Here is a 56,110-nt window from a genome sequence, read left to right on the forward strand (position 1 = left end):
GCCGGGCATGTGGCCCCGGGACCGCCAGGAGCCCTCCTGGCCGTAGCCGACGAAGAGGACGGCGACCTCGTGCCGCAGCCGGGCCACCTGGGACGGCTCCGCGTACCGGTCCAGGTGTGCGAGGCCCGCGCGCAGGGCGACGCGTACGGGATCGTCGCGCATGTCCCTCTCCCACGCGGGCACGTACCGGGCGGGGAGGTGGGCGGGGTCGATGGCCGCGTAGGCGGGCCCGAGGTGGGAGCCGAGGAGTTCGGTCCTGGAGCCCATGGTCTCGTCGTCGCAGTAGTAGTCGTCCGTGGCCCATTCCGCCAGCGCGCACTTCCCCGCCGCCAGCAGCCGGTCCGGGTCGTCGGTGTCGGGGTGGGCCAGCATCATCAGCCGCCCGAAGTCGGCCGCGCGGACGCGGTCGAGCCGTCCGGCGTAGATGCCGACCTCGTCGGCCCACTCGACCAGCCGGTCGTTGACCTCCCGGCCGAGTGCCGGGTCGTCGCGGAGCGCGGGCGGGCAGTAGAGCTCGGGGACGGCGGTGCCGCGCCCGCCCGCCGTGCCGCCGGCCGGTTTCCGGGCCGCGACACGGGCGGCCGAGGTGCCCAGCCCCGTCGGCCCGGTGGGCACAGCGGTGCCCGTCGGGCGCGGGGCGGTGCCGGGCAGCGCTTTGGGTGCGGAACGGCGGATGCCCTGGTGGTGGGTGAGCAGCGCGGCCGCGAGCCGCGCCGCGTCGTGGCGGGCCGTGGGCGCGGTGATCCGGGACAGCAGTGACACAGGTTCTTCTCTCCGTTCCGAGGGGGTGTGCCCGTCAGGACGGGGTGTGGAAGACCTCGACGTTCTCGAGGACGCCGAGCGCGTCGGGGACGAGAACGGCCGCCGAGTAGTAGGTGCTCACCAGATAGGAGATGAGGGCCTGGTCGTTGATGCCCATGAACCGGACGTTCAGGCCCGGCTCGTACTCGTCGGGGATCCCGGTCTGCCGCAGGCCGACCACCCCTTGCCCGGCCTCGCCCAGGCGCATGGCGAGGATGGAGGAGGTGCCCTCCTCCGAGACGGGGATCTTGCCGCAGGGGAGGATCGGCACGCCCCGCCAGGCGGGGACCGGGTGGCCGTCCACGTCGGCGCTGTCGAAGGACAGACCCCGCTTGTTGCACTCGCGGGCGAGGGCGGAAATGGCCCGGGGGTGGGCGAAGAAGGCCTTGGTCCCCCGCCGCATGCTCAGCAGCTCGTCCATGTCGTCGGGGGTGGGCGGGCCGGAGTGGGTGGAGATGCGCTGGCTGTAGTCGGCGTTGTGCAGCAGGCCGAACTCGGGGTTGTTGACCAGCTCGGACTCCTGGCGCTCGCGCAGCGCCTCGATGGTCAGCCGCAGCTGCTGCTCGACCTGGTCCATCGGGTCGTTGTAGAGGTCGGCGACGCGGCTGTGCACCCGGAGGACCGTCTGGGCCACGCTCAGTTCGTACTCGCGGGGGGCGAGTTCGTAGTCGACGAAGGTGCCCGGGATCACCGGCTCGCCGGTGTGGCCGGAGGCGAGGGCGATGTTCGCCTCGCCCTTCTTGTTCTGCGGCCGCGCCTTCTCGGCCTGGCGCTGCCGGACGTGGGCCCGCAGCCGCTCGTTGCGGCCCGCCACCTCTTCGTACGCGGCACGGGGCAGGGCCAGTACGGTGCACGCCGTCATCGCGCGCGCCGTGAACTCCCACGTGCCCGGCTCCTCGGCCAGCGCCTGCGCGCCGAAGAACGCGCCGTCGGCCAGGACGCCGCGCCGGATCTCCTCGCCGTACTTCCCGGGGCCGGCCTTCTCCACCTTGCCGTGCGCGATCAGGTAGACGTGGTCGACGGCCCGGCCCCGCTCGGCGATCACCTGGCCGGGCTCGTACTCCTGCTGCCGGCACCGCTCGGCCAGTGCACGCAGCGCCCCGTCGTCGTGGAACCCGCGCAGCAGCGGCAGTTCCCCCAGCTCGGCGGGGACGACGTGGACCGCGGCCCCTTCCTGGACGAAGGTGACCCGGCCGTCGCCGACCTCGTACGCCAGGCGCCGGTTGACCCGGTACGCGCCACCCTTCACTTCCACCCAGGGCAGCATGCGCAGCAGCCACCGCGAGCTGATGCCCTGCATCTGCGGGACGCTCTTGGTGGTGGTCGCCAGGTTCCGCGCAGCGGCGATCCCCAGACTGAGCTGTGCCAGTCCGGTCTGCTGTTCGGACTGCTCCGGCTGCTGCCGGTGCGCTGCGGTCGACATCCCGGTACCTTCCATCTGGGCGGATGCGTCAAGAAGGAGCCCCTGGAGTCACTTGATCGGGCGACTGGGAGCTCCCGCCGCGCCAGTGAAGCAGCGCTTAATGATGTTGGTCGAAACGGCCGAAGAAGCACCGATGCATTTCAGCCACTGAGTGGATGCGGGCTCGCGTGGCCCACCCCGGGTTCCCGGGGTGGGCAGTGGAGATCAGGGGTGGCGATCATGTCCGCTATGCAGCGATGACCCCTGTTTCGATCAAATCAGGCCAGGGGCAATCACGGCGGGGCCGACTCGGCGCACTCCGTGACCGAGGTGGCCGATAATGTGCGGTCAGGGTGGGTAGACCCTGAGGGCTACGAGCCACCGAGATCAATCCGCGAGTCGACCCAGGAGCCGCGCATCATGTCCGACCCCGGACAGAAGTACCCGTACCCCGACGCCCTCCGACCGGACGCGGCGCCCGCGCCGCACCCGCTGCTCGCGCCACTGATCGGGTTTCTGGGCACCTGGACCGGCCGGGGGAGCGGCGGGTACCCGACGCTCGCCGAGGAGTTCACGTACGCGCAGGAAGTGACCTTCAGCCACGACGGGCGCCCCTTCCTCCACTACGAGGCGCGCGCCTGGCTGGTCGACGCGGACGGCAGCCCGCTGCGGCCGTCGGCCCGGGAGAGCGGCTGGTGGCGGCTCCAGCCCGAGGGCCGCGTGGAGGCATTGATCACCCAGCCCACCGGCATCGCGGAGATCGCGGTCGGCCGTGCCGCCGACGGCACGGCCGACCTCACCACCCACGAGGTGGCCCTCGCCCCCACCGCCAAGGAGGTCGACGCCACCCGCCGCCGCTACACGCTGACCGACGAGGACACGCTCGACTTCGTCCACGACCTCGCGGCGGTCGGTCAGCCGCTGCAGCATCACCTCTCGGCACGGCTTCGACGCGAGGGCCGGGCGTCCTGATCGGCATGACTTCGCTCTGAGGTACGGGTGTTACCCCGCAGGAAGGATCAAGTCGGCGTATCCGTACCGGATTTCGGCTGACCAGAACCGTCCGCACGCCACCGTGCGTCGTCTGGCTGGAGAGTGGTGGTCCGAGCCTGGAGGAGCGAGACGGTGAGCACGGAGATCTACTTCGCCAGCAACTACCGCGATCTGTGCGAGCAGTACGGCACCGCGGCCGGTTTCCAGTTCGAGTTCTCCTGCTGGCGCTGCCACGACACGTGGCGCTCGCCCTTCGAGCCGTACCACGGCGGGCGGCTGGCGAGCTGGCTCAGCCGGGCCATCGGCATGGCGTCGGGCGTGCTCGGCCAGGTGGGCAGCGGGGTGTCCACCGCCGCCGACGGGCTGGCCGGCTCCGGGTGGGGCAGCGCGCGCGACGCCTCCTTCCAGCGGGCCATCGGCAAGGCCACGTCCCATTTCAACCGCTGTGGGCGCTGCAGCGTGTATGTGTGCCGCCGCTGCTGGAACCCGGAGCAGGGCCTCTGTCACACCTGTGCGCCCGACACCGCGGGCGAGATGATGGCGGCGCAGCAGCGCGGCCTCAACGACATGGTGGCCCAGCACGCTTACGACCAGGGTCAGAAGCAGGGCCAGGGCTTCGACGCGCACACTCCCCGGCAACTGGTCTGCCCGCAGTGCCGTACGGAGGCGCAGGGCGGACGCTTCTGCCCGGGCTGCGGCTTCCTGCTGGCCCAGCAGACCGCGTGCAAGGGGTGCCAGGCCCCGCTGCCGGAGGGCGTGGCGTTCTGCCCGGGCTGCGGGCAGCGGTCTCACTGAGCTGCGAGCTCGAAACGGTCTCTGCGGTCTTCGCCGACGTTCAAGGACGACCCGGGGGCCAGTGGTGAGAATCGGGAGCCAGGACTGTTTTCAGTAGAACAGGGCAGATTTCCTCCAAGGGTGTGAACTGAACGGTATTGGCCTCAGGGGGAGTTATGTCGAACAACCAGGGGAACGCGGCAAATGGTGAAGTTGTCCGCAGCGGGAGCCCGGACTCCGCGGTCGACCGCGTGGCCGACTTCTACGGGGCCTACATCGACGCCGTCTCCGACGGCACCGACGACCTCTCGGATGAGCTTCGCGCCCACTACCTCACGGAAGACTTCCGGCAGCGGCTGGCCGCCTGGGAGGAGGCCAACCACGCCGACGGCGTCCTGCGCGCCCAGGACGTGCCCACCGGCTGGGAAGTCCGCTACCACGATTCCGGTGCCGGACACCTGTTCACCACGGTCACCCTCACCTGGGGCACCGGCCCGGACGCAGGGCATACCCAACTGGCGGTGCAGAGCGACCTGAGCACCAAGCTCATCTCCGACATCGAGGACGCCCCGTCCGGGTCCTGAGGCGCAAGCCCTGCTGTGCTCCGCGGCCGGAGCCGGATACCTTGCCGTCGAACACGCGCCGTGCGGCGACGAGAACCTCGGCAAGGGAGAACGCGCGCATGAAGCGACTCGGCAACTCGATACTGGCCGCCGTGCTGATCGGCACGGCCGTGGTCTCGGGCAACCCGCCCCCCAGCGCGGCATCGACCGCGCGAAGTCCCGTCGGGCAGGCCCTGGACAAGCTGACCCACGACGACCGCCTGCCCGGCGCCGTGGCCAGGGTGACCGAGAGCTCCGGGCGGACGTCGACGTACGTCAGCGGGGTCGCCGACACGGAGACCCGGAGCCCGATGCCGCGCGACGGCCACCTCCGGATGGCCAGCAACGTCAAGTCGATGGTCGCCACCGTGGTCCTCCAGCTGGTGGGCGAGGACAAGCTGTCGCTGGACGCCCCGTTGGCGGAGCACCTTCCGGGCGTGGTGCCACCGAGTGCCGGAGACGCGAACAAGATCACGGTCCGGCAGCTCCTGCAGCACACCAGCGGACTCCACGAGTACTCCGACGGACTGCCGGACCATCAGAACTTCGCACCGTTCGCGCATTACACCCGGGACGATCTGCTCCGTCTCGCCTTCGCCAAGGGCCCCGACTTCCCGCCCGGCACCCGGTGGAAGTACTCCAACACCGGCTACATCCTGCTGGGCATGGCGATCGAGAGAGCCACCGGCCACCCCTGGCGGAGCGAGGTCACCACGCGGATCTTCCGCCATGCCGGGATGCGCGACAGCTACTTCCCCGAGGAGTACGAATACGGCCTCCGGGGCTCCTACGCCCACGGCTATCTCCAACTCCCCACGGCAGGAACCGCGGTGACGGAGGCGGACGTGACCCGCTTGGACCCCTCGCGCGGTGATGCCAACGGCGACGGCATCTCCACGCCCGGCGACCTCACCCGCTTCTACACCGCACTGCTCGGTGGCCGGCTGCTCCGGCCGGACCTGCTCGCCGAGATGCAGAAGGCCGTCCCCACGCCGCCGTCCCCCGGATCCCCGGAACTCGCCTACGGTCTTGGACTGGGCCGCTACACCCTGCCCTGCGGCGGCTACGCGTGGGGCAACGGCGGCACCACCCAGGGCTTCCAGACCGTCTCCGGTCTCACCACCGACGGCGGCCGCGTCCGGCAGGCCACGACCATCGAGGTCAACTCCACCTTCGGACCCCGTCCCGCGGAGGCCGCCCACTTTTTCGCCGCCTTGTTCGCCGGTCTCTGTCCATGACCTCCCTCGGCGGCCGGGTCTCCTTCGAACCGGCGCGTGGTGACCCGCGGCAGCCGGTACACGCTTCCTGGAGGCGAATGCCGCATGCATGGGAGGTGAATGCGCCGTGTACGGATTCGGTGGTGCCGGGGATGATGGGTGCGAGGATCCGGTTGTTGCCACCGCCCGGTGACCGAGTGCCGGTCCTCATGGGGATGGGGATATGAGTGAGGTGTCCGCGGAGCCGTTGGCCGTGCCCTCGGTCGACGGTTCGGTGAACGGTACGGTCACGCTGAACGGCGGCTCGCCACGGCTCGTGGTGCGGGTCGAACCGTATGCGGGGATGTCCGAGGGGGATGAGGTGCAACTGCGCTGGGACACCGGCATCATGCGCACCTCGCGGATCGAGAGCCGGGTGATCAGCGCCGCCGCGGTCGGCACGAGCACGCTCTTCGCCATACCGCAGTCCCCGCCCTGCGCGGCGCGGGTCAGCTATCTCATCGGCCGCGCCTCCGGTGAGTGGAGCGTCTCGCGGCCCCTGACCGTCATGGTGCGGGCCTGACACGGCCGTTGGCCTGCCGGTGCCGCGGATTGGTGCCGGTCACCGGTTGCGGTACGCGGCAGCTCCCCGCTTGTACTGCTCGCCGGCCTCGGCGAAGTCGGGGATGCTCGCGGGGTCACGGTCGCCCGGTCCGAAGTTGCGCGCCAGGGCTGCCGCACCGTCGCCGGCCTCGGCCGCACGGGGCAGCATGGTCCGTTCGTAGGCGGTGACGGCCTCGTCGAGGGTGTCGTGGCGGGCGATGGCGAGGGCGAGTTCGCAGCCGTCGAGCATGGCGAAGTTGGCACCGTTGCCGCCGAAGGGGGACATCAGGTGGGCGGCGTCCCCGAGCAGGGTGACGCCCGGGGTGTGGGGCCAGGTGTGTGGGGCGGGGATGACGAACAGGGGCCGGTTGACGTACGGGCCGTCGTTGTCGGTGATCAGGGTGAGGAGTTGCTCGTCCCATCCTGCGAATGCCCGGAGCAGGGTGGCACGTACGGCTGTGGTGTCGTCGAGGTCGATCCCGGCGGCGCGGTACCAGTCCACGTCGTCGGTGATGGCGATGTAGGCGCGCACGTGCTGGTCGCTGTTGCGCTGCGCGATCAGGCCCTTGTGGTCGCCGGTGGCGAAGACGTGCCCGTCGCCGACGAGTTCGGCGACGGCGGGATGGGCGGTGTCGACGTTGTCGAAGTGGGCCTCGACGAAGGTCACACCGGTGTAGACGGGCATGGCGTCACTGACCAGGGGCCGCACACGGGACCAGGCGCCGTCTGCACCGATGACGAGGTCGACATCGGCGGTGATGCCGGTGTCGAAGGTGAGGCGGTGGGTGCCGTCCGGGTTCGCGGCGGCGGAGGTGAGAGTGCGGCCCCACTGAATGGTGCCGGGGGTGAGGGAGTCGGCCAGCAGAGTGCGCAGCTGGCCGCGGTCCACCTCGGGCGCGGCGTCCTCGTGTGTGCCGGGCCGGTAGTCGACGAGAACCTCGCCGTGGCGGGTCAGGATGCGCTTGGCCTGCCCCTCGGGCCGGGCCAGGGCGTGGAAGTCGTCGAGGAGTCCGGCCTCCTGCAGGGCGATCTGCCCCGAGTCCGCGTGCAGGTCCAGGGTGCCGCCCTGGTTGCGGGCGTCGGCGGAGGCGTCCCGGTCGTAGACGGTGACATCGATGCCATGGCGCTGTAGGACGCGGGCGCAGGTCAGGCCGCCGGGGCCTGCGCCGATGACGGCGATGCGGGGTGCGGGGGAGGTGCTCATGGATTGATTCCCTTTCAGGTTCCGGGAGAGGTGAAAGCCGGGGCGGGCTGTGGCTGCCACCGGTTCGACGTCTCCAGAAGAGCACACTCACTAAAAAAGTGCAATGGATGAACTTTTGAATCGAGTGAACCAAAGGGTAGGGTGGATTCCATGAACGAGACGATGGGGCGCCGGGAACGCAAGAAGGCGGCCACCCGCCGGGCACTGGCCGACGCGGCCCTGAAGCTGTTCCTCGAACGGGGCTACGACCAGGTCGGCATCAAGGACGTCGCGGATGCCGCGGATGTGTCCACCACGACGTTGTTCAAGCACTTCTCCGGCAAGGAGGCGCTGGTCTTCGACGAGGACGCCGACCAGGAGGCCGCCCTCGTCGCCGCGGTGCGCGAGCGCCCGGCCGGTCAGTCGATCCCGGCCGCCCTGCGTGAACACGTCCTGCGCGTGAAGGTCGACGTTGCCACCGACCCCGGGTTCGCGCGGTTCGCCCGGCTCGTGGACGGCACCCCGGCGCTGCGGGAGTACGCCCACCGCATGTGGGTGCGTCACCAGGCGGCCCTGGCGCAGGCCATCGCCGAGGACATCGGCGCTCCCGAGGGCGATGCCGCCTGCGAGGCCCTCGCCCGTTTCGCCCTGGACGCGGTCGGCCTGGCCCGGGGGCAGGTCGACCCCCGTCAGGCCGTCGCGCGCGCCTTCGACCTCCTCGAGCACGGCTGGCACGCGGTCACGGCCTCCGGGTGATCAGTCGGCGTGGGGCGGATGCTCGGCGTCGGGCTCGTAACCGTGTGCCGGCTGCCGCTCCCCGTGGCGGCCGTTGGCGAGGTAGGTGTGGGCCAGGGCGCCGTCGGAGCTGGACACGACCGCGTCACTGCCGCCGGGCAGCGCGGCGTACGCCCCGGGCCGGTGGTCCCGGGCGGGGCCGATTCCGCCGGCCGCGATCGAGAGCCGTCCGTCCAGCACGAGAACCCGGTCGTCCGCGCGCCCCGCAAGGGCGAGTTCGCCGCCCGCGGCGAGCCGTAGCAGCGAGAACGAGTCGTCCTGGGCGGAGTTCAGCAGCTCTTTCGTCCAGAGCCCCGGAACCCGCTCGCCGTCACCGCGAGTCGCGGTCACCCACCGGGCAGGGCCGAAGGCCGATGTGTGGCTGGGCATCATCAACACACCCCTGACGAGCCGTCCGTCGGCGCCTCGGCGTAGGCGGCCAGGCCGTCGGCCATCCGCTGCATGAAACGCGTCAGGTACCACCGCCAGAACGGCCCCGAAAGACGCAGCTTCGGCTCGAAGGCCGCCGACCAGGTGATGGCGGTGCCGCCCTGCGGGGCCTGGGCCAGTTCGACTGTGCCTCGATAGGAGCGGAACGGACCGCTCACGTTCTCGTATTCGAACCGCCGGTCGGTGACGAGCTCGACGATGCGTTCCCGGGAGATCGCCCGGCCGGTACGGAACACCCGCATGTCGCCGACCTGCTGGGGACCTTCGGGGTCGCCGCCCTCGAACTCGACGGAGTCGATCGCCGACCACACCGGCCACGTGGTCGCATGGACGAGCACCGCGAAGACGGCGTCGGGGTTCGCCGACGAATGCGAGGTCACGACATAGGAGCAGGACATCCCACCACGCTAGGACGGTGCGGTCGGCGGCGTACGGCGCCGGATCGAAGTGTCGAACACCCCACAACCCTAGGCCTGTTGCGCGGTCACGTGACAGTAGGGACCGCGCCGCCGACTCCCGGTAGTGGCGATCGCGCAGCGAGCTGCCTGATCAGGCGGACGGCAGCAGCTCGCGCAGCCCGGTGGTGTCGATGACGTGGGCCCGGGACGGGAACACCTTGTCGAGCAGCACTCGGTGGGTCTCGGGGTCGGCGTCGGCGACGCCGTCGGACAGGACGTAGACGCGGTAGTCGAGGTCGGCGGCCTCGATGAGCGTGGACAGGACGACGCCGCTGGTGCTGATCCCGGCGAGCACCAGGGTGTCGATGCCGCGGTCGGTCAGCTGCCGGTGGAGGTCGGTGGTGGAGGCCGAGCCGTAGCGGGTCTTGCGGACGACGATGTCGCCGTGCTCGGGCGCGATCCGCTCGTCGATCCGGGCGGCGACGTTCTCGTGGTGGAGCATCTTGCGCGCGGCGACCGCGGTGAAGGTCTTGTTGTTCTCCGGGACCGCTGCCCAGTCGTCCTCGGTGAAGGCGACGCGGACGTAGCCGATGGTGCCGCCGGCGGCTCGGACATCGGTGATGGCGCCCTTGACCCGCTCTACGAGCGCGTCGGCGTCGGGGGCGAGGGGGACGATCCCGTTCTGGAAGTCCATGGCCAGCAGGGCGGTTCGCTCAGGGGTGATCGTGGGGAGGGCGGGGGTGCTCACGCGGGATTCTCCTTGGTCGGGGCGTTCTTCATCAGCCGGCGGTCGAGGACGGTCAGCAGGAGGACCGCGAGGCCCGCCACGACCAGCACGATGCCCAGGGTGTGCAGACCGTGGTCGCTCGCGCCGTCGCGGAAGACGAGGCTGCCGATCACGGCGGAGGTGATGGTTCCGAGGTATCCGAAGGTCCGGAACAGCCCGGAGGCGGTGCCGATCTGCTCGGGCGGTGCCGCGAGGTAGAGGGCGGTCTGGTTGCCGACCGTGGTGGAGGCGGACGTGACGCCGAAGACCAGGGAGACCAGCACGATCGCGATCGCCGGGCTGTGCGAGGTGAGCAGCATGATGCCGGCCGAGCCGAGCAGCATGGCCACCGCCGACGCGATCAGCGGTCCGCGCACCAGGTTGCGGCTGGCGAGCGGGCGCGAGAGCAGCGCGGAGACGGCACCCATCGGAAGCAGCAGGAGTCCCGCCCCCACCGTGGATATCCCGTGCGCGGCCTCCATCCACTGGGTCATGCCGTACATCACGGAGTAGACGCCGAGAAGGGTGAGGGCCTGGCGCAGGTAGGTGCGGGCGAGGGCGCCATTGGCGGCGAGGCCGCGGAAGTCGAAGAACGGCGCGGTCTTCCGCAGTTCCCACACGACCGTGGGCACGGCGGCCAGGACGAAGACGGCGAGTGCGATCCACTCGACGTGGGGGAGGCTCATCAGGAAGATGACCAGCGCGCTCATCGACACGGCGAAGCCGAGGATGCCGGGCAGATCGATCCGGTCGGCGACCTTGCGGAATCCCATGTGCTCGCGGTCGAGCACGGCGTCCTTGGGCAGCCAGCGCATGGCCATCGCCATGGCGATCGCGGTGACCGGGATGTTGATCAGGAAGGCCCAGCGCCAGCCTGCGGCGCCCACCAGAAGGCCGCCGATCGGCGGGCCGACGGCGGCGGTGGCCATGCCCGCGATCGCGATGCCGCCGAGCACCCCGCCCGGCGGGGCGTCCAGGCCGGACTCCTCGGCGCGGCGCCGGATCAGCACCATCGCGCAGGGGAACGCGGCCGAGGTGCCGATGCCGACCAGGACCCGGGCGACGGTCAGCGTCGCCAGGTTCTGGCCGAGGCCGCCGACCAGACCGCCGAGCAGGACAAGCACGATGCCGGACAGGAAGATCCGGCGCGGGCCGAGCACCTCCGCGAGCTTCCCCGCCGTGGGCTGCGCGACGGCGCTGGCCAGGTACAGCGAGGAGACCAGCACGGCGGTGCTGCCCACCGGGACGTGCAGCTCGGTGGCGATGGGCACCAGGGCGGTCGCGATGATGGAGCTGTTGACCGGATTGAGGCTGGAGCCCACGTAGAGCGGGGCCGTGAACGTCCACGCGAAGGGCTCGCGCGCGGGACCGCGCGCCGCGGTGTCGGCCCGGGCGGGCGCGGTCCTCATATGCCGCCGTCGCTCAGGTCGGCCGCGGCGAGACGCTCCAGCAGCTCTACTGCCTTCTCCAGGTCATGGCGCTCGTCCGGCGCGAGAACCTGGTCGATGGCCCGCGCCAGGAAGGAGGCGCGACCCGCGAGCAGCCTCTCGACCAGCTCGGTCGCGGACCGGTCGGCGCTGACCAGCTTCTTCCGGCCGTCCTGCGGGTCGGGCTCGCTGTGCACCAGCCCGGCGGCCTTGAGCACCGCCAGGCTCTGTGCGATGGACTGCGCGCTGACGTGCTCCAGCGCGGCGAGCCGGGCCGCGGTGACGGGGCCCTCCCGCACCACGCTCGCCAGTACACCGAGCTGCGTGGCGGTCAATCCGGTCGCATGCTGCCCCGATTCCGAGCGCAGACGTGCGCGCAGCCGCTTGATCGCGTCGTTGAGGCCCTGCGCGGTCGCGACGGACTGCTGCGGGCCGGGGTTCGTCTTCATGTCCCCACCGTAAAACTCCGCAAGTAACTTTGCCAAGTTACTTGCGGAGTTTCTTGCGGGCGAGAGCCCGGATCCTGACTTATGTCAGGATTCGTCTATGGATCATGTCGACATCATTCCCATGCAGCTGTCCCACCTGGACGGCGTGCTGAACCTCGGCTACCGCGCGTACGACGTCGACGCGATGCCGTACACCTCGTGGTCGCTGTCCACGGTCGCCGTGCACTGGGACGCGCAGCCGGAAGCGTGCTGGGTCGCCGTGGACGACGAGGGGCTGCTCGGCTTCGTGCTCGGCTCGCTCTCCTACGACGAGCGCGAGGACTGGGGCTATCTCGAATGGATCGCGCTGGACGAGCGGGCGCGGGGCAAGGGCGTCGCGAGCGTGCTCGTCCAGCGGTGCTGTGACGCTCTCTTCGCGGCGGGTGCCTCCCGGATCATCACCGATGTGGAATCGAGCAACCAGGCGTCGGCGGCGATGATGCGCCGCAACGGGTTCGCCGAGGGCGTCACCGTCACCCTGTTCGTGCGGCCCGATCCCGACAAGTCCGCTCCGGCCGCCACCCACCCCCCGCGCGACCCGGCCCGCGCCCGGCTGCGCCGCGCCGCCCGCGCCACCAGCACACGCTGACCCCACGCCGGGCGTCCCAAGGCGTCGGCGGTCCTCAGGGCTTCAGCACGATCTTGCCCCGGGTGTGCTGCCGCTCCAGTTCGCGGTAGGCGTCGCGGACGTCGTCCAGCGGGTAGACCTTGGCGATCGGGATGTCCAGCCGACCCTGGTCGGCCAGTGCGGCGAGCTCCCCGAGCACCTGGGCGCTGGCGGCCACGGCACTGCCCTCCGCTTTGGTCCCGTGCTTCTCCGCACCGGCGAAGTCGATGATCGTGTCGATGCGGTCGGGCCGCACCCCGAGCTCGAGGGCGAGCTCGATGTATCCGTCGCCGAAGGTGTCGACGAAGGCGTCGACCCGGCCGTCGGAGGCGGCACGGATCCGGTCGGCGACGCCGTCGCCGTACCTGACCGGGATCGTGCCATGGGCGGTCAGCCACGCGTGGTTCGGCTCGCTCGCCAGGCCGATCACCATCGCTCCGGCCTGCCGCGCGAGCTGCACGGCCAGCGATCCGACGCCGCCCGCGGCCCCGGAGACGACGACGGTGTCGCCCGGCGCGAGGGCGACGGCCCGTACCGCCGCGTACGCCGTCGTCCCGGCCACGAACAGGGCGCCCGCCTGCTCCCACGGGACGCCCGCCGGGCGGTGGATCAGCTCGGTGGCCTCGGCGAGGACGTACTCGGCGTGGCTGGCGCGGCGATTGGTGAAGCCGATCACCTCGTCTCCCGGTGCGAAGCCGTCGACGCCCGCACCGGTCTCCTCGACGGTTCCTGCGAAGTCGCTGCCCTGGCCGGAGGGGAAGGTGGCAGGCCACCGGTCGTGCAGGAGCCCTTCGCGGATCTTGGTCTCCCCCGGGTTGATCCCGGCGGTCACCACCTTGACCAGCACCTGCCCGTGTCCGGGCGAGGGACGTTCGATGTCGACGACCTTCAGCACGTCGATGCCGCCGTACTCGGTGAATCGCACTGCCTTGGGCATGGTGCTCCCCTTTCGACGCTTCCGACGAAGACAGGAACAGGCCCGGAGTGCCGAGGATTCCCTCGGCGGGCGCTGGGCAGAGATCCTTCCCGTACGAGGCGACCCGCAGGAGGACACAGTGGTCACGGACCGGCACGCTCACGCGATGACGTACACCGACGCCGATGCCGTGCGGCACTACGAGAAGGCCCTGGACAGCCTGCTCTTCTTCCGCGGAGAGGTGAGCGCGGAGGCCGGGGCGGTGCTCGACGCCTCGCCCCGGTCCGCCATGGGGAACGTCTTCCACGCCTACCTCGGCCTGCTGGGCACGGAAGAGACGGACGCCGCCGGGGCGGCCACCGCGTTCGAGGCGTACCGTCGCGACGTGCCTGTGGCCGACCTGACCCCGCGGGAGCGCATGCACGTCGAGGCGGCCTCCTCCTGGCTGGACGGCGACATGCACCGGGCCGGCCGCGTCCTCGCCGAGCTCGTCGTGGCACACCCCAAGGACGCCCTGGCCCTCGCGGTGGGCCATCAGATCGACTTCTTCACCGGCGACGCCACGCTGCTGCGCGACCGCATCGGCGGCGCGCTGTCCGCCTGGGACCAGGACGATCCGCACTATGGCCTGCTCCAGGGCATGTACGCGTTCGGCCTGGAGGAGGCAGGCCACTACACCCAGGCCGAGCACGTGGGGCTTCAGGCCGTGGAACGCAATGCGCGCGACGTCTGGGGCATCCACGCCGTCGTGCACGCCTACGAAATGCAAGGACGGCACGAGGACGGCATCCGGTACCTCGACGCCCGGGCGGACGACTGGTCGACCGGCAACTACCTCAACGTGCACAACTGGTGGCACTACGCCCTGTACGTCCTGGAGACGGGCCGCACGGAGAAGGTCCTGGCCGTCTACGACGCCGCCGTGCACCACGACGATTCGGGCGGGGCGGCGATGGAACTCCTGGATGCCGCATCGTTGTTGTGGCGGCTGTACCTCGTCGGCGCCGACACCGGCAACCGTTGGCCCGTACTGGCCGAGGCCTGGGACCGCCGCCACGACGGCGCCTACTACGCCTTCAACGACATCCACGCCGTCATGGCCTATGTCGGGGCCGAACGCATCGCCGACGCCGAACGGCTCATCCGCGACCGGGAGGCATGGCTGCGGGACGCCGGTCCGGGGCTCTCCAACGTCCCGATGACCGCCGAGATCGGGCTGCCGGTAAGCCGGGCCCTCGTGGCGTACGGGCAGCGGCGTTACGCCGACGCGGTCGACCTGCTGCTGCCCCTGCGGCGCCGCCTCCATACCTTCGGCGGCAGCCACGCCCAACGCGACGCCCTGCAGAAGACCCTGGTCGAGGCGGCCCTGCACGCCCGGCGCCACGACCTTGCCCGCACACTGCTGAGCGAGCGCATCAGCCTGCGCCCCCGCTGCCCCTACGACCAGAAGGCCTGGGCACGGCTCGTGCAACGGACGTCCGCCTTCGCGTAGCGAACGCCCACGCCCGAGGGTCGGTCGACTTCAGGACAACTGGCCGCCGTAGTCGGGCAGCTTGAAGCCCTTCTCGTAGAAGCCGCCCTCGAAGTCCGTGGAGCGGTTGCCGATGTTGGCGGTGATCGTGTAGCCGTCGTCGGAGAGCTCCTCCCGGCAGCGGGCCTTGCCCTCGTCCTTGCTCTCGCCGTGCTCGCGCGTGCAGACGGTGTCCACCGGGTAGCCGGCGTCCTCCAGCTGCTGCCGGGCGGAGGACGAGGAGGTGCGGGCGGTGACGAACAGCACGGCCACGTTGTGCTCGTTCGCCCACTGGGCGACCTTGAGCACCGGCTTGTTCGCCTGCCCCGGGTGGTAGTACGTCTCCAGCGCGGTGTTGTCGATGTCCAGCACGATGGCCGGCTTGTCCACGCCCTGGCCGATGCGGTCCTGCAGCCACGGGATCGCGGGGGCCACCGCCTTCTGCACATCGGCCTGCCATGTCTGGTAGCCGGGCACGGCGGCCCGGCCCGAAGCGGCCTGCGCCGTGGTGGCGGCGCCCAGCGACGCGGCCGGCAACGCGACCGCCGCCAGCGCGACGAGAGCGGCGATACGGGACTTCTTGACGGACATCAGCCCTGTCCTTCCGGTGAACGATGCATCGGTCACAAAGATCAACATTGCGGATGGACGTACGGGCGAATCGCAGATGTCTCATGCGTGAACAGCGTTGGCCTCGTCGCCGACCCTTGCCAGGCTCCACGGTCTCTCCGGTGAGTCACTCACGACTCACCGGACACGCCTCAGTACGGCGTCCCGTCCGTGAAGTCCTTCGTGAACGTGGTCTCGATGCCGTTCAGCACGTCCGGGCTGTTGACGATCAGGCCCAGCTCGCGGTTGTTGTTGAGCGAGTTGTCGGAGAAGTTCTCCGAACCCGCGAAGACCTTCGCCGTCGGCGTGCCGTAGTCGGCGACGATCGCCTTGGCGTGGATGTAGAGGCCCTCGGTCGAGGAGAAGGTGACGACCTTGCCGCCGGCCTCCTTGACCTGGTCGAAGTAGCTGCCGTAGCTGTCGGGGTTCATGCCGACGACCCTGACGGTCACGCCGCGGTTCTCCGCCGCCACCACCGCGTCCACCAGGGTGCTGTCGCCGAACTCCAGCTGCTGCAGGTCCAGGGAGTGCTGGGCGCCGTTGATCAGTTCCAGCAGGTGCGACTCCGAGTCCGTGGGCGACCAGACCAGGTCGTCGCCGTCGTCCGGGGTGACCGAGGTCTTGGCGAAGTCAGCGTCGAAGACCTTCTCTATGGCGGCGACGTCGGCCGCGTCCGTGTCGAAGACGCCGTAGTCGCGGCTGGTCGCGTAGTACGTCGAGTCCAGGTTCCCCGTCAGGATCAGCGACTTGGCGCCGTCCACGGTGATGGTCTTCTGGTGGGTGAAGACGTAGTCGGAGGAGGAGTACACCACGTCCACACCGGCGGACTTGAGGGTGCGGTAGGCCGAGCCGTTCACCGCTGTGCGCTTGGCGTCGAGGACGACGCGGACCTTCACGCCCGCCTTTTTGCGGCTCACCAGAGTGCTGACGACCTTGGTGTCGCGCAGCTCGTACATCGTGACGTCCACCGACTTGGCGGCCGAGCCGATGAAGTCGTAGACGGCGGTGCGGCCTTGGTCGGGGAAGACCAGCAGGGAGTACGTGGCGGGGGCGGCCTGGGCGGCGCCGGGGGCGGCCAGGACGGATATCGAGGACAGCAGCAGGGCGCCTGCCGAGAGGGCGGCCTGACGGACAGCGGGGGGTAGGGGCATGCCGGACTCCGGTCGTGTACATGGGCAGTGGGGGGCTTGCGGGGCGCCCGGGGGCGCACAGGCCCATGATGCGACCGCCGGAGTTTACGCGGGTAGATATCGGAGGTTAATTCTTGGCATTGCCATGACAATGATTCCCTCTGGAATCCCTCAACTCCCCGGTGGCGCAGTGGACTCCCCGACTGCGAGCAGCCGGTGTGTCACGTCCGGCCGGGCAGCGAGTTCGCCGCGGGCAGGTCAGGCATCCTGCTGACGCGTGATCGCCCGGGCCGTGCGTGCCGCCCTCTCCTCCGTGTCCGCGAGGGCTCCGCTTCCCACTCCGAACAGGCCCTGGCGAAGGAATACCGCGAGGCCGTGCGCGGCACCGGCGACGCGGAGCAGCAGGTCGAACGCGTCGTCCGCGTCCGGGGTCAGCCGGCGGGCGACCGGCAGCAGGAGGCCTGCCACCTCGTCGCCGGCCGAAGCCAGCTCGGCGAACCTGGATTTGTCGAGGCCCGCGTTGAAGGTGATGTCGAACAGGGCCGGTTCCTCGGCGGCGAAACGGACGTAGGCGGACGCGAAGGAGGCCAGCTGCTCCGCGGGGTCCTCGCTGCCGCCCACGGCTGCGGCGAAGCGGTCCCGCTGCTCGCGGTAGCCCCTCGTGGCGAGCTCGGCCAGCAGGGTCTCGCGGTCGGCGAAGTGCTTGTAGGGCGCCGCGACGCTGACTCCCGCCCGGCGGCTCGCCTCGGCCAGGGTGAAGCCGTGCGGGCCGCGTTCCGCGACCAGTTCGAGGGCCGCGCGCAGCAGGGCGTTGCGCAGGTCCCCGTGGTGCCGGCCGGTGGGTCGCCGCTTGACGGGAGAGCTCATGGCGCTAAGGTTAACATCGCTTACCAGGTAAGAGGCATTAACCATGGGGGTTGCCATGATCGCCGCTCGTTTCCACCACGTCAGCCTTTCGGTCGCCGACCTCACCGCCCAGGAGGCCTGGTACGGCAGCGCTTTCGGGCTCACTCACGTGGACGAGCGCCTGGAGATGCCCGATGCGGGCGTCCGCACCGTCGTCCTGAGCGATGCTGGCGGCCTGCGTGTGGAGTTCGTCGAGCGGACCGGTTCGAGCCCCGCCGCGCACACCGACCCCTTCGCCGCTACCGCCGTGCAGACCTTCACCCACCTCGCCCTCCAGGTCCCGGACCTCGACGCCGCGTTCGCCCGTCTGACCGGTGAATGCGACGCCGCCCCGGTGTCGCCTCCCGCCCCGGGCGTGACCGAGGGCATGCGGTACGCCTATGTCGCCGACCCGGAAGGCAACCTCCTCGAACTGATCGAGGCGGCACGTGAGTGACCCGGCCGCCCCCTTGCTCATGGCGGCGGCGGGAATCGCCGATGGCGAGAACGGAATCCCGCGGTGGCGTGGGTGCTTGTCCTGCACGTCGGCTCGCGGTCGAGTTGACGGGGCGCCGGACACGGCACTGCCGCACGCCCGGGGCCCCTACTTTCGATGCGGAGGACAACCTGATGGGTTCTCATGACCTGGCCGGACGCGTGGCCCTGGTGACGGGGGCGACCAGCGGGATCGGCGCCGCGACCGCGGCGCTGCTGGCCGAGCGGGGAGCGCACGTACTGGTCGCCGGGCGGGACGGCTCCCGTGGCGAGTCCGTGGTCGCCGCCATCCGCGACCGCGGCGGCAAGGCCGACTTCGTCGGCGCCGATCTGCGGGAGGCGCAGTCGGTGCGGCAACTGGCGCGGCGGGCCGTGGAACTGGGCGGAGGCCGGGTGGACATCCTGGTGAACAACGCGGGCATCTACCCGTTCGGGCCCACCGAGACAGCGACGGAGAGCGAGGTCGACACCGTCTACGCGCTGAATGTGAAGGCGCCGTTCCACCTGGTGGCGGCACTCGCCCCGGCGATGGCCGAGCGGGGCGCCGGTGCGATCGTCAACGTGAGCACCATGGTGGCCGAGTACGGGGCCGCGGGCATGGCCCTGTACGGATCGAGCAAAGCGGCCGTGGAACTGCTGACCAAAGCATGGGCGGCGGAGTACGGCCCGCGCGGGGTGCGGGTCAACGCCGTCCGCCCCGGGCCGGTGCGCACGGAGGGCACGGCAGGCATGGGCGAGGACCTCGGCGCCCTGGCCGCCCAGGCCCCGGCCGGACGGCCGGCTGAGCCTGAGGAGATCGCCGAGGCGATCGCTTACTTGGCCGGCGATGCGGCGAGCTTCGTCCATGGGGCCGTGCTGCCTGTGGACGGCGGGCGCACGGCCGTCTGAGACCGGCCCGGGGCATGGGACAAGCCGCGTCGGCCCGTCGACTTCGCCGACGGGCCGACCGGTCCGCGATCACCGCACTGATCGCGGGTGTGGCGGAGGAATACGGCCGATTGGACGTGCTGGTCAACAACGCGGGCATCGGCGTGCCCGGGACCGTCGAGAACACCGACACCCCCACCTGGCGCCACGTCTTCGCGGCCGATGTCGAGGGGGTCTTCTTCGCCTCCAGGGCCGCGCTGCCCCACCTGCGTCGCGTCGGGGGCTGCATCGTCAACGTCGGCTCGGTGTCCGGGCTCGGCGCGGACTGGGGCCTGGCCGCCTACAACGCCGCCAAGGGGGCACTGGTCAACCTCACCAACGCCATGGCACTCGACCACGGCCACGAGGGCGTGCGCGTCAACGCCGTCCACCCGAGCCTCACCCGCACCCCGGTGGCGGCGCCCATCTTCGAGAACGCGGACATACTCGCCGCGTTCCGTCAGCGGATCCCGATGCAGCGCCCCGCCGAACCGGCCGAGGTCGCCGATGTCATCGCTTTCCTGGCCAGCTCCGAGGCCCGCTTCGTCAACGGTGCCCACATTCCCGTCGACGGCGGGCTCAGTGCATCCAATGGTCAACCGCGCATGTTCTGACGGCCCGCACATGGAAGTCGCCCCCGGCCCCGGAGGGGGCCGGTCGATCGTCGGCCTACTCGGCGTCCGCCGGGAGCTCGACGGGGTACTCCTCGCCGAAGTCGGCGGAGACGGAGACGGCCTGCCAGGTTCCGGCCTCGGCGGTCTGCTGCCGCGAGTGGTCGAGCGCCATCTGCGCCGCGTTCGCGCCCAGGAGCAGGTGGGCGGGGAGGTGGTCGCGCTTGACCACGCGTACCAGGATCCCCGCGGCGCGGTCCGGGTCGCCGGCCGACCGGCTGGCGCGGACCAGGTCGGTGAAGGCGCCGACCGTCGGCTGGTACTCCGCCGGGACCTCCTGGATGTCCATGGAGGCGCCCGCCCAGTCGGTGGCGAAGCCGCTGGGCTCGACGACCAGGTAACGGATGCCGAACGGCGCGGTCTCGGTGGCGAGCACGCGGGTGAGGCCGTCGATCGCGAACTTGGCCGCCTGGTAGGAGCCCAGGCCGGCACTGCCGCCCACCCGGCCGCCGATGGAGGAGAACTGGACGACGATGCCGCCGCCCTGCGCCTTCAGCAGGGGCAGGGCCGCCTTGGAGACGTTGTACACGCCCCAGAAATTCGTCTCGAACTGGCGGCGGAAGTCGTCCTCCGGAGCCGTCTCGACCGGGGCGACGTTCGCGTAGCCGGCGTTGTTGACGACCACGTCGACGCGGCCGAAGCGGTCACGGGCGGCGTCGAGCGCGGCAGCGGCTGCGGCGGAGTCGGTCACGTCGAGTGCGACCGGGAGGACCTTGTCGCCGAATCGCTCGACCAGGTCGGCGAGCTGTTCCGGCCTGCGGGCGGTGGCGACGACCTGGTCGCCCGCCTCCAGGGCGGCGACCGCGAGGGAGCGGCCGAAGCCGCGGGAGGAACCGGTGATGAACCACGTCTGGATTTCCATACAGATAGCGAAACACGGTTGCGTTAATAGCGCAACCCTGTTGCGTTAACATGTCCGTATGGTCAGCCGCAGTGAGTCCACCAGAGCCCGGAGCCCCGAGGCCAAGCGCGCCCGCGAGGCCGCGATCCTCGCCGCGGCGGCCCGTCTGGCCACGGTGAACGGCATCCGGTCGGTGACCTTGACCGACATCGCCGCGGAGGTCGGCATGCACAAGTCGGCGATGCTCCGCTATTTCGAGACCCGGGAAGAGATATTCCTGCGCCTGGCCGCCGCCGGGTGGACGGAGTGGTCGCAGGCGGTGCGCGAGCAGCTCGCCGACGCGGTGCCCGGCACGGACGACGAGGACTCCGCGGAGGCCGTGGACCGGGAGCCTCGCCTGCATGCGGTCGCCGGCCTGCTGGCCGAGTCGCTGGTGGCGCGGCCCCTGTTCTGCGACCTGCTCGCCCACACGCCGATGAACCTGGAGCGCAACGTCTCGCTGGAGAGCGTCCGCTCCTTCAAACTGACCGCCATCGCCGAGTTCACGGCCGTGAGCGAGGCGCTGCGCCGGGTGGCCCCGCTGAGCCCGGCGCAGGCCGGCAACGTCGTCGCCACGGGCACGTCGATGGCCGGAGCACTGTGGCAGATGGCCGCCCCGGGCACCGAACTGCGCCGCCTCTACGAATCGGACCCGGACCTCGCCCACGCCGTCGTCGACGTCGCCCCCCGGCTGACCGACATCCTCAGCGCACTGCTCCGGGGCTACAGCGCCGGCGGCGAAACCGGGTAGTTCGCGCGGGTCTTAGGACTGGTAGGCCGCGGAGATCTGGCCGACCAGGACGGCGAACGGCATGTCGAGGGCCGCATAGAGGGCGCCGGACTCGGGGGCGGCGTTGTCGGCCAGGGCCTCGACCATGAGCGTGGCGTAGTCGCTGACGATGACGCCCGCCTGCTGCATGCGCAGCAGTCCGGCCTCCCGCTTGGCCTGGCTGAAGGTGCCGGAGGCGTCCACGGCGACGTACGCGTCGTACCCGGCGGCCGTCGCGGAGATCGCGGGCAGTGCCGCGCACACCTCGAGGGACACCCCGGCGAAGATCAGTTTCTGTCGGCCGGTGGCTTCGATGGCCTCGCAGACCCGGTCGTCGTGCCAGGCATTGACCGTGCTGCGGTCGATGATCTTCTGTCCGGCAGGCAGCGCCTCGACCAGCTCGGGGGTGGTCGGCCCCCACATGCTGTCGGCCGCGGTGGTGGTGGCGACCAGCGGGATGCCCAGCACGGCCGCCGCCCGTGCCAGCGCCACCACGTTGTGTTTCAGCTCGCCGACCGGGATGTCCCGGACGCCGGACAGAAGGCCCACCTGGTGGTCGACCAGCACCACGGCCTCATCGACGACCTCGAACGCCTGGGCTACGTCGAGCGCAAACCCGACCCCGCGGACCGCCGCGCCAAACTGATCTGCCCCACCGAACGCGGGCTGCTCCAGATGGAGGCCGCCGCCTCCATCATGCGCACGATCGAGGAACGCCACGCGAAGGCACTGGGCGAGCAGGAGTACGCCGCCTTCAAGACGGCTCTCCACCGCGTGGCCGATCTCCAACGCAAGGCCGGTACGACAGCCAAGGCGCCGGAGCGCGGCCAGGGCAACTGAGCGGCCGGCGAGCCCGGTTGAGCTGTGGCCCATCGCCGAACGTGCCTGCTCCCGGCCGGTCACGGCGACCGGATCTCTGGCAGGGAACGCTGCGGCGGCGCATCATGAAGCGAGTGCCCCGGGGGCGAGGAGGGTCCGGCGGCGGCCGGTCCGGCAGAAGGAGCTCGAAGATGCCGAGCGGAACGGATGACGGCCCGACCACCACGGCATGGGTGGTCGACCACACCGCACCGGCCGCGGAGCATCCGCTGCGCCGCGTGGAACGCTCCCTCGACCCGCTGGGGCCGACCGGCCTGCTCGTCGAGGTGCGCGCGTGCGGGGTGTGCCGCACGGATCTGCACCTCGCCGAGGGGGACCTGGCGCCCCGCACTCCGCGATGCACCCCCGGTCATGAAGTCGTCGGCCGGGTGCTGTCCACGGGGCCCGAGGCCGAAGGCTTCAGCGAGGGCGACCGGGTCGGTGCCGCCTGGCTGGCGGGCACCTGCGGCACCTGCCGCTACTGCCGGGCGGGACGGGAGAACCTCTGTCCGAACTCGCGCTACACCGGCTGGGACATCCACGGTGGCTACGCACAACACGCGGTGATCGACGCACGCTACGCCTATCATCTGCCGGAAGGCCCGCCGGACGAGGAACTGGCACCGCTGCTGTGCGCCGGGATCATCGGCTACCGGGCCCTGGGACGTGCCGCGCTGCCACCCGGAGGCCGGCTCGGCATCTACGGCTTCGGCGCCTCCGCCCACCTGACCGCCCAGCTCGCGATCGGCCGCGGCGCCACCGTTCACGTCATGACCCGCTCCGAGGAGGCGCGCCGCCTGGCCCTCGACCTCGGAGCCGCCTCCGCGACCGGGGCGTACGATGCGCCGCCCGAGCCCCTCGACGCGGCGATCCTCTTCGCGCCGGTCGGCGACCTTGTCCCCACCGCCCTCGCCGCGCTCGACCGCGGCGGCACGCTCTCCGTGGCAGGCATCCACCTCTCGGACATTCCGGTCCTGAACTATCAGCGGCACCTCTTCCAGGAACGCACCCTGCGCAGTGTCACCGCCAACACCCGCGCCGACGGCCGCGCTTACCTCGCCGAGGCGGCCCACCGTCCGCCTGTTGTCCACGTCCAGCGCTATCCGATGAGCCGTGCCGACGACGCGCTCGCTGACTTGGCAGCGGACCGTGTCACGGGGGCGGCGGTGCTCCTGCCGGGCTGAACGCGGAGCCGGCCGGGACACCGCGGGCCCGGAGCTCACTCGTGAGCCACGACCGCGACCGGGCAGGGAGCGTGGTGGAGGGCGGCCTGCAGGACAGGCCCGATGGGTGGAGCCAGGGCGGAGCGCTTCTGCCGGCGGCCGGTGACGAGCAGCGCGGCACCGGCGGCTTCCTGTACGAGCACCTGGGCGGGGCTGTCCAGGCGCACGGTCTCCGTGACGTCCACTGCCGGGAACTTCGCGCGCCATGGGCGCAGTGCGTCGCCCAGTGCCTTCCGGGCGTCGGCGGCCAGTTCCTCCGCCATGTCGGGATCGATACCCCAGGGAGCGAATGCCCCTGCGGGCAGGCTCCTCCCGTGGACGGCGCGCACGGACACACCCCGCCGTGCGGCGGCGTCGAAGGCGAACTCGAAGACCCGGTCGCACGGGTCGTGCAGCCCCAGACCCAGGACCACGTCGCCCTGGACCGGGGGAGTCTCCCCGGCGTCCTCCCCGGCACGAACGAGAACCACCGGGGTGGTGGTTCGTGCCACCACGTGCAGGCCGACGTCCCCGAGAAAATAGGCCGCGATCGGCGACATGCCCCGGGAGCCGAGCACGAGCATCCGGGACTCCGCCGCGGCGGTCAGCAGCGCGGTACCGGGCTCCTCCGCCACAAGGTCTTCCACGACAGGAAGATCGGGAAAGTACTTGTGGATCTCCTGCTGTGCGTCATCGACGATCTTCTTCGCCCAGTAGTTCCGGTCGCCTTCCGCCGTGCCTTCCTTCGCCGCCGGGGAGAGCAGGATCCACGCGTGCAGCATCCGCAGCGTACGGTGGCGCAGCTGGGCCTCGCGTGCCGCCCACAGAGCGGCGGACCGGCTCTCCGGGGAACCGTCGAGCCCTACGGTGATGACTGGGTTCATGACAAGCACCTCCGCCGCTCAGGGGCCCGCGGACCCCTGTTCCAGGTCGTACGGCCCGTACAGGTCGAGGACGCACCACTTCCCATCATGCGGCGGTCGATGGCAGCCCGCTCAGGGGCCGAACCGGCCCCTCAACACAAGTCGCTCACATGCCCATCATGTGGTGATCCATAGCTGTTTCCGGCATGATGAGGGCATTTCCATTACAGCTGCTGCCGATGGTGCAGTCGTAGTGCTCGCAGCCCGGCCCCTCCAGCGTGCCGCTGGACGCATGGCTGCCCGCCGGGCCGCCCGTCGCGGTGAAGGTGACGGGGGCGTCGGCCATCTGGTAGCGGACCACGGCTGTGCTGGACTCCCGGGGGAAGCCGGACACCCCGAGGAAGTGGACCGAGGTGACCCGGAAGGTGTCCGATTCCCGGGGACGGAGGACATGCCCTTCGTCCGGGGCTTCGTCGAACGACCCGGACACCGACTTCGACGTCAGTACCAGAGCATGCGTCGACTGGTTGCTCACGGTGACCTCGTAGTGCTCACGCCCCAGCATGGGCTTGGCGAATTCCTTGTTCATGCCCTCCAGCGTGCGCGCGGGAGCGTGCACGCAGGGTCATCCGACCGTCGGGATGAGCGGGGGAGTGCCGGTCCCCCGATCAGTGGGTCGGGGCGGGTGGTGAACACCCGCCCCCACACGAGGCGGTTCAGACGCGGAGCATCTCCGCGACCACCGACCGCCACTCCTCGCCCGGCCGTTCGGCCAGTGGACCGGCCAGCGTGTCGGCGCGGTAGCGGTGGCGGTGCACCAGGCCGGGAGCGGTCCCGGCTGCGGGGCGGATGTCACTGGGGCTGTCCAGCAGCCGTACGAGTTCGGCCGCGAACTCGGCCCAGTCGACGTGCCCCCCGATGGCGTTGGCCGTCCCGTTCACCGGCTGCTCCAGGCAGTGCACCAGGGCGCGCGCCAGCGCGGCGGCGTGCACCCACGGGGCGCCGGACCACAGGTCGCCCGAGGCCGGGACGGCGCCCGTCGGTGGCAGCGTGACCGGCACCCCGGCCAGGGCGGCCTGGTAGAGGGTGCCGGTCGCGCCCCAGCGCAGCTGGTCGCGCAGCCGGGGATGGGCGCCCCAGACGATGGGCGCGCGCACCGCGCTCGCCCCGCCCCGCTCGCCGAACGCCTCCAGGAGCATCCGCTCGCAGTCGAGCTTGGCCCGCCCGTACGAGGTGAGCGGCTCGGCGGACGGCGTGCCCTCCGCCACCTCGGCCACCGGCGGCCTGCCATAGGCGTCCACGCTGCTGACGAAGACGAAGGAGCCCTCGCGCCGCCCGTCCAGCAGCGCCCGCATCGCTGCCACGTCCACCTCCGGCGAGGTGAAGGTGCAGGCGGCGTGGATGACGGAGTCCACCCCGGCGGCGGCCGCGCGCAGGTTGTCGGGGTCCGCGAGGTCGCCCTCCGCGATCTCGATCCCCTCGCCCGCCACCAGGTGCGCCGACTCCGGCCGCACCAGTGCCCGGACCGGGCGGCCGTGCCCGGCCAGCTCCCGCAGGACGAACGCGCCGACGCCGCCGGTGCCGCCGGTGACCAGGACGGTCCCGGTGCGGGGCGCGGACGTACGGCGGGCGGGCCGCGAGGCCGAGCGCTGCCTGGCGCGCTCGTCGAGCAGTGCCCCGAGCCCCCGCGGCGTGCGGTGCTCCATCACGTCCAGACCCGTCAGCGGCACCCCGAACTCCTCCCGCAGCCGGTCGGCCACCCGGACCGCCAGCAGGGAGTGCCCGCCCAGGAGGAAGAAGTCGTCCTCGGGGCCGGCCGGTTGGCCCAGGAGCTCGCCGAACACCGCGCCGACGGCGGACGTCGCGGCACTCGTCCGCGCATCCGCCACCACGGGGGCTTCGGGCGCCCGGCCGGTGTGCGTTCCGGCGGGGGACAGCGGCCGCCCGGGGGAGGCGAGCCGGTCCGCGAAGGCACGCAGCAGCCCGCGGGCGGTCTCCTCGTCCAGCCGTGCCGGGTCGTACTGCACCAGGCAGCGCGGGCCGGTGCGGTCGGTGGCTTCCTCCAGATAGAAGCCGAGGCCGAACTTGGCCGTCCCCAGCCGGATGTCGACAGGCTCGTACTCCGCCCCGGCCGGCCGCAGGGAGACCGGCTTGCCCAGGACGTCGGCGGTCACGCCCACCAGGGGATTGCCCGCCCCGTCCCGGGCGGCCGCGCCCAGCCGCTCCACGATCAGGTCGAAGGGGACATGGCGGTGGTCCTGCGCCGCCAGCAGCTCGTCCCGCACCCGGGACAGCACAGTGGCGAAGTCCCCGGCGCCGCGGAGATCCGGCCGGATGGGAAGCGTATTGACGCACAGGCCGACCAGCCCCCGCGTCCCGGCCCGGTCGCGGTGCCCGCTGGCACAGCCGATGACCAGGTCCCGCTCGCCGGTCGTCTCCCACAGCGCGGTGAACGCCGCGGCGAGGACCACGGTGAAGAGGGTGGCACGGTGCGTACGCCCCGTCGCGCGCAGGCCCTCGACGGCCTTGTCGGTCAGCGGCTCGGCGACGATGTGCCCCTCGCCACGACCGCCGCCCTTGTGGGGCAGGGCCAACGGGCGTGCGCCCGCGAGCCGTTCGGTCCAGTACGCGAGCCCCGGGGCGAGCGCTGCCGAGGCCGACCGCTCCCGCCACGCGAAGTCCGCGTAGCTCGGCGCCTCGCCCTCCGGCTCCGCCTCGTCCCCCGCCAGCGCCGCCCGGTAGCGGTCGTCCAGCTCCCGGGCGACGATCTCCAGCGACCCGCCGTCGATGGCGATGTGATGGAAGGTCAGCAGCACGGTGTGGTCGTCGGGCGCGTGCCGCAGGTGCAGGGCCCGCAGCACCGGCCCGGCCGCCAGGTCGAAGGGGCGGGACGCCTCCTCGCGCAGCAGCCGTTCGGCGTCGGTCGGCGCCTCCACCGTCGGCACCGCGACCGGCCCGGCCGGGACGGCTTCCTGGTACGGCTCGCCGTCGCTCTCGCGGTAGCGCGTGCGCAGCACGTCGTGGCGGCGCACCAGGCCGGTCAGGGCCCGGGCGAACGCGTCCGGGTCGAACGGGCCGCGCACCCGGGTCGCGAAGGGCACGTGGTACAGGGGGCCGGTGTGGCCCAGGCGTTCCATCAGCCACATGCGGTGCTGGGCGTGCGAGAGCGGTGCGCGCCCCCGTGGCGGACGGGCGGGTTTCTTGCCGGTGTCGGTCCGGCGGGCGCGGGCCAGCCGGAGCAGTGCCTCCTGGCGTGCGGTGTCCTCGGTGACGCTCATCGGGCGCCCTCGGTCTCCGCGCCGTACGCCTTGGCCAGCTCGTCCTCGATCAGCCGCGCCTGCCCGGCCACGGTGGGGGAGGAGAAGAACGCCGCGAGCGGCAGGTCCACCCCCAGGTCCTCGCGGAGGTCGTCCACGATGCCGAGGGCCAGCAGGGAGTGGCCGCCCAGGGCCAGGAAGTCGGCCTCGGGGTCGGCCACTTCGCGCTCCAGGGCCCGTTCCCAGGCATCCGCCACCGCCCGCTGCATCGGTGTCAGTTCACCACCGGCGGGGGTATCGGTGCCGCTGGTCGGCGGGAGTTCGGCCAGGGCGTGGCGGTCGACCTTGCCGTAGGCGGTGAGCGGCAGTCCGGTGACGACCGACCACGCGTTGGGCAGCAGGTGCGGGGGGAGCCGGTCCGCCAGGTGGTCGCGCAGCTCGGCGGGGGTGGGACGGGCGCCGTCCGCGGGGACGACGAAGGCCGTCAGCCGCGCGTCCCCGGCGTCGTGCCGCACCACGGTGACCGCCGCGTCGGACACCCGCGGATGGGAGCGCAGTGCGTGCTCGATCTCGCCGGGCTCGATGCGGTAGCCGCGGACCTTCACCTGGTCGTCCAGGCGGCCGTGGAACTCCAGGACGCCGTCGGGGCGCACCGAGGCGAGGTCGCCGGTGCGGTAGAGCGGGCCCAGCGAGGGGTGCTCCACAAAGCTCTCGGCCGTGCGCTCGGGCTGGCGCAGATAGCCGCGGGCGAGCCGGGAGCCGCCGAGCCACAGTTCGCCGCGGGTGCCGGGCGGCAGCGGTTCGCCGCGCTCGTCCAGGACGTGGGCCGTCGCCCCGGCGACCGGGCGGCCGATGGGCGGCGGGCCGTCGCAGTCGGCTTCGCGCACCCGGTGGCAGGTGGCGAAGGTGGTCGCCTCGGTCGGACCGTAGCCGTTGACCAGCTCCAGCCACGGGTGCTCGCGCAGCACGGCGCGCGCGTGCGGTGCCGACAGCGCCTCGCCGCCGACGAGCAGCGAGCGCAGCACGGCGAAGACCGACGAGCCGCGCGCGGCCAGGTGGTGGAAGAGCGCCGCGGTCAGCAACGCCACGGTGACGCCCAGCCGTTCCACGTCCCGGCCCAGGCTCTCCAGGGACTGCCGGTCGGCGGTGGATACGACCACGGCGGCTCCGTTGGCCAGCGCCACCCACACCTCGAACGGGGAGGCGTCGAAGGTCAGCGGCGAGTGGAAGAGCACCCGGTCGCGGGCGGTGACCGTCACATAGTCCGGGTCGACGGTCAGTTCGGCCACGGCCCGCTGGGGGATCGCCACTCCCTTGGGGCGGCCGGTCGAGCCCGAGGTGTACATCACATAGGCGAGCGCGTCCGGATCGTAGGAGCACGGCTCCAGCAGGACCTCCTCCGGGCCGGTTTCGGGCACTCCGCCCGCGGCGACGGCCAGGGACCGGCCGGCCGCGATGCCGGCGGCCTCCAGCAGGTCCTTCTGGCCCACGACGAGGACGGCCTCGGAGTCCGCCAGCATCGTCTCGGTGCGCGCCCGGGGGTAGGCCGCGTCCAGCGGGACGTAATGGCCACCCGCCCACCACACGGCGAGCTTCGCGACGACGACGCTCACCGAGTGCGGCAGCAGGAGGCCCACGGCGGTGCCGGGGGTGACGCCGCGGCGGCGGAGGGTGGTGGCCAGACGCTGGGCGGCGGCGGTCAGTTCACGGTAGGTGAGCGCCTGGGTTCCGTCCCATACGGCCAGGGCCTCGGGGGTGTCGGCGGCGTGGCCGATGATCCGGCCGAGTACGCCGCCGGGCCGGGCGGTTTCGCTCCCCGGCCGCTCCTCCCGGGGCTCCCCGGCCCCCTGCGGCATGCTCGGGGTGTCGCTCCCGGACGCCGGACGGACCGTGTTGTCCAGCAGTGCCGCGATGGCACGCAGATCCGGCTGGCGCAGCAGTTGCGGTGCCCGCAGCCGCACTCCGCACTCCTCCTCCAAGGCGGTCAGCAGCCGGGCCGCCGTCAGTGAATCTCCGCCTGCGCCGAGGAAGTTGTCGCCGGGGCCGATCTCCGGGTTGCCCAGGAGCTTGCGGCACAGGCCGACGACCAGCTCCTCGGTGGAGCCCTCCGTCGGCTGTGCGGCGGCGGGTTCCGTGTGCTGCGCCGCGAGCAGCGCGGCACGGTCCACCTTGCCGTTCGCGTCGAGCGGGAAGGCGTCGACGCACCGGACCGCCGACGGCACGGCCTGCTCCGGCAGCCATGCGCGCACCGACTCCAGCAACTCGGCCTCGCCGGGCGCCTCCTGGCCGGGTTCGGGGCGGACGAACGCGATCAGCAGGCTGCCTGCCCCTTCCGCGCTCCTGACCGCCACCGCCGCGCGCAGGATGCGCGGATCGCGCTCGAACGCCGCCTCGATCTCGGCCGGTTCGATCCGTACGCCGCGTATCTTCAGCTGCTCGTCGAGGCGGCCGAGGAACTCCAGCACGCCGTCCTCCCGCATCCGCACCCGGTCCCCGGTGCGGTAGACGCGGTCGGTGCCGGTCAGCTCCGATGGTGGTGCCACGAAGCGCCGGGCCGTCAGTTCCTCGTCGAGGTAGCCGAGGGCCAGCCCGGCTCCGCCGATGCGGAGTTCGCCCTTCTCCCCGCGCGGCACGACCCGGCCCTCGGCGTCGGTGACGCAGAGCGCGACGCCCGCCACCGGCGAGCCGATCGGCGGCAGGCCGTCCTCCGTGGCACCCGTCAGCTCGTGGGTGGTGACCAGGACGGTCGCCTCGGCCGGGCCGTAGGCGTTGTCGACCTGCGCGGTGACGTCCGCCCCGGGGCGGCGGCGCAGCCGGTCGCCGCCGATCTGGAGGTGGCGCAGCGGCAGATCGCGCGGCCAGGGCCGTTCCAGGACGAGTTCGGCCAGGGGGGTGGGCAGGATCGCGACGGTCACGCCCGCGCTCCGCCACCAGTCGGTGAGGGTGTCCGGGTCCCAGCGGACGGCGTCCGGCGGGACGGTGAGCGCCGCCCCGGAGGTGAGGGCCGTCCACAGCTCCATGATGTGCGGGTCGAAGGAGGGGCCGACCAACAGGCTGTGCCGGTCACCGGGGCCGCACCCCGTGCGTCCGGCGTACCAGCGCAGCCGGTGGGCCAGGGCCGGACCGGTCACCGCCACCGCCTTCGGCGTGCCGGTCGAGCCTGAGGTGAGCACCGCGTAGAAGGTGCCTTCGGGTGCCGTGCGCAGGGCGGCGGCGGGAGGTTCGGCGGGGAAGGCGGCGAGGGCCGGGGCGTCCGCGTTCGCCCCCTGCTCGGGCAGGGGCAGGGGCGTCTCGTCCGGGCGGTACGCGCGCGGCAGCACCTCGGCCGTCCCGATGAGGCAGGTCACGCGCAGCCGGTCGGTGACCGCGGCCAGCCGCCGCTCGCCGGGGCGCGGGCCCAGCGGGAGGTAGACCGCGCCGAGGCGGGCCAGTGCCACGGCCGTCGCCACCAGGGCCACGGAGCGGTCCAGGCACACGCCGACGAGGTCGCCGGGGCGTACCCGGTCGCGCAGCGCCTCGGCGGTGCGCTCGGCCAGTGCGTCCAACTGGCCGTAGGTCCAGGTCAGTTCGTCGTCCTCGACGGCAGGGGCGGACGGGTTCGTGAGGACCCGTTCCGTGTAGCGGGCCAGGACGTCGTCCCAGCAGGGGGCGGCAGGTGCCGCACCGTACGCGATGGATGCAGTGGTCATGATTCCTCGGTTCGCAGAGATCGGGGTGGCGGAAGGGCGAGTGCTCAGCCCAGGCCCATGGCCCGGGCGATGATCACCTTCTGGATCTCCGAGGTGCCCTCGATGATCGTCATCATCCGGACGTACCGGTAGAGGAACTCCAGCGGATGGCCGCGGACCCAGCCCGTCGCCCCGTGCACCCGCAGCGAGCGGTCGACGACGCGCACCGCCGTCTCGGAGGCGGTCAGCTTGGCCAGCGCCGCGTTCTCCGGCGCCTCCACCCCCCGGTCCACCAGCCGCGCGCAGGCGAGGGTCAGCAGCTTGGCCGCCTCCACCTCCGCCCGGCTGCTCACCAGGTGTTCCTGGACGTGCTGGTAGGCGCCGATCCGCTCGCCGAAGGACCGCCGTTCGCGGGCGTACTCCACGCCCAGGCGGAGGGCGTACTCCGCGATGCCGTTGCACATCGCGGCCACCACCAGGCGGCCCCGGGAGAGGCTGTCGATGCCGTTGCCCAGTGCCGCGCCGATGCCGGCCTCGCCGCCGATGACCGCGTCGGCGGGCAGCCGCACCTCGTCCAGCACCAGCTCGAACAGCTCCTCGCCGGACATGCCGTCGTAGCGCTGGCCGATCCGCAGCCGGGGATGGTCCATCTCCACCACGAAGGCCGTCGGGCCCTCCTCGGCCCTGGCCACCACGATCGCGAAGTCCGCGTGTCCGGCGTTGCTCACGAACGTCTTGCGGCCGGACAGCAGCCAGCCGCCGTCCTCCTGGCGGGTCGCGGTGCTGGTGAGGTGGAAGGCGTCCGAGCCCGCGTTGGGCTCGGTCAGCGCCAGGCAGCGCGTCGCCTCGCCGCGCACCAGAGGCATCAGGTAGCGCTTGATCTGCTCTTCGGTGCCCTGCCGCAGCAGCGGGCTCGGCCCGTCGGAACCGGCCAGTGCGTACGGGGCGAGCGGGCAGCCGCTGCGGCCCGCCGCGTGGTGCAGCTGCACCACGGCGCTGAACGGCAGGTCGGAGCCGCCCAGTTCCTCGGGGTGGTCGGCCGCGTAGAAGCCCAGCCGGGCCGAGCGGGTGCGGACGTACGCGCGTAGATCTGCCGGAGGCAGCTCGCCGCTCTCCGGCAGGTCGGCGGCGAGCGGTACGAGCTCCCGGCGGACGAACGACTCGAAGGCGTCGACGATCTCCCGGTGTTCGTGCTCCAGGACGGACGAGGGGGCGGTGCTCATCGGGTCGCCTCCATGACGGCGCGGGCCTGCTCGGCGAGGACGGGGTGACCGAAGAGAACCCGCAGCGGCGGGCGGGAGCCCAGGCGGGGTTCCAGCCAGGCGGCGAGCTGGGCGGCGAGCAGCGAGTGCCCGCCGACCTGGAAGAAGTGGGACGACGGCGAGAAGTCAGCGTGGCCCAGCACCTCCCGCCAGCCCTCGCTCAGCAGCTCCACCGCCGGGTCGGCCGGGGCGGCGGCCGTGTCCGGCGCGCCGTCGCGGGCCTCGTCCGGGGCGGTGGCCGCGAGGCGGGTCAGTGCGGCGCGGTCCGGCTTGCCGCCGGACAGCAGCGGCATGGCGTCCAGCCGTATCCAGCGGGACGGGACGAGCGCGGCGGGCAGCCGGGCGGACAGCGCCTCGTGCAGCAGCCGGGCGTCGGGCTCGGCTCCGCCGTCGAGGAAGCCGACCAGGCACGGGGTGCCGGCGGCCTGGCCGAGTACCACCGCGCACGACCGGCCGCCGAGCTCGGCCGAGGCGGCGGCCTCTATCTCCTCCAGCTCGATGCGGTAGCCGCGCAGTTTGACCTGGTTGTCCTGGCGGCCGAGGAAGTGCACCAGCCCGTCGTGGCCCCGGTGGCCGAGGTCGCCGGTCAGATAGACCCGCTCACCGCCGAGCTCCGGCACGGTGACGAAGCGGGCCGCGGTGGCCGCCCGCGCCTCCTCGCCGCCGAGGTAGCCCTCGGCCAAGGCGGCGCCGGACACGGCGAGTTGACCGACCGCACCTGAGGGCAGCGGGCGCAGCCCGGCGCCCAGGACGTGCACCCCGACCCCCGGCAGCACCCGGCCCAGCGGCACCTCGGCGCACTCGTCCAGCCCCTCCCGGGTCACCTCGTGGACGGTGGAGGTGATGGTCGCCTCGGTCACCCCGTAGGCGTTGAGTACGGTGGCGTCCGTGGCCGCGAGCACCTCCCGCAGCGCGGCGGCGGGCAGCCGCTCACCGCCGAGGACCAGCAGCCGGGGCTCCCACCGGCCGTCCCCGAGCGCGGCGCACAGCTCCTCGCGCACCGCCAGGAGATAGCTCGTCGGCAGATTCGCGACCGTGACCCGGCGCGAGGCCAGCACCGCGATCAGCTCCGGCGCCGTCGGCACCTCCCGTTGCGGCAGGACGAGGCAGGCACCGGCGAGCAGCGACGGCAGAACCTCCTCAAGCGCCACGTCGAACGAGGGCTGGGCGAAGAGCAGCACCCGGTCGTCACGCGTCAGCCCGAACCGCTCCGCCGCCGCCCCGGCGTGGTGGGCCAGCGCGGCCCGGCCGACCACCACGGCCTTGGGCAGACCCGTGGAACCCGAGGTGTGGATGATGTACGCCGCGTCCGTAAGGCACTCGGCCGACTCGGCGCGGGGGAACGCCGCACCGTCCAGCAGGGCGAGCGGCAGGCCCTCCGCGGGCAGCGCGAGCGCGCTCTCCCGGTCCGTCACCACGAGCGCAGGGCGCAGTCGCCGCAGCAGCGTCTCCAGCCGTTCCGCCGGGTCGTTGGGGGACAGCGGGCAGTACACCGCGCCCAGCCGCAGACAGGCCAGCAGGGTCACCACGCTGTCCACGCCGCGCGGCAGCACGGCCGCCACCGGCTTCCCCGGCCGCACCCCCGAGGCCCGCAGCCGACCGGCCAACTCGCCGACCAGGCCGTCGAGTTCGCCGTAGGTGAGCTTGCGGGCACCCGCGACGATCGCGGTCGCCCCTGCCTCGGCCCGCGCCACGGGGTCGAGTACGCCGTCGCCGGCCATCGACGCCGGCTCCGGCCGGGCGGCGGGCGGTTCGGGAGCGAGGGAGGCGAGCGCGGTGGACGGCGCGTCCAGATACGCGCGCAGCAGGCCGAGGAAGCGTTCGGACAGCAGCCGGGCGGTCTCCTCGGCGAACAGGTCGCGGTCGTAGTCCCACACCAGCGTCATGCCCGCCGCGCCACCGCGCGGCCCGACCGTGCGGCGGTCGTCCGGGATCAGCACCAGGTCCAGGTCGAAGCGGGTGGTGCCGGTGTTGAAGCCCTCGGACAGCGATACCTCCAGGCCCGGCACCGCGATCTCGGGCAGGTGCGCGTCATGGGCACTGAACATCACGCTGAACAGCGGGTTGTCCGCGCCCCCGGTGTGCAGTCCCAGGGTGCGGGTCAGGACCTGCACGGGCACCTCCTGATGGGGCAGCGCCCGGATCAGGCCGTCGGTCACCTCGTCCACCACCGCGTCGGCACCGGCCTCGGGGTCCAGCCGCAGCCGCAGCGGAATGGTGTTGACGAACATGCCCGCGGTCCCCTCGAACCCCGCCGGGCGGTTGCCGACGGCCGTGCCGACGACCAGGTCGGCGCGCCCGCTGTGGCGGCGCAGCAGTTCGGCGAACAGGCCCAGCAGTGTGGAGAACGGGGTGTGGCCCTGGGTGCGGCTGTGGACGCGCAGCCGCTCGGCGAGGTTCGCGTCGACGGTCTGGCGCAGCTGGCCTCCCGCGTGCCTGCGCATCGCGCCGGGCCGGGTGAGGCCGGGGAGCGGCAGGTCGAAGGAGGCGTCGCCCAGCTCCCGCTGCCAGTGGGCCAGCCCGGCCTCCCGGCGCTCCTGGCGCCCGGGGCCGTCGGCGGCCGCGATGTGCTCCTCGTACGAGGGGGCATCGGGCAGGACGACGGGCTCGCCCAGTACCCGCGCCCGGTACACCGTGAACACATCGCGCAGCAGGATCGCGAACGAGTGCCCGTCGTGCACGAGATGGTGCTCCACGTGGATCAGCCGGTGGTGGTCCGCACCGAGGCGGACCAGGCACCAGCGCAGCAGAGGCGCCTCATGGACGTCGAGCGCCGTCTCGGCCTCGGCCCGCAGCAGCCGGGCGAACGCCTCCTCGGGTTTCTCCTCCCGGCCGAGGTCGACGGTGCGCAGGCGTGGCGGACACCCTTCGCGTACTCGCTGGCCGGGCAACTCGCCCGGCTGGTCAACGAGTTCGAGACACAGTCCGGGGTGCCGGTCCAGGGCCGCGGCGAGCCCGGCCCGCAGGGCCTCCTCGTCGAGGGCGCCGCGCAGGTCGACAGTGGCGGTGAAGTTGTAGGCGCGGCTGCCGGGCTGCATCTGCTCGTGCAGCCACACGATCTCCTGGGATGCGGAGAGAGGGAACATGGTCAACCTTTCCGGTCGGTGTGCCGGGTGGACGGTGCGCCGGGTGCCGGTCCGGCGGGCGGCGCACCTGAGAGGGGCGGCGGCTGGGCCGGTGGGCTCAACTCGCCGTGGTCTGTGGGGCGCATGCGGTGCGCAGGGTGGCGAGGAGGACGGCGAAGGCGTCCTCGGCGAGGCCGTCCGGGACGGCCGTGCGCTGCCACACCATGCGGACGAGCAGGTCGGTGCCGTAGGAGACGGACACGGCGAAGGGCGCCTGGAGAGGGCGGTCGTCCACATGCGTCTCGTGGCCGGTGGCGCCGCCCAGCCGCAGCGGCGGGCGCCGGTGCAGGTCCTCGAAGGTGAGCACCCCGTCGAGGTGCCCGGACCAGGGCACGCCCGCGCCCCGGGCGGCGTGCACCACCTCGTCGAACGGGGCGTCCGCGCGGTCGAGGTCGTCCCACCAAGCTGTCGTACGCTCGTCCGGACCGCATTCGGTGGCCGGGTGGACGACCGTGTTGAGGAAGCAGCCCAGCACCGGCGCCGCCGCGGCGGGCCGGCCGCCCCACGGGTAGCCGAGGGCCGGTGTGTGCCCGGCGCCGTACAGGGTGCGGGCGGCGGCGGCACAGCCGTCGAGCAGCGCCGGGAAGGCCACCGCCCGGCCGCCGTCCGCCGGGAGCGGCAGCCGGCGCAGGGCGGCGCCGGTACCGGGCGCGGCGTCGCGCGGCGCGGCCGGGGCGGGCGGTCGCAGGACCGCCAGGCGGCGGGCCCAGTAGCTCAGGGAATCCGGCCCCGACGCCCGCTCCTCGGCGGCCAGCTGAAGGTGTACGGCCTCGCGGTAGCCCGCCAGCTCGGCCGCCGCCTCGGTCTCCGGCACGTCGTACGGGCCGAGGCCGTGGTCGTAGGCGCGCGTGAGGTCTTCCGTGATCCGGCCCAACGACTGCTCGTCGCAGGCCGCGTGGTCCAGGACCAGGGCGAGGAGCTCGGATTCGGCTCCGCCGTCCGGGACTTCGGTTCCGGGTCCGGTTTCGGAGGCGGCGAGGAAGAACCGCAGCGGCGGCCCGTCCACGGGCCAGTCGCCCAGCGCCCTCACCAGGGCCCCGGCGGCCCGCTCCCCGGGGCGCACGGCCACCCGGTGCGCCCACCCCCGCGCGGCGCCGACGCGCTGCACCGGAACGCCCCGGCGCACCTCGGGCCGGGCCCGCAGGGCGGGGTGCAGGGCGGCCAGGTATCCGGCGGCGGCGCGCAGCCGGTCGAGGTCGACGGCCCCGCGCGGGAAGGCGAAGAACAGCGGGACGAGCGCGGGCCGTCCGGCGGGGTCCATCCGCCGGGTGAGCAGGAAGCGGCGCTGCGCTCCGGTGACGGGCAGCAACTCGCCTGGAAATTCTGGTGTTTGGGTCTCCTCGTCGAGGCGGTGGTACCGGGCGAGATAGGACGCGGTGATGGTGCTGGACTGCACTATGACCTCCCGCGCGCTGGGGGCGCGACGGTTCGTGAGACGACAAGGGGCGGTGGGGCGGGCCGGTTCAGCCCGCGACGGGCGCGGACTCCGGCAGGTCTCGCATCCGCCGCAGCGGCGAGAGCAGCAGCGGCACCGGAACCAGCAGGAATCCGGCCGCGCACACCCAGACGGCGGCGCGCGCTCCGGCGGCCCCCGCGACGGCCCCGCCGAGCAGGGCACCGAAGGGCATGGTGCCCCACACCATGAAGCGCAGGGTGGCGTTCATCCGGCCCAGTAGCTCTGCGGGGCACAGGAGTTGGCGGAAGCTGACCTGGGCAACGTTGTAGACCACGGCGCCGAAGAAGACGGCCGCCGAGGCGATGGCGAACCACACGGCGGCGGCACCGTGCCCGGCCAGCGGCCACAGCAGGGCGAACGGGCCGGTGAGGAGGGGGGAGAGCCAGATGACCCGGGCCCTGCCCACGGCGCGGGCCAGGGTGCCCGCGCACAGGGCCCCGGCCAGTCCGCCGACGGCCGAGGCGGACATCATCAGGCCCATGGCACCGGGCGGCAGATCCAGCACCCGGACGAGGAAGACGGTCTGCACGGCCATCAGCATCGCGGTGAAGAAGTTGGCGATCGCCGTGGTGCAGGCGATCACCCGCAGGACCGGCTGCCGGAAGACGAAGACCAGCCCCTCCGTCACCTGGGCGCGCAGCGATTCCCCCGGAGCGGGGGCCGGCGGCGGTGGCTCGGGGGTGCGGATGCCGCGCAGGAAGACGGCGGACAGCAGATAGCCGATCGCATCGGTCAGCAGGGCGAACGGCGCGCCGACCATCTGCACCAGCGCTCCGCCCAGCCCCGGACCCGCCACCTGCGCCGAGGAGCGCACGGTCTCCAACGCGCCGTTCCCGGCCACCAGCTGCTCGCGGGGCAGCAGGCCCGGCAGGTAGCTCTGGTGCGCCACGTCGAAGAAGACCGTGGCCACACCCGTGATCAGGGCGACCAGATAGAGCTGTGCCATGGTCAGCGCCCCGGCCCAGGCGGCGAGCGGCAGGCTCGCCATCGCCAGCGCCCGTACGACATCGGCCCGGATGAGCACCGGCAGTCGGCGCATCCGGTCGATCCACGCCCCCGCAGGCAGGCCCACCAGCAGGAACGCGGCGGTCTCGGCGGCGGTCAGCACACCCGTCTGCAAGGGAGTCGCGTCGAGCTCGATCACGGCGACCAACGGCAGTGCCACCAGGGTCACTTGAGCACCGAGCTGACTGGCCGTGGCTCCGGCCAACAGTAATCGGAAGTCGATGTTTCGTAATGGACTGCCGACGCGAGGCGTTATTGGCAACATTTGACAGACATTTGGCGATGCCGACCCGTTCAGTCAAAAACGACAGATATTTTCGGTCAGTCGTGTTCGCAATACGGACAGGGGTGGGCTGGATGATCCGTGGACGTGTGCTCAACGTTGCCTGAACGTCACCCCTTGTGACCTGCGGTGTGGGTGCCGGGCGAGTGGAAAACCCGGGAATGCGCCCGCGCCGGTCAAATGTCCGAATACCGGTGCCTCGGTGTGCGGGGCTCTTCGTGCGGCCGCGGTCGGACGGGGTGACGCCGATGAGCTTGCCCCCTCTTGGTGGCGCCGTCGGGGAACTTGTATCGCATGGCGAGCGGCCCGCTCCTGCCGCAACGGGTGAACTGTGTGGTGCGTCACGGTATTTGCGGGTTGCCGGAGGTCAATTCGGAGCCGTAACTTCCGCATAAGGGCTGCCGGGCGACCCCATGTCGCCCTTGAGCCCCATCGGCACCGTTCTTGATCACGCCTGACCGGCGGTCGCCGCCGCCGGTTCGCCCCCTGGGAGTGCACCATGCGTCCGACCCCCCTCGTGAGAGCCGGCCTCGGCCTGACCACGGCCATAGCCATCGTGTCCGCGACAGCGCTGCCGGCCTGGGCCGCGAGCACACCGGCCCCGTCCTCCTCACCGGCCGTGAAGACCGTGCAGACCGCGAAGGACTCTGTGAGCCTCGGCTGGCTCAGCGCCGAGGAGCGCAAGGCCCTCGCGCCCTTTGTTCGCTACGACGGAGGGAGCTACCGGCTGGACGCCAAGGGCGCTCAGGCCGCGGGCGTGAGCCAACGGGCGATCGACGCGGTCGGGACCGCCGTCGCCCGCATGGACACGCTCCTGGACAAGAGGCTCGTGGTCGGCAAGGACAGCGAGGGCGTGGTCGTCGATCCCAAGGCGGCGGCCACCGGCTCGGGCATCAGCCTGCGCAGCACGGAGGCCCAGCTCGCGGAGGGCATCACCGTCAAGGTCACCTGGTTCGGACTACTGATCCACCTGGACCCCTTCGTCACCGGCAAGGTCCAGGCCGGGGTGGACATCACCAAGGACCTCGTCCAGGTCGTGACAAGCGTCGTCACCATCGCCTCCCTGGGCAGCCTCCTTCCCGCCGCCGTGCTCGCCTCGGCGCTGGCGGACCTGGGCTCCAAGGCGGTCTCCTTCTGCACCACACGCAAGGGAGAGCTGTACGTCTACCTCACATGGGCGGGCATCCCGGTCTGCAACCCCCTCGCCTGAGCGAGTCGGCCGCGGCTCCGGGCACCACCGTCACCATGCGGGGTGCCCGGGGCCGGTCATCGGACGAGGTAGCGGCTGACCATGCCATTCATCATGTGTTCGTCGATGTGGCAGTGGAAGAGCCAGGTGCCCGGGTTGTCGGGACGCATGTCGGCCGTGACCACGGTCGCCGGGAGCACGGTCACCACGTCCGTACGGTGACCGCGCACGAGGACCGTGTTGCCGTGCCAGTGCGGGGTGTGGATATCCCTGGCCCCGCCGAGGCCGATGCAGTACCAGCGCACCCGGGTGTCCCGGTCGATGGTGATCGAGGGCCGGGAGTCGGTGGTGCCGGCCGGGCCGTTGCCGAAGAGATAGCCGTTGACGCACGGCTTCCGGTTGCTGGCGAGGAAGGTGGTGTCCGTGGCGTCGATCTCCTGGCCGGCGCCGAACCGGTCGGTGTTCTGTTCCAGATAGGGGCTGACGTTCTCGTCGAACTGGGTGAAGAGCGCGAACACCTCGCGGTCGACGTCCTTCGGGGTGGTGCAGTGGCCGGCCGAGCAACGGCGGGTCACCACCATCGGACCGACGAGCCCGGCATTGGTGCCGGGGACGCCCATCATGACGCTGTGGTCGTGGTAGAGCCAGCCGATGGACGAAGGGTCACGGGGGCCCGGTCCGGCCCGTTCGGGGACCTGCCACACATAGGTGTGGGTCTTGCCGGGATCCACGATGCCGCCGTCCCTGCCGGAGTCCGTGGTTCCGTCATTGACCGACGCCCCCTCGTCGGACGTCGTGTAGAAAACGCCGTGCGGGTGCATCGAGGCCTTGAACGGGGTGTTGTTCTTGAACACCACCCGGATCGTGTCGCCGACATGGGCCCGGATCACCGGACCCAGCAGGCCCATGTACGCCTCTCCGGGCCGGCGTGCCAGCTTGGTGAACGTCGCGTCCGTGTACTCGCGGTACTGGGACTTGTGGAAGACCGACCCCAGGCGGTTGAGGCCGGGGCGGGTCAGCAGGCTCTCCTCGGTTGTGAAGGACTTCCCGCTGATGAGGCTGCGGGCCTGCGGGGCGTAGTCCCAGGTCACGGTGTCCGCAGCGATGTAATACACCCGGGTGACAGGTGCGTCCGGACCGAGCCGCGGTACCGCCCGCACCGGCGTGTGCCCGGCGGCGAGAGCCCCACCGCCCAGAGTGGCGGCGGCCCATCCCATGAAACGGCGGCGCGATTGCCCCTGGCGCACAGTCACATCGGGGACCATATACCGCCGGGGCCGGCCGGCACGGCAAGCCCGAGCCCGTGTCTCCGGGCCGCTGCCGACCGGGGCCCGTCGGCCGGCGGCGTGGCTCTCGCTACCAGGGCACGGGCTGGTCCTGGTAGTTGAGGAATCTCAGGCCCGGCTCGCCGCCGTGACGGAGGATCGTGTCCACCACGCCCGGGACGGACTGGTCGATGGTCAGAGGCGCGTCCGGCCCGCCGAGCTCGGTGCGGACATGGCCGGGGCACATGAGCAGCAGCGTGTGCGTGGCATCGGCGTACCGGGCGGCGTAGCTGCGCATCAGCTGGTTCAGGGCCGACTTGCTGGCGCGGTAGACGTCGTGACCGCCGTTGGTGTTCAGGCTGAGGCTGCCTTGGCGCGAGGACATGACGCCGATGGTCCCGGTCGGCGCGACCAGCGAGCGGAAGGACTCGACCACGCGCATCGGGCTGAGCGCATTGGTGACCATGACCTCGACGAACATCTCCGTCGGGACCTCGCCGACGGGAATGTTGCCCCGCGTGATGGCGGCGTTGACGAACAGCAGGTCGAGGGTGCGCTCCGCCAGGCGTTCGTGCAGCGCGGCGATCTCCTCCGGCTCCGTCATGTCCAGCGACTCGACGGTGACGCGACCGTCCGATGCCTCGGCCAGGTCGTGCAGGCCGGTGCGCCGATCGCCCCGGACCGTCCCGATGACGTCCCAACCCCGCTGCGCGTACTCGGTGGCCAGGCCCAGCCCGAGGGCCCGGGAGGCCCCGACGATGAGGGCGGTCCCGGCGCTCATGCCCGGACCGCCGGCTTGAGGACCTGCTCGCACCACTCGCGGAAGGTCGTCGGGCTCGCTGTCCGAGGGGTGCGTGGCACCCCGTCGTCGAGACCGTCTTCCTTGGCCCGCATCATGTCGGCGTAGCCCTGCACAATCGCGTCCCCCATGCCGTGTCCGGCGAGTTCGGCGCGGGATTCGTCGAGCGTCTGCCGCTCGTAGCGGATCGGGCGGCCGAGCACCTCGGACATGATGCGCGCCAGGTCAGTCGGCGAAAGGTCCTCGGGGCCCAGCACCGGGACCTCGCCCGACCCCGTCCACGTGCGGTCGAGCAGCAGCTCGGCGGCGGCCGCGGCGATGTCCCGGGTGGCGGCCGTCGGTGCCTTGCGGTCGGTGGCGAGGGTGCCGGTGAACACGCCGTCGTCGCGGATCGAAGCCACCTGCCACAGCAGGTTGTCGAAGAACGTCGGGTTGGCGAGCGCCCGGTAGGCCACGCTCGTACTCGCGATGAGGTCGTCCATGGCCAGCGACGCCGTCACGTGCCCGGCGCGACCGGCGACGGGGGTGCCCCGGCCGAGCGCCGAGACGCCGACGACGTGTCCGACTCCGTGGGTCGTGAACGCCTCCGCGGCAGCGCGGGTGAACCCGGAGTACATGGCGTCCAGGCTGGGCGCCTGTGTGTTCGAGGGAACAAGCCAGAAGACGGCGTCCGCGCCGGCGAAGGCCCGGTCGACGACCTCGGCGTCGCTGTGCGAGCCGGCGACGACGTCGACGCGGGTGCGGACCGCGTCGGGGAGTTTCCCGGGGTCACGCACGATGACGCGCAGCTTTTCGCCGCGCGTGCGGGTCTCGTCGAGGAGGATCTCCAGGAGCCGGCCGCCGATCTGGCCGGTGGGAGCGGTAATGACGATCATGCGTCGAGTCTCGGGGCAGCCGTCCGAGGCGTCCAATACCCTTCCCGGGCAATTGATACCTTCAGGGCATGGATCTCGATCTGCGCAAGCTCCGCTACTTCGCCACGGTGGCCGAGTACCGGCACTTCGGCCGGGCGGCGGAGCGGCTCTACATCACCCAGCCGGTCCTCAGCCGTCAGATCAGGTCTCTCGAACAGGAGTTGGGCTGCACGCTGCTCGTACGGACCACCCGCAGCGTGGAACTGACCGCCGCCGGGAGGCAGCTCTACGAGGAGGCGCAGCAGCTCCTCCCGTCGGTCGCCGCGGCGGTGCGGCGCGTGCACGACGTCGACCAGGGCGTCCAACGGCTCGTGGTCGCCTTCTCCCCGGGGCTCCATGTGTCGGACGCGATCCGGGCGTTCGCGTCGCACCACCCGGATGTCGAGACCGATGTCGTCCCGGCACGCTGGTGGGAGCAGGACCGGCCGCTCCGGGACGGCCGCGCCCAGGTCGGCTACCTGCGGCGACCGTTCGACGACTCGGGCTTGCGCACCATCCCCATCGGCAACGAGCCCAGGGTCGCCTGCATGCCCGCGGCGCACCCGCTGGCTTGCCGTCAGGAGCTCACCTCCGCGGACCTCGACGGCGAGCGGATGCTCGACGTACCGAATCGGCGGACGTCCTCACTGGAAGAGAAGTTCGAGCTCATCGCCTCCGGGCAAGGCATCGCGCTCATCCCGCTGAGCGTCGCGCGCTCCTACTCCCGCCCCGACCTCGCCCACCTCCCCGTCACGGACGCCCCAGGGATCGAGACCTGCCTGGCCGTCGCCGCGGACCGGCGCGAGAAGCTGCTACGTGACTTCCTGGAGATCGCCACGGCGACACTGCGGCATGTTTGAGCGGTCAGCCGGGTGACGGTCATCGCCAGGCCGCCAAGAGCACCAGCGCGCCACAGGTCAATGCGTACGCGGCGAGCCCGGTCCAGGCGCCGCGGTGGCTCACCTGCTCCGCCCTGGCGATGCTGCCTCCCCGGGCTGTCCAGCGCCAGGAGAGCACGGTGCCGGCGACCGCCAGGAGGAGGAAGGTGAGGGTGGTCAGGTGGAGCCAGTCGATGAGGGTCAGCCCGACGGTGCTGGTGACCACCGTGTTCACCTGTTGCATGTTGAGCACCACGACGAACAGTCCTCCGCCGAGGACCCCGAGTCGGCTGTGGAGGCCGTCCAGGCGTTCGGCGGTCGTGAGTTCCTCGCGGTGGGAGGAGACGAGGAAGACGGAGGTGGCGATGAGCGCGGCGAGGTAGAGCGGGGTGGTGAGTTTCCAGAAGGCGGTGGGGTCGGAGCGTTCGAGGTCGATCTGGATGCGGACCCGGTTGTAGGTGCTGCCGTGTTTGAGGGTCTTGTCGCCGTACGTGGTGGTGTAGTGCTTGTCGGCGGTCATCAGGCGGAAGCCGGTCAGGCGCCAACCCTGCGGGCGGATGTCGGGGTTGGCCTCGGAGTCCTTGTTGTTGACGGTGAACCGGAAGTGGCTCGTGTCCTGCGGCGAAGTGAGGAGCACCTCGATGCGGTGGTGGTCGAAGGGGAAATCCCGTACGTCCCAGTTCTGCCGGAAACTGCTCTGGACCCGTACCTGATCCAGGACGTGGTCGCCCTGGGGGATCACGTCGGGGTCGGAGGCCTTGGGGTCGTCGGCGTTGGAGTACGACACCTGGGGCAGGGGTCCGTACGCCGGTCCGGGCACACCGTCCACAGCCACAGCCGGGCGGAGAATCGGTCCTTGGCGGGGTCGATGTCGTACAGATCGCTGAGATAGGTGCCCAGTTCACATTGCGGAACCCCTGTCTGTACGAGGGGAGTTGCGGCCGCATCGGGCACGGCCAGCAGCCACAGTGCGAACATCGCGAGGATCACCCGCAGCATGGCCCGGGCGGGGATCAGGGAGACGGGCCGACGCCCGATAAGGTCCGCGAACATATGGCACTATCGTCGACCCCGTTGGCCGAAGGGGGGCGGCCTCGCGGCCCCAATCGCCAGTACGGGGGGCGTATCGCAGCTCTGTTCGCGGCCACGACGTCAAGGGCTGCGCCAACAGCAGATTCTGAGCCGGGAATCCACGATTCCCTGTACGCACCGTCGCTAACGTTGACCCAGCGCAATGGCGCTGCCGGTGACAAGAGACGGGCGGTAGTGGGTGAGGACTCCGTGGAGGGCTGAGCATCGGCACGCCGAGCGGGATCGTCTGACCGTTCCCCAGGGGCTGGCGGCGCTGTCGCTGGATGCGCTGGCCTCGGTGGCCTATGGTCCGGAGGCGATCGTGGTGGTCCTGGCCGTGGCGGGAAGCCACGGGCTCGGGTTCACCTTGCCGGTCACCCTGGCGATCGTGGTGCTGCTGACCGCGCTCACGGTCTCCTACCGTCAGGTCATCGCGGCGTTCCCCGACGGGGGAGGCGCCTACGCGGTGGCCGGGCGGCACCTGGGGCGCCGGGTGAGCCTGGTCGCGGCCGCCTCGCTGATCATCGACTACGTCCTGAACGTCGCCGTATCGGTCTCCGCCGGTGTCGCCGCGCTCACCTCCGCCTTTCCCGGCCTCTACGGCAGCCGGGTCTGGCTGTGCGTGGCAGTCCTGGCACTGGTGACGGCCGTGAACCTCTACGGCGTCGCCGAGTCGGCGAAGGTGATGATCCTGCCGACGGTGGTCTTCATCGCGGCCATCTTCACCGTGATCCTGATCGGCCTGGTTCGTACGCACCCCGTCACCCAGCCCACCCACCCTGCCGCTGTCGGCACCTCGACGGTGGGTGTACTGCTGCTGCTCCGTGCCTTCGCCTCCGGCTGCTCCGCGCTGACCGGTGTGGAGGCCATCGCGAACGCGGTGCCCACCTTCCGCACCCCGCGGGTCCGGCGCGCCCAGCGGACCGAGATCGGGCTCGGTGCGCTGCTGGGCACGATGCTGATCGGCCTGTCCGTGCTGATCGGGAAGTTCCATGTCGCGCCGAACAGCACCAAGACCGTGCTCGCGCAACTCACCGACGCCTCGCTCGGGCACAACGCCGGCTTCTACGTGGTGCAGTTCGCCACCATGGTGCTGCTCGCGCTGGCGGCGAACACCTCCTTCGGCGGCATGCCCGTACTCACCTCACTCCTGGCCCGGGACAACCATCTGCCGCACGTCTTCCGGCTTCGGGCCGACCGGCAGGTCTACCGGTACGGAGTGCTGGTGCTGGCGGCCTTCGCGCTGCTGCTCCTCGTCGTGGCGCGGGGCGACACCCAGGCCCTGGTGCCGTTCTTCGCCATCGGTGTCTTCATCGGATTCACCCTCTCCCAGGCCGGAATGGTCCGGCACTGGTACCTGGAGCAGTCGCCCGGCTGGCACGGCCGGGCCGCTCTCAACGGCGTGGGCGCCGTACTGACTGCGGCGGCCACGGTCATCGAGCTGGTCTCGAAATTCCACGAGGGCGGCTGGCTGGTCTTCCTCGCGATCGCCGTGCTGGTGACCCTCTTCGAGGCCGTGCACCGCACCTATCTGCGCATCGGCGCCGCCCTGCGTCTCGGAGAGGTGCCGGGTGCACCGGAGCCGTGCCACTCACTGGTCGTCGTCCCCGTCGGAGCGGTCAACCGGCTCACCCGGGAAGCCATCGGCGCCGCCCTCTCCCTCGGCGACGAGGTGCGCGCGGTGACGGTCGTCCACCCGGACGAGTCCCGGGCCGTGGAGGAGATGACTGCGGCCTGGAACGACTGGCACCCCGACGTCCCGCTGACGGTCCTGCACAGCCGCACCAGGTCCCTGACCCGTCCCATCGTCGATCACCTGCATGCCATCCAGGCCGAGAACGAGCACGACCGGCTGGTGGTGCTGATCCCCGAAGCGCACCTGCCCCGCCCCTGGCATCGCCTGCTGCAGAACCAGCGGGGCGCCGTACTCGACCGTGCCCTCCGGCGCCACACCGATACCGTCATCTGCAGGCTCCGCTTCCGCCTCGACCTCTGACGGGGGGTGAACGGGCATGTCCGCTCACCCACTCCGGATGGTTGCCGGACGTGCGGTTTACTCGTGGTGGGCGGCTCCCGGGGAGTGCCTGACAATGTTCAGGTGTTCCGCATGCCAGCCGTTTTCGTCTTCCACGGGCACGTAAGTCACCCGCAGCCCCTCGACGATAAAGGTTCCGTCCTCGATGACCCGCCTGTCCACCCTCACCTCACGGCCGTCGTCCCCGTCTATGTACCCGAGGCCCCGGGCTTGGTTGTACCACCGGACCACGCCACTGACCCTGTCAGCCATCGCTCTGTCTCCCAACCCCGGTGCCTGAGCACACTGTTGCCTTTCGCACGGGTCATTCCCGCCCGACGCGGTGCGCACTCTGTGCGAATGCATCAACTCAGCTACAGTCGCCGACGCTCTGCAGTCGTGCCTCGGCGTCCACTTGGCAACAGCGTGCCTGCGAGGTGAAGACCTGATGGATCACCTCATCCACCAGCTCGGGCGGTCAGGAGCTGCCCGGTGTTGCGTCCACTTTGACGCAGAGTTCGGTGCTGCCATGAAGCGGCAGCGCTACCGACAGGAAACCGTTGGCCGGATCGCGGATGTAGTCGAGGAAGTCGGGTTCGGCATTGTCGTTCATGACGTAGCCCCCGACGCGTACTTGAGGTGCTACGAGTTCGATGACTTGTCGGGCGAGCGAGGGTTCGGTTCCGAGCCAGCCGTCGATCAGCGCGAAGTCGACCGGACCGCCGAGATCGCGCAATGTGGTGCGGGCGTCACCTTCGCGGATGTCGACGTAGTCGGAGAGCCCGGCGGCGGCGAGGTTGCGCTTGGCGGCGGCGACCTTGGCAGGCACGATCTCCGATCCGATGACCGTGCCGCCCCCGTTGTCGCGCATGGCGGCGGCGAAGTAGAGCGTCGACATGCCGACCGAGGTCGCGAACTCCACGACCCGCGTGGCGCGCAGGCCGCGACACAACAGATAGATCAAGTCTCCCTGTTCGGGGAGGACCGAGAAGCCGTACTCGCTGTAGTCGTGCGGATCGCGCTCGAGCCGGGCACGCGGGTCGTCGGGCGGAAACTGCTGTGCCGCCGCAAGCCTGTCGATCACGGCGTTCACCCTGGAGTCGCGGAGGGGGTGCTGGGTTTTCCCGGGCATGAGGGATCTCCTCTCTGCATGGGCGTGCCAAGAGCTCTCGGCGTTTGCCGGACACCTGGCCCGCGGGTAGTAAGGTAAGGCTAAGTCGGCTGGCGGGCGGCGTGTGGCCAACCACTGCCGTGAGACGGCCAAGTTCTCCACGGCGCGAGGGGACATGTGGACGCTGACCACTCATCGGATGCCACTGCTGGAAGACTCCCGTTGCTGGTCGTGGCACGCTCGCAGGTCGATCGGGGCACCCGGCTGGCCTACCACCACCATCCTCACCATCTGATCGCGTGGGCGACGAGTGCGACCGTCACCGTGCGCACCGGCGCCCGGGACTGGCTCGTGCCGCCGACTCACGCACTCTGGCTGCCCGCCGGCACACCGCACGCCGTGGATGTGCTCCGCCCCGGAGACTCCTGCACCGTCGCCGTCGACGCCACCCGCTGTCCGATCACCTGGGCCGAATCCGTGGGCATCGCCATCACCCCCCTGGTACGTGAACTGATCGTGTACCTCGACCGCGATCCACGTCCCGACCCCAGACGAACTCGTGTGGAGTCAGTGCTGCTCGACCTGCTCGAACCCACTGCCGGCACAACCCTTCACGTGCCACTGCCCACCGACCCACGCATCCGGACGATCGCCGATTCGCTGATCGCGAACCCGGCTGATCAGCGTGACCTCGCCGCCTGGGGCCACGAAGTCGGGGCAGGCGTACGCACCTTGACCCGACTGTTCTCCAACGAGACCGGAATGACGTTCGCACGCTGGCGTACCCACGTCCGCATGCGCGCGGCCCTGACCCATCTCGCCCACGGAACCTCCATCGGCGCTACCGCCCGTGCTGTCGGATACCGTAAACCAGGCGCATTCAGCGATGCGTTCTTCCGCGTCACCGGACAGTCCCCAAGCAGGTGGCTTCCCTTGGGAGTTGAGAGCTAGAAAAATGGGCGGCGGAGCGCATGCGGGCGACTGCCTGGCTCCGCTCAGGGTCAGCGGCCGGGGTCCAGGGGACCCTTCGCCGGGCCGTGGTCCTTCTCCCGGGGCGGCGTCGATGCGGGGACGTTTTCCGCCACGTGATTGGGGGAGCCGTCTCCGACGGGGAGACCCATGGCCTCGGAAACCTGTTTACGCAGATTCGGCAGCTGCCTGTAGAGGGCGTTCCCAGGGCACTCGGTGGCCAGGGAGGTGCCGGGCTGGTTGAGGTCCCGGTGCCCGACGATCGCCGTCATCGGCGGGAGCCCGTACGTGTCGCACAGCCAGGCACAAGTGGCGACGAGTGTGTGCCACTGCGCGTCGGGCGGTAATTCCGTGATGTACGTGCCCTCGTTCTCTATGCCGATGCTCGCCGTATTCCAGTTGGCGACCTGCGCTCCGACGACGTGATCGCCGCTCCGGATGGCCTTGGCGGACCGGTACCTGCCCTCCATGAGGAATCCGCCGCGGCTGATGGTGAGTTGCTGGCCGATGTCGTTCCACCCGTTGTTGTGCATGTGGTCGTACTGACAGTCTCTGGACAGCTGAAAAGCGTGCTCCAGCGAATAGTCGGTGGTGTTCGGGTAGTCCATGTGGTGAACCACGATCAGCGCCGGTGCGAACGGTTCGACCATTACGCCGTGGGGATCCCCGGGCGGGGCGGCCCGCCATTCCTCGCGGGTGTGGAGCCGAGGGCGGCGTACGGGACAGTCCCTGGCCGATCCCGCCCCTGCCCGGGCCTGTGCTTCGGGGGCGAGGAAGGAATTCCCGGCCACCACGGCGGCTCCACTCGCCAGCGCTCCGCTCAGCAGACCGCGGCGCCCCATCCAGGATCTCTCGGTGTCTCCGGTCATGGGCCAGCCCCTTCCCTCTCCGGCCGGGCTCGCCGAACGCATGCGGACGGCTGCCGATGGCCCGGCCACGGCGCCCTGCGCGTCGACTGTAGCTTCGTGCGACAGGGTTCGGCAGCCCCGTGAACGCCGGCGTTCGCCCGGGAGAACCCGTAGCCGACGACAGGCGGCCTGGTTCAACTGGCAGCCTTGGGTGAGGGGTTCGGGGCCGACAGTTCCAACTCCATGTCAGTAACAGCTTGATAACGTCCCGTCAGCGCCCTAGCTGTAACATTTCACACATCACATCATGCCCTCCATGAGAAAAGTCATCGCACTGCTCTCGGCCGCCGCGGCCGTCGCAGCCCTCACGGGAGCGTCCGCCGGAGCTTCGACCGGCGCCGCCGTCCCTGAGGGTGCCGGACAGGGCAAGCTCGTCTGGAGCTCCTGCAGCGACACCACCACGCCCGCCTTGCAGTGCGCGCTGCTCGACGTGCCGGTGGACTACGGGGACCCGCACGGTCCCAAGATCAAGATCAAGCTGAACCGGCTTCCCGCCACCGCGCCCGAGGGCAAGCGGCAGGGCCCGATCCTGCTCAACCCGGGAGGCCCCGGGGACTCCGGGCTCTGGATGCCCGCGTACATCTCCGGGCAGCTCCCCAAGGACGTCGCCTCGGCCTACGACTGGATCGGCTTCGACCCGCGCGGCACCAATGGCAGCGAGCCCCATGTCATCTGCGACGCCCACTACTTCGACGCCGAGCGTCCCGACTACCAGGTGAGCCAGGGAACCTCGAAGTCCTGGCTGAAGAAGGCGGCCGGATACGCCGCCGACTGCGCGGCCAACTGGTCCTGGCTGCTGCCGCACATGACCACCGTCGACAACGCCCGCGACATGGACAGCATCCGGCGGGCGCTCGGAGCGCCGAAGATCAACTTCTATGGCGGCTCCTGGGGCACCTCGCTGGGCTCCACCTACGGCCAGCTCTTCCCCACGCACGTCCGGCGGATGGTGCTGGACAGCATCGTCGGCCCCACCATCAGCTGGTACGACCACAACATCCTGCAGGACAAGGAGCACCAGCGCCGCTTCGACGCCTTCGCGGCCTGGGCGGCCAAGGCCGACTCCGTCTATCACCTGGGTACGGACGCCGCCACGGTCGAGAAGGCGTACCACCAGGTCGAGACGGCCCTGCGGACCGACCCGGTGGACGCCGCCCCGGCCTCAGGGAAGATCGGCCCCGCCGAGTTCGAGGACACCTTCTACGGCGGTGGATACAACTTCCTGCGCTGGCCCCAGATGGCCACCGCACTCTCGGGCTACCTCACCCGGCACGACACCCGGCCCCTGAGCATCGCCTACAACCGCTACGCGGCACCGGGCGCCGACGACGGCACCTTCCCGGCGTACAACGCGGCGCAGTGCACCGAGAACGCCTGGCCGCGCGACTGGGAGTTCTGGAAGAAGGACCAGGCCAAGGTCAACGCCGTCGCACCCTTCTACACCTACAACAACATGTGGTACAACGCTGCCTGCATGTTCTGGCCCTACCAGGGCAACCCCGCCGGCCGCACGAAGATCACCGGTAAGGGCCTGCCGCCCGTCCTGCTCTTCCAGGCCACCGAGGACGCGGCCACCCCGTACGAGGGCGGGCTGGCCATGCACGACGCGCTGCCCACATCGAAGCTGGTCGTCCAGACCGGCGGCAGCTTCCACGAGATCCTCTTTCACGGCAACGCCTGCCTGGACGACACCTTCACCGCCTATCTCCGTGACGGCAGTCTCCCCAAGGGCGGTGGCCGCATCGCCAAGACCTGCGCCCCCGAACCCGAGCCCACCCCCGTCTACGTGACCCCGCCGCCGACCCCTGCCACCAAGAACACCACCCCCGCCGCACCCCTTTCCCCGACCGCACCCGAGGCCGTCCACGGCCTCTTCAGGACGGTTGACGGGCTTCGGTGACGATGGTGTAGAGCTCGGTGATGACGCCGTCCTTGCAGTGGGCGATGTCCATTCCGCTCACGACGGGCGGTTGGCCGGCCGGACCGTACTGGAAGCCGAGGTGGCCGAGGTCGTCGTTCACGGACACGGGGCCATCGGGTCGGAACACCCAGTCCGGGGTCTGTACACGCAGCTCGGTGGCGCGCTGGGCGAGAGCCTCGCGGCCACGGATGACGCGGTCGGGTTCGTGCCACACGACGTCCTCGGCGTAAGTCCGGGTGATGGCCGCGCCGCGGCGCTCGGGGTCCGGTTCGTTGAAGACGTCGAGGAGGTTGCGACGCATCAGGTCGGCGATGGTGCTGTTCATGGGCGGTCCTTCGGGATCGTGGCGGCCGGCATCATCGTTCGGATGCTCGGATGCTCGGATGCTCGGATGGGGGGTCCGGGAAACGCCTTGTCGGCTCCGTTTTTGGAGGCTTCATCGAGCGGCACGATAGCGACTTCGACGACCCCCACCTGTGCGCCGTCACAATCCCCAAGTCGGGTAGCCGGGTCACCGTTGCCATGACCCGGCCCCCTCGGCGCTCAGAACAGCAGCTCCCCCGACGGATAGCCGTTGCCGATCTTCTTGCGGGGGCCGTAGCCGCCCTTGCCGTCGCCCTGGTGGGACCACAGGTCACCTGACCCGTCGCGGCCGACCAAGTCGGGCCGGCCGTCGCCGTCGAGGTCGCCGGGGGCGGTCAGGGCGGAGTGCATCTGCCAGCCACCGCCGAACTTCTGCCTGGGGGCATAGCCGCCGTTGCCGTCGCCCTTGTACAGCCACAGGTCGCCGGCCGCGTCCCGCCCGATCAGGTCGGGACGGCCGTCCCCCGAGAAGTCGCCGGGCGCCAGGAGATCGGTGTAGACCTGCCAGCCGTTCCCGATCTTGACGGGCGCGTCGTAGCCGCCGGCCGAGCCCCGGTACAGCCACAGGTCGCCGGCCGTGTCCCGGCCGATGACGTCGGGGCGGCCGTCCCCGGAGAAGTCACCTGGTGCGAGGAGGGTGTCCATCGTCTGCCAGCCGCTGGAGACCTGTACCCGGGTGCCGCCCGAGTAGGTGCCCGTGTCGGGGTCGGCCGGGTAGCGCCACAGTGCTCCGGCCTTGTCGGCAGCGATCACGGTGTTCCCGTCGTGCGCGGCCAGCCGCATCATGTTCCAGCCGGTGCCCACCTTGCACGCGCCGGTGACCGTGCCACCCGGCCGGCCCGCGTAGCGGAAGAGGCCGCCGGCCGCGTCCCTGCGGAAGACGGTGCCCGCCCATGGGTCGAGCGGTCCGCAGTCGGCCCAGTACGCCGCGCCGCGCAGCAACCGGTGGTCGGAGACCTTGGTGTCCAGCGGGAGTACGTCGGCCTTGACGCCCTTGAAATCGCGTGCGGAGAGGAAGAGATAGTCGATCTTCCGCTGGCCGAAAGTGGCGTCGCCGGAGCGGCAGCGGCTCCTGGAGGGTGCGCAGGCGCCGGCGAAGTGGTCCTTGTCGGTCTCGTCGGCTTCCAGGAAGGTGCCCTGGCCGCCGTCGCCGATGCCGGTGTCGTAGAACGTGGAGAGCGAGGCCGACCGGGGCTGGTCGTTGAAGTCGCCGCCGAGGACGACGGGGACTCCTGCGTTCTCCCACTCGGCGGTCTGAGCCGCCAGCTTGCGGGCCTCGGCCTCGCGGTGGGTGGCGTCGGTCTCCCAGTAGAGGTGCACGGAGCACGCCCAGTTGACCCGGCTCTGGACGTAGCTCTTCACGCAGGGGCTCTTGATGGGCTCGTTCTCGCCGCCAACGGTCAGGTCCAGCACCTTCGTGTCGGTGACGGGGCCCTTGGTGAGGATGGCCATCCCGTAGTCCGCGCCGCCGCACACCGCATCCTTCCCGGCCGGCGCGGGCCGGCCCGGAAGTGTCGCCGTGTACAGGCCGTGGAAACCCAGCGGGGCCAGTCTCTTCTCGATGGCGTCGTACTGCGGCCGGCACACCTCCTGGAGGAAGACCTGGTCGGCGCCCCAGGTGCCGACCGCGGCCTCGTCGACCACGGTGTCGATGCGGCGCTGATCGTCATACCCCTTGGCGTCGCTGCACATGTTGCCGCAGATGTTGTAGCTGACGAACCGCAGGGGCGGGGCGTTGCCGGCGGAAACGACATCCGCCCGGGAGGTCGGTGCGGTCACGAGCCCGCCGGCGCACATCGCCAGCAAGGAACCCACGGTGACCACAAGGGAGTTGAGGCGTCGCAAGGTGACTCCTGTGGAAAGCGGTGGACGGAAGGAGGGAGGAGAGCCCGGGCCCGGAACGAGGCGGCCCGGGCCCGGGAGGGGGCGCTCGCTACCAGTTGGTGCCGATCTGCACCCGTGAGCCGCCGGTGAAGCCGGGGCCGGCGTAGCGGTAGAGCTTGTGGTCGGCGGGGTCGATGGCGAGCAGATCCGGCACGCCGTCACCGGTGACGTCGCCGATGCCCGTGATGCCGCTCATGGCACCCCAGCTGCTGCCGATTTTGACCTTGGTGCCGCCGTTGTAGTTCGGGCCCGAGTAGCGGTAGAGGTCACCGCTGCTCTTGTCCACGGCGATGATGTCGGCCGTCTTGTCACCCGTCAGGTCGCCGACGCCGACGATGGTGGAGTAGGTGTTCCACCCGTTGCCGATCTTGACCTTGGAACTGCCGTTGTAGTTCGGGCCCGAGTAGCGGTAGAGGTCGCCCGTCTTCGTCTCGACCGCGATGATGTCCGGCACTCCGTCACCCGTCAGGTCGCCGACCGCGGTGATGTTCGCCATCGAGTCCCAGCTGCTGCCGATTTTGACCTTGGTGGCGCCGTTGTAGTTCGGTCCCGAGTAGCGGTACAGGTCGCCGCTCTCCTTGTCGACGGCCAGGATGTCCGCCACGCCGTCGCCGGTCAGGTCGCCGACGCCGACGATGTCGCTCATGCCGTTCCAGCCGTAGCCGAGCTTGACGCGCGAGCCGCCGCCGAACGACGGTCCCGAGTAGCGGTAGAGGTCGCCGGTCTTCTTCTCGACCGCGATGATGTCCGGCACCCCGTCGCCGGTCAGGTCGCCGACCGGAGTGAGGTTGGCCATGTTGGACTGGGGGGCGGGGGGCTCCGCCGGGAAGGGATCGGCGTGGTCCCCGGCGAGACCGGCCCCGGCGCCGCAGGTTCCCCAGGCACCCGCACCCTGCGTGGCCAGGATCTTCTCCGCGATCCGTATCTGCTGCTCCTTGGTCGCCTGGTGGGGGTAGGCGGCGTACTGCGTGCCGCCGAAGGCGTCCCAGGTCGGCTTCCAGATCTGCAGACCACCGTAGTAGCCGTTCCCGGTGTTGATGCTCCAGTCGTCGGTGGACTCGCAGTGCGCGACCTTGTCCCAGGTGGCGACGGAGGCGGCGAAGGCCGGCGGCGCGGCGAGCAAGGAGACGCCGAGCGCGGCGGCCGGGACGGCCGCCAGGGCGGCCCGCAGGGACGTACGAAGGGATCGGTGCCGCGGCGGTACGGAGGCGGGCGACTGTGCGGACAAGGTGAACCTCGGTTCTGTCTCAGGTGGGGAAAAGAAGGCGCGGGATGGGAAGGCCGGGACAGGAAGACGCGCTGCGCGCCGTCCGGCGGCGGACGACTCGTCCGCCGCCGGACGGAATGGTGAGGCGAAAGGCGTTACGCCTGTTACCAGTTGGTGCCGATCTGCACTCGGGAGCCGCCGGCGAATCCGGGACCGGAGTAGCGGTACAGCTTCTGGGTCGACTGCTCCACGGCGATCAGGTCCGGGATCTTGTCACCGTTCAGGTCGCCGACCCCCGCCATATTGATCATGGAGCCCCAGCTGGTACCGATCTTCACCTTGGTGCCGCCGTTGTAGTTCGGGCCCGAGTAGCGGTACAGGTCACCGGTCTCGTTGTCGACGGCGATGATGTCGGCCACGCCGTCGCCGGTCAGGTCGCCGACGCCGACGATGGTGGAGTAGACGTTCCAGCCGCTGCCGATCTTGACCCTCGAACCGCCGTTGTAGTTCGGGCCCGAGTAGCGGTAGAGGTCGCCCGTCTTCGTCTCGACCGCGATGATGTCCGGCACTCCGTCACCCGTCAGGTCGCCGACCGCGGTGACGTTGGACATCGAGTCCCAGCTGCTGCCGATTTTGACCTTGGTGGCGCCGTTGTAGTTCGGGCCCGAGTAGCGGTACAGATCGCCGCTCTCGGCGTCCACGGCGATGATGTCGGGCACGCCGTCACCGGTCAGGTCACCGACGCCGACGATGCTGCTGATCGAGTCCCAGCCGTAGCCGATCTTCACCCGGGCGGAACCGCCGGTGTAGTTCGGTCCCGAGTAGCGGTAGAGGTCGCCCGTCGCCGTCTCCACCGCGATGACGTCGGTGATCCCGTCGCCGTTCAGGTCGCCGACCGCGGTGACGTTCGTCATGCCCTTGTCGGGCACGGTCGCCGGCGTTTCGAGGACGCGGTTGTAGCGGTAGGGCTTGAAACCGCCGTTGTTGATGTAGCTGCGGGAGTAGGTGGCCTTGCGGGCGTTGGTGCCCGGTCTGGCGTGCTCCATGATGTTGGCCGTCGTGTGGCTCGAGTCCGTCCAGCCGGTGAAGAGCACGACGTGGCTGTCGATGTTGTTCAGCGCGTCGCCGGGCTGGAGGTCGTCCAGACTGCCGAGCCGAGTGGAGTACTGGGGAAGCGTCCAGGTGGTCGCGCTGGTGGGCAGGTGCCAGGCCATGGACACCAGTCCGGAGCAGTCGGTGCGGTAACTGCGCCCCTGGAGGTCCGGGTAGTAACCGGACTGGCTGTAGGGGACGCCCTTGTCGATCCAGTACTGCACCCGCTGGATCATCTCGGTGCGGCCTATCTCACCGCCGACCGTCGAGGTGGCTGCGGCGGCGGCCTTCACCGTCGCCGCCCGCGGGGCGGGCGCGGCCTGGGAAGGGAC

53 protein-coding genes (2 of these 53 only partly in view) are annotated in these 56,110 nt (G+C 71.2%); 19 read left to right on the top strand and 34 right to left on the bottom strand.

All coding sequences use genetic code 11. The features are described from left to right. Both ABD269_RS16555 and ABD269_RS16560 read right to left on the bottom strand, forming a co-directional pair. A protein-coding gene (locus tag ABD269_RS16555) for a family 2 encapsulin nanocompartment cargo protein terpene cyclase (RefSeq protein ID WP_344118549.1) crosses the window boundary here: on the bottom strand, positions 1-762 show its 5' portion. The gene continues 432 nt to the left of window position 1, outside the view; only the first 762 of its 1,194 coding nucleotides appear in the window; its start codon is at positions 760-762; its stop codon lies off the left edge, out of view. Positions 763-796: 34 nt separating this feature from the next. Then, on the bottom strand, positions 797-2,224 hold the full coding sequence (locus tag ABD269_RS16560) for a family 2B encapsulin nanocompartment shell protein (RefSeq protein WP_344118550.1): 1,428 nt from the start codon (positions 2,222-2,224) through the stop codon (positions 797-799). Positions 2,225-2,623: 399 nt separating this feature from the next. Between ABD269_RS16560 and ABD269_RS16565 the strand changes: the two genes are divergently transcribed. From ABD269_RS16565 to ABD269_RS16585, 5 genes are all read left to right on the top strand, one after another. Next, a complete protein-coding gene (locus ABD269_RS16565) occupies positions 2,624-3,175 on the top strand; it encodes a heme-binding beta-barrel domain-containing protein (protein WP_344118551.1) in 552 nt (183 codons plus the stop codon). Positions 3,176-3,328: 153 nt separating this feature from the next. Then, on the top strand, positions 3,329-3,991 hold the full coding sequence (locus ABD269_RS16570) for a double zinc ribbon domain-containing protein (RefSeq protein ID WP_344118552.1): 663 nt from the start codon (positions 3,329-3,331) through the stop codon (positions 3,989-3,991). A gap of 155 nt (positions 3,992-4,146) precedes the next feature. Beyond that, positions 4,147-4,554, top strand: coding sequence for a hypothetical protein (locus tag ABD269_RS16575; RefSeq protein WP_344118553.1), 408 nt, complete (start codon positions 4,147-4,149; stop codon positions 4,552-4,554). A gap of 98 nt (positions 4,555-4,652) precedes the next feature. Further along, entirely contained in the window at positions 4,653-5,810 is a 1,158-nt protein-coding gene (locus ABD269_RS16580) for a serine hydrolase domain-containing protein (RefSeq protein ID WP_344118554.1), read from the top strand. A 202-nt stretch (positions 5,811-6,012) separates the two neighbouring features. Then, the gene (locus ABD269_RS16585; protein WP_344118555.1) at positions 6,013-6,351 is read left to right on the top strand and encodes a hypothetical protein; all 339 of its coding nucleotides are present in this window, start codon (positions 6,013-6,015) and stop codon (positions 6,349-6,351) included. A gap of 39 nt (positions 6,352-6,390) precedes the next feature. On the opposite strand, the gene ABD269_RS16590 is transcribed toward ABD269_RS16585, so the two are convergent. Beyond that, on the bottom strand, positions 6,391-7,575 hold the full coding sequence (locus tag ABD269_RS16590; RefSeq protein WP_344118556.1) for an FAD-dependent oxidoreductase: 1,185 nt from the start codon (positions 7,573-7,575) through the stop codon (positions 6,391-6,393). 150 nt (positions 7,576-7,725) lie between these two features. Between ABD269_RS16590 and ABD269_RS16595 the strand changes: the two genes are divergently transcribed. Beyond that, the gene (locus ABD269_RS16595; RefSeq protein ID WP_344118557.1) at positions 7,726-8,310 is read left to right on the top strand and encodes a TetR/AcrR family transcriptional regulator; all 585 of its coding nucleotides are present in this window, start codon (positions 7,726-7,728) and stop codon (positions 8,308-8,310) included. Here ABD269_RS16595 and ABD269_RS16600 read toward each other — a convergent pair whose 3' ends face one another. The 5 genes from ABD269_RS16600 to ABD269_RS16620 form a co-directional block, all read right to left on the bottom strand. Next, positions 8,311-8,679, bottom strand: coding sequence for a hypothetical protein (locus tag ABD269_RS16600; RefSeq protein ID WP_344118558.1), 369 nt, complete (start codon positions 8,677-8,679; stop codon positions 8,311-8,313). Positions 8,680-8,720: 41 nt separating this feature from the next. Then, a complete protein-coding gene (locus ABD269_RS16605; RefSeq protein WP_344118559.1) occupies positions 8,721-9,176 on the bottom strand; it encodes an SRPBCC family protein in 456 nt (151 codons plus the stop codon). A 151-nt stretch (positions 9,177-9,327) separates the two neighbouring features. Beyond that, positions 9,328-9,924 carry a cysteine hydrolase family protein gene (locus tag ABD269_RS16610; protein WP_344118560.1) on the bottom strand — a complete coding sequence of 199 codons (597 nt, stop codon included), beginning with the start codon at positions 9,922-9,924 and terminating at the stop codon, positions 9,328-9,330. Then, entirely contained in the window at positions 9,921-11,351 is a 1,431-nt protein-coding gene (locus tag ABD269_RS16615; protein WP_344118561.1) for an MFS transporter, read from the bottom strand. Before ABD269_RS16615 ends, ABD269_RS16610 begins: the two co-directional genes overlap by 4 nt. After that, positions 11,348-11,818: a MarR family winged helix-turn-helix transcriptional regulator gene (locus ABD269_RS16620; RefSeq protein WP_344118562.1), complete on the bottom strand. Its 471-nt coding sequence runs from the start codon at positions 11,816-11,818 to the stop codon at positions 11,348-11,350. Before ABD269_RS16620 ends, ABD269_RS16615 begins: the two co-directional genes overlap by 4 nt. Before the next feature lie 97 nt (positions 11,819-11,915). Between ABD269_RS16620 and ABD269_RS16625 the strand changes: the two genes are divergently transcribed. Continuing rightward, on the top strand, positions 11,916-12,446 hold the full coding sequence (locus tag ABD269_RS16625; protein WP_344118563.1) for a GNAT family N-acetyltransferase: 531 nt from the start codon (positions 11,916-11,918) through the stop codon (positions 12,444-12,446). Positions 12,447-12,480: 34 nt separating this feature from the next. Here the strand turns inward: ABD269_RS16625 and ABD269_RS16630 are convergent, their stop codons facing one another. Beyond that, positions 12,481-13,401 carry an NADP-dependent oxidoreductase gene (locus tag ABD269_RS16630; protein ID WP_344118564.1) on the bottom strand — a complete coding sequence of 307 codons (921 nt, stop codon included), beginning with the start codon at positions 13,399-13,401 and terminating at the stop codon, positions 12,481-12,483. A gap of 145 nt (positions 13,402-13,546) precedes the next feature. On the opposite strand from ABD269_RS16630, the gene ABD269_RS16635 reads away from it, so the two are divergent. Beyond that, positions 13,547-14,872, top strand: a complete 1,326-nt coding sequence (locus ABD269_RS16635; protein ID WP_344118565.1) for a tetratricopeptide repeat protein — start codon at positions 13,547-13,549, stop codon at positions 14,870-14,872. A gap of 30 nt (positions 14,873-14,902) precedes the next feature. Here ABD269_RS16635 and ABD269_RS16640 read toward each other — a convergent pair whose 3' ends face one another. From ABD269_RS16640 to ABD269_RS16650, 3 genes are all read right to left on the bottom strand, one after another. Then, a complete protein-coding gene (locus tag ABD269_RS16640) occupies positions 14,903-15,481 on the bottom strand; it encodes an HAD family acid phosphatase (protein ID WP_344118567.1) in 579 nt (192 codons plus the stop codon). 170 nt (positions 15,482-15,651) lie between these two features. Beyond that, a complete protein-coding gene (locus ABD269_RS16645; RefSeq protein ID WP_344118568.1) occupies positions 15,652-16,650 on the bottom strand; it encodes a phospholipase D-like domain-containing protein in 999 nt (332 codons plus the stop codon). 237 nt (positions 16,651-16,887) lie between these two features. Further along, complete coding sequence (locus ABD269_RS16650) at positions 16,888-17,496, bottom strand: TetR/AcrR family transcriptional regulator (protein WP_344118569.1); 609 nt, start codon at positions 17,494-17,496, stop codon at positions 16,888-16,890. A 55-nt stretch (positions 17,497-17,551) separates the two neighbouring features. Between ABD269_RS16650 and ABD269_RS16655 the strand changes: the two genes are divergently transcribed. The 3 genes from ABD269_RS16655 to budC all read left to right on the top strand — a co-directional run bounded on the left by ABD269_RS16655 (position 17,552) and on the right by budC (position 19,529). Continuing rightward, entirely contained in the window at positions 17,552-17,971 is a 420-nt protein-coding gene (locus ABD269_RS16655) for a VOC family protein (protein WP_344118570.1), read from the top strand. Positions 17,972-18,144: 173 nt separating this feature from the next. Beyond that, a complete protein-coding gene (locus ABD269_RS16660; protein ID WP_344118571.1) occupies positions 18,145-18,897 on the top strand; it encodes an SDR family NAD(P)-dependent oxidoreductase in 753 nt (250 codons plus the stop codon). Between the two features lie 14 nt (positions 18,898-18,911). Then, on the top strand, positions 18,912-19,529 hold the full coding sequence (gene budC, locus ABD269_RS16665; protein WP_344118572.1) for a meso-2,3-butanediol dehydrogenase: 618 nt from the start codon (positions 18,912-18,914) through the stop codon (positions 19,527-19,529). A 55-nt stretch (positions 19,530-19,584) separates the two neighbouring features. On the opposite strand, the gene ABD269_RS16670 is transcribed toward budC, so the two are convergent. Then, positions 19,585-20,448 carry an SDR family NAD(P)-dependent oxidoreductase gene (locus ABD269_RS16670; RefSeq protein WP_344118573.1) on the bottom strand — a complete coding sequence of 288 codons (864 nt, stop codon included), beginning with the start codon at positions 20,446-20,448 and terminating at the stop codon, positions 19,585-19,587. Positions 20,449-20,506: 58 nt separating this feature from the next. Between ABD269_RS16670 and ABD269_RS16675 the strand changes: the two genes are divergently transcribed. After that, on the top strand, positions 20,507-21,217 hold the full coding sequence (locus tag ABD269_RS16675; RefSeq protein ID WP_344118574.1) for a TetR/AcrR family transcriptional regulator: 711 nt from the start codon (positions 20,507-20,509) through the stop codon (positions 21,215-21,217). Between the two features lie 12 nt (positions 21,218-21,229). Here ABD269_RS16675 and ABD269_RS16680 read toward each other — a convergent pair whose 3' ends face one another. Further along, positions 21,230-21,802 (bottom strand): isochorismatase family protein, encoded by a 573-nt coding sequence (locus ABD269_RS16680; protein ID WP_344118575.1) that lies wholly within the window; start codon positions 21,800-21,802, stop codon positions 21,230-21,232. Here ABD269_RS16680 and ABD269_RS16685 point away from each other — a divergent pair. Both ABD269_RS16685 and ABD269_RS16690 read left to right on the top strand, forming a co-directional pair. Next, complete coding sequence (locus ABD269_RS16685) at positions 21,788-22,075, top strand: MarR family winged helix-turn-helix transcriptional regulator (protein ID WP_344118576.1); 288 nt, start codon at positions 21,788-21,790, stop codon at positions 22,073-22,075. The two genes, ABD269_RS16680 and ABD269_RS16685, sit on opposite strands and share 15 nt — an antisense overlap. 170 nt (positions 22,076-22,245) lie before the next feature. Continuing rightward, the gene (locus ABD269_RS16690) at positions 22,246-23,277 is read left to right on the top strand and encodes a zinc-dependent alcohol dehydrogenase family protein (protein WP_344118577.1); all 1,032 of its coding nucleotides are present in this window, start codon (positions 22,246-22,248) and stop codon (positions 23,275-23,277) included. Between the two features lie 35 nt (positions 23,278-23,312). On the opposite strand, the gene ABD269_RS16695 is transcribed toward ABD269_RS16690, so the two are convergent. The 8 genes from ABD269_RS16695 to ABD269_RS16730 form a co-directional block, all read right to left on the bottom strand. Continuing rightward, a complete protein-coding gene (locus ABD269_RS16695; RefSeq protein WP_344118578.1) occupies positions 23,313-24,179 on the bottom strand; it encodes a universal stress protein in 867 nt (288 codons plus the stop codon). A 145-nt stretch (positions 24,180-24,324) separates the two neighbouring features. Continuing rightward, positions 24,325-24,747, bottom strand: coding sequence for a hypothetical protein (locus ABD269_RS16700; RefSeq protein WP_344118579.1), 423 nt, complete (start codon positions 24,745-24,747; stop codon positions 24,325-24,327). 127 nt (positions 24,748-24,874) lie between these two features. Then, entirely contained in the window at positions 24,875-27,436 is a 2,562-nt protein-coding gene (locus ABD269_RS16705) for a condensation domain-containing protein (RefSeq protein ID WP_344118580.1), read from the bottom strand. Further along, positions 27,433-31,104 carry an amino acid adenylation domain-containing protein gene (locus ABD269_RS16710; protein ID WP_344118581.1) on the bottom strand — a complete coding sequence of 1,224 codons (3,672 nt, stop codon included), beginning with the start codon at positions 31,102-31,104 and terminating at the stop codon, positions 27,433-27,435. Before ABD269_RS16710 ends, ABD269_RS16705 begins: the two co-directional genes overlap by 4 nt. Positions 31,105-31,148: 44 nt before the next feature. Continuing rightward, positions 31,149-32,306: an acyl-CoA dehydrogenase family protein gene (locus ABD269_RS16715; protein WP_344118582.1), complete on the bottom strand. Its 1,158-nt coding sequence runs from the start codon at positions 32,304-32,306 to the stop codon at positions 31,149-31,151. Further along, positions 32,303-35,431 carry a non-ribosomal peptide synthetase gene (locus tag ABD269_RS16720; protein ID WP_344118583.1) on the bottom strand — a complete coding sequence of 1,043 codons (3,129 nt, stop codon included), beginning with the start codon at positions 35,429-35,431 and terminating at the stop codon, positions 32,303-32,305. Before ABD269_RS16720 ends, ABD269_RS16715 begins: the two co-directional genes overlap by 4 nt. Positions 35,432-35,528: 97 nt before the next feature. Next, a complete protein-coding gene (locus ABD269_RS16725; RefSeq protein ID WP_344118584.1) occupies positions 35,529-36,866 on the bottom strand; it encodes a non-ribosomal peptide synthetase in 1,338 nt (445 codons plus the stop codon). A 67-nt stretch (positions 36,867-36,933) separates the two neighbouring features. Beyond that, positions 36,934-38,196, bottom strand: coding sequence for an MFS transporter (locus ABD269_RS16730; RefSeq protein WP_344118585.1), 1,263 nt, complete (start codon positions 38,194-38,196; stop codon positions 36,934-36,936). 517 nt (positions 38,197-38,713) lie between these two features. Here ABD269_RS16730 and ABD269_RS16735 point away from each other — a divergent pair. Next, positions 38,714-39,424: a hypothetical protein gene (locus ABD269_RS16735; protein ID WP_344118586.1), complete on the top strand. Its 711-nt coding sequence runs from the start codon at positions 38,714-38,716 to the stop codon at positions 39,422-39,424. Between the two features lie 56 nt (positions 39,425-39,480). Here ABD269_RS16735 and ABD269_RS16740 read toward each other — a convergent pair whose 3' ends face one another. The 3 genes from ABD269_RS16740 to ABD269_RS16750 all read right to left on the bottom strand — a co-directional run bounded on the left by ABD269_RS16740 (position 39,481) and on the right by ABD269_RS16750 (position 42,342). Beyond that, a complete protein-coding gene (locus ABD269_RS16740) occupies positions 39,481-40,656 on the bottom strand; it encodes a multicopper oxidase domain-containing protein (protein ID WP_344118587.1) in 1,176 nt (391 codons plus the stop codon). A gap of 103 nt (positions 40,657-40,759) precedes the next feature. Next, on the bottom strand, positions 40,760-41,449 hold the full coding sequence (locus ABD269_RS16745; protein WP_344118588.1) for an SDR family oxidoreductase: 690 nt from the start codon (positions 41,447-41,449) through the stop codon (positions 40,760-40,762). Continuing rightward, positions 41,446-42,342: an NAD(P)H-binding protein gene (locus ABD269_RS16750; protein ID WP_344118589.1), complete on the bottom strand. Its 897-nt coding sequence runs from the start codon at positions 42,340-42,342 to the stop codon at positions 41,446-41,448. Before ABD269_RS16750 ends, ABD269_RS16745 begins: the two co-directional genes overlap by 4 nt. A 68-nt stretch (positions 42,343-42,410) precedes the next feature. On the opposite strand from ABD269_RS16750, the gene ABD269_RS16755 reads away from it, so the two are divergent. Next, positions 42,411-43,220, top strand: coding sequence for a LysR family transcriptional regulator (locus ABD269_RS16755; RefSeq protein ID WP_344118590.1), 810 nt, complete (start codon positions 42,411-42,413; stop codon positions 43,218-43,220). A 19-nt stretch (positions 43,221-43,239) separates the two neighbouring features. On the opposite strand, the gene ABD269_RS16760 is transcribed toward ABD269_RS16755, so the two are convergent. Both ABD269_RS16760 and ABD269_RS16765 read right to left on the bottom strand, forming a co-directional pair. Further along, entirely contained in the window at positions 43,240-44,025 is a 786-nt protein-coding gene (locus tag ABD269_RS16760) for a ligand-gated ion channel (protein ID WP_344118591.1), read from the bottom strand. Next, entirely contained in the window at positions 43,977-44,291 is a 315-nt protein-coding gene (locus tag ABD269_RS16765; RefSeq protein WP_344118592.1) for a hypothetical protein, read from the bottom strand. The genes ABD269_RS16760 and ABD269_RS16765 overlap by 49 nt, the downstream gene beginning before the upstream one ends. A 217-nt stretch (positions 44,292-44,508) precedes the next feature. Between ABD269_RS16765 and ABD269_RS16770 the strand changes: the two genes are divergently transcribed. After that, entirely contained in the window at positions 44,509-46,305 is a 1,797-nt protein-coding gene (locus tag ABD269_RS16770) for an APC family permease (RefSeq protein ID WP_425572909.1), read from the top strand. Positions 46,306-46,362: 57 nt separating this feature from the next. Here the strand turns inward: ABD269_RS16770 and ABD269_RS16775 are convergent, their stop codons facing one another. Both ABD269_RS16775 and ABD269_RS16780 read right to left on the bottom strand, forming a co-directional pair. After that, complete coding sequence (locus ABD269_RS16775) at positions 46,363-46,596, bottom strand: cold-shock protein (protein WP_344118593.1); 234 nt, start codon at positions 46,594-46,596, stop codon at positions 46,363-46,365. Positions 46,597-46,801: 205 nt separating this feature from the next. After that, on the bottom strand, positions 46,802-47,407 hold the full coding sequence (locus tag ABD269_RS16780) for an O-methyltransferase (RefSeq protein ID WP_344118594.1): 606 nt from the start codon (positions 47,405-47,407) through the stop codon (positions 46,802-46,804). A 258-nt stretch (positions 47,408-47,665) separates the two neighbouring features. Between ABD269_RS16780 and ABD269_RS16785 the strand changes: the two genes are divergently transcribed. Next, positions 47,666-48,385 (top strand): helix-turn-helix domain-containing protein, encoded by a 720-nt coding sequence (locus ABD269_RS16785; protein ID WP_344118675.1) that lies wholly within the window; start codon positions 47,666-47,668, stop codon positions 48,383-48,385. Positions 48,386-48,435: 50 nt separating this feature from the next. Here ABD269_RS16785 and ABD269_RS16790 read toward each other — a convergent pair whose 3' ends face one another. Beyond that, positions 48,436-49,272: a peptidoglycan recognition protein family protein gene (locus ABD269_RS16790; RefSeq protein ID WP_344118595.1), complete on the bottom strand. Its 837-nt coding sequence runs from the start codon at positions 49,270-49,272 to the stop codon at positions 48,436-48,438. 295 nt (positions 49,273-49,567) lie between these two features. On the opposite strand from ABD269_RS16790, the gene ABD269_RS16795 reads away from it, so the two are divergent. After that, positions 49,568-51,211, top strand: a complete 1,644-nt coding sequence (locus ABD269_RS16795; protein ID WP_344118596.1) for an alpha/beta hydrolase — start codon at positions 49,568-49,570, stop codon at positions 51,209-51,211. Here the strand turns inward: ABD269_RS16795 and ABD269_RS16800 are convergent. The 4 genes from ABD269_RS16800 to ABD269_RS16815 all read right to left on the bottom strand — a co-directional run. Continuing rightward, on the bottom strand, positions 51,186-51,557 hold the full coding sequence (locus ABD269_RS16800; RefSeq protein ID WP_344118597.1) for a nuclear transport factor 2 family protein: 372 nt from the start codon (positions 51,555-51,557) through the stop codon (positions 51,186-51,188). The genes ABD269_RS16795 and ABD269_RS16800 overlap by 26 nt on opposite strands. A gap of 218 nt (positions 51,558-51,775) precedes the next feature. Further along, positions 51,776-53,440, bottom strand: coding sequence for an FG-GAP-like repeat-containing protein (locus ABD269_RS16805; protein WP_344118598.1), 1,665 nt, complete (start codon positions 53,438-53,440; stop codon positions 51,776-51,778). A gap of 88 nt (positions 53,441-53,528) precedes the next feature. Continuing rightward, a complete protein-coding gene (locus ABD269_RS16810; protein ID WP_344118599.1) occupies positions 53,529-54,707 on the bottom strand; it encodes a transglycosylase family protein in 1,179 nt (392 codons plus the stop codon). Between the two features lie 143 nt (positions 54,708-54,850). After that, positions 54,851-56,110: the 3' portion of an FG-GAP repeat domain-containing protein gene (locus tag ABD269_RS16815; RefSeq protein WP_344118600.1), read on the bottom strand. It continues 81 nt past the right edge of the window; the window shows 1,260 of its 1,341 coding nt (coding positions 82-1,341); the start codon falls outside the window, past its right edge; its stop codon occupies positions 54,851-54,853.

This window comes from Streptomyces blastmyceticus (assembly GCF_039521185.1).
GTDB lineage: Bacteria > Actinomycetota > Actinomycetes > Streptomycetales > Streptomycetaceae > Streptomyces > Streptomyces blastmyceticus.

Excerpts from the sequence above, each read along its gene's own strand:
- ABD269_RS16560 (WP_344118550.1), bottom strand. The coding sequence starts at position 2,224 with ATGTCGACCGCAGCGCACCGGCAGCAGCCGGAGCAGTCCGAACAGCAG.
- ABD269_RS16565 (WP_344118551.1), top strand. The coding sequence starts at position 2,624 with ATGTCCGACCCCGGACAGAAGTACCCGTACCCCGACGCCCTCCGACCG.
- ABD269_RS16575 (WP_344118553.1), top strand. The coding sequence starts at position 4,147 with ATGTCGAACAACCAGGGGAACGCGGCAAATGGTGAAGTTGTCCGCAGC.
- ABD269_RS16580 (WP_344118554.1), top strand. The coding sequence starts at position 4,653 with ATGAAGCGACTCGGCAACTCGATACTGGCCGCCGTGCTGATCGGCACG.
- ABD269_RS16585 (WP_344118555.1), top strand. The coding sequence starts at position 6,013 with ATGAGTGAGGTGTCCGCGGAGCCGTTGGCCGTGCCCTCGGTCGACGGT.
- ABD269_RS16590 (WP_344118556.1), bottom strand. The coding sequence starts at position 7,575 with ATGAGCACCTCCCCCGCACCCCGCATCGCCGTCATCGGCGCAGGCCCC.
- ABD269_RS16595 (WP_344118557.1), top strand. The coding sequence starts at position 7,726 with ATGAACGAGACGATGGGGCGCCGGGAACGCAAGAAGGCGGCCACCCGC.
- ABD269_RS16605 (WP_344118559.1), bottom strand. The coding sequence starts at position 9,176 with ATGTCCTGCTCCTATGTCGTGACCTCGCATTCGTCGGCGAACCCCGAC.
- ABD269_RS16615 (WP_344118561.1), bottom strand. The coding sequence starts at position 11,351 with ATGAGGACCGCGCCCGCCCGGGCCGACACCGCGGCGCGCGGTCCCGCG.
- ABD269_RS16620 (WP_344118562.1), bottom strand. The coding sequence starts at position 11,818 with ATGAAGACGAACCCCGGCCCGCAGCAGTCCGTCGCGACCGCGCAGGGC.
- ABD269_RS16625 (WP_344118563.1), top strand. The coding sequence starts at position 11,916 with ATGGATCATGTCGACATCATTCCCATGCAGCTGTCCCACCTGGACGGC.
- ABD269_RS16630 (WP_344118564.1), bottom strand. The coding sequence starts at position 13,401 with ATGCCCAAGGCAGTGCGATTCACCGAGTACGGCGGCATCGACGTGCTG.
- ABD269_RS16635 (WP_344118565.1), top strand. The coding sequence starts at position 13,547 with ATGACGTACACCGACGCCGATGCCGTGCGGCACTACGAGAAGGCCCTG.
- ABD269_RS16640 (WP_344118567.1), bottom strand. The coding sequence starts at position 15,481 with ATGTCCGTCAAGAAGTCCCGTATCGCCGCTCTCGTCGCGCTGGCGGCG.
- ABD269_RS16645 (WP_344118568.1), bottom strand. The coding sequence starts at position 16,650 with ATGCCCCTACCCCCCGCTGTCCGTCAGGCCGCCCTCTCGGCAGGCGCC.
- ABD269_RS16650 (WP_344118569.1), bottom strand. The coding sequence starts at position 17,496 with ATGAGCTCTCCCGTCAAGCGGCGACCCACCGGCCGGCACCACGGGGAC.
- ABD269_RS16655 (WP_344118570.1), top strand. The coding sequence starts at position 17,552 with ATGATCGCCGCTCGTTTCCACCACGTCAGCCTTTCGGTCGCCGACCTC.
- ABD269_RS16660 (WP_344118571.1), top strand. The coding sequence starts at position 18,145 with ATGGGTTCTCATGACCTGGCCGGACGCGTGGCCCTGGTGACGGGGGCG.
- budC (WP_344118572.1), top strand. The coding sequence starts at position 18,912 with ATGGGACAAGCCGCGTCGGCCCGTCGACTTCGCCGACGGGCCGACCGG.
- ABD269_RS16670 (WP_344118573.1), bottom strand. The coding sequence starts at position 20,448 with ATGGAAATCCAGACGTGGTTCATCACCGGTTCCTCCCGCGGCTTCGGC.
- ABD269_RS16675 (WP_344118574.1), top strand. The coding sequence starts at position 20,507 with ATGGTCAGCCGCAGTGAGTCCACCAGAGCCCGGAGCCCCGAGGCCAAG.
- ABD269_RS16690 (WP_344118577.1), top strand. The coding sequence starts at position 22,246 with ATGCCGAGCGGAACGGATGACGGCCCGACCACCACGGCATGGGTGGTC.
- ABD269_RS16695 (WP_344118578.1), bottom strand. The coding sequence starts at position 24,179 with ATGAACCCAGTCATCACCGTAGGGCTCGACGGTTCCCCGGAGAGCCGG.
- ABD269_RS16700 (WP_344118579.1), bottom strand. The coding sequence starts at position 24,747 with ATGAACAAGGAATTCGCCAAGCCCATGCTGGGGCGTGAGCACTACGAG.
- ABD269_RS16705 (WP_344118580.1), bottom strand. The coding sequence starts at position 27,436 with ATGAGCGTCACCGAGGACACCGCACGCCAGGAGGCACTGCTCCGGCTG.
- ABD269_RS16710 (WP_344118581.1), bottom strand. The coding sequence starts at position 31,104 with ATGACCACTGCATCCATCGCGTACGGTGCGGCACCTGCCGCCCCCTGC.
- ABD269_RS16715 (WP_344118582.1), bottom strand. The coding sequence starts at position 32,306 with ATGAGCACCGCCCCCTCGTCCGTCCTGGAGCACGAACACCGGGAGATC.
- ABD269_RS16720 (WP_344118583.1), bottom strand. The coding sequence starts at position 35,431 with ATGTTCCCTCTCTCCGCATCCCAGGAGATCGTGTGGCTGCACGAGCAG.
- ABD269_RS16730 (WP_344118585.1), bottom strand. The coding sequence starts at position 38,196 with ATGTTGCCAATAACGCCTCGCGTCGGCAGTCCATTACGAAACATCGAC.
- ABD269_RS16735 (WP_344118586.1), top strand. The coding sequence starts at position 38,714 with ATGCGTCCGACCCCCCTCGTGAGAGCCGGCCTCGGCCTGACCACGGCC.
- ABD269_RS16745 (WP_344118588.1), bottom strand. The coding sequence starts at position 41,449 with ATGAGCGCCGGGACCGCCCTCATCGTCGGGGCCTCCCGGGCCCTCGGG.
- ABD269_RS16750 (WP_344118589.1), bottom strand. The coding sequence starts at position 42,342 with ATGATCGTCATTACCGCTCCCACCGGCCAGATCGGCGGCCGGCTCCTG.
- ABD269_RS16755 (WP_344118590.1), top strand. The coding sequence starts at position 42,411 with ATGGATCTCGATCTGCGCAAGCTCCGCTACTTCGCCACGGTGGCCGAG.
- ABD269_RS16765 (WP_344118592.1), bottom strand. The coding sequence starts at position 44,291 with ATGTTCGCGGACCTTATCGGGCGTCGGCCCGTCTCCCTGATCCCCGCC.
- ABD269_RS16775 (WP_344118593.1), bottom strand. The coding sequence starts at position 46,596 with ATGGCTGACAGGGTCAGTGGCGTGGTCCGGTGGTACAACCAAGCCCGG.
- ABD269_RS16790 (WP_344118595.1), bottom strand. The coding sequence starts at position 49,272 with ATGACCGGAGACACCGAGAGATCCTGGATGGGGCGCCGCGGTCTGCTG.
- ABD269_RS16795 (WP_344118596.1), top strand. The coding sequence starts at position 49,568 with ATGAGAAAAGTCATCGCACTGCTCTCGGCCGCCGCGGCCGTCGCAGCC.
- ABD269_RS16800 (WP_344118597.1), bottom strand. The coding sequence starts at position 51,557 with ATGAACAGCACCATCGCCGACCTGATGCGTCGCAACCTCCTCGACGTC.